The organism is Herbaspirillum lusitanum (genome assembly GCF_026127345.1).
Classification (GTDB): Bacteria; Pseudomonadota; Gammaproteobacteria; order Burkholderiales; family Burkholderiaceae_D; genus Herbaspirillum; species Herbaspirillum lusitanum.
Genome location: NZ_QXFG01000008.1, coordinates 399596 through 457266, shown reverse-complemented (window position 1 = coordinate 457266; position 57671 = coordinate 399596). Strand labels below are relative to the sequence as shown.

The following is a 57671-nucleotide window of genomic DNA, read 5'->3' as shown; positions in this document are numbered from 1 at the left end:
GCCTGGTGGATATTTTTCCGCAGCATGCGACTGTCGTGCGCGCGGTGGATATTGCAATGGCGCGGCAGGCGCATTTCCTGCGCCGTTCGATTGAACTGGAAATCGTCCACACGCTGGCGGCCGCCCCGAATCCGGCATTGATCGTGCGTCTGCAAGCCAGCATTGCCAAGCAAAAAATATTGGCCGACAGCGAGGATTACAGCGAGTTCGTCGAAGCCGACCAGGCCTTCCACCGCCAGATGTACGAAGCCGCAAACATCCCCGACCTGTGGGCCATGGTGCGTCGTCACAGCGGCCACCTGGACCGGCTGCGTGCGCTGCACGTGCCGATTCCCGGCAAGGCGCGCGCGGTGCTGCGCGACCATATCGCGATCGTCGATGCCATCGCGGCGGGCGATCCGATTGCCGCGCAGGACGCCTTGCGCACGCATCTGTCCAATACCTTGTCGCACCTGGACGATATCCGCGAGCGCTTTCCGCACTACCTGAAAGATTGAGACTGAAGAGTTTTACTGCGGGTTACGTGCTGCGTTACAAGGCGGCGGAGAACTTGCGGCCTTCTGTCAGCATGAGATGGAAATCCGCGGCCGGGACCGGACGCGAGAACAGGTAGCCTTGCAATTCGTTGCAACCGGCTTCCTTGAGGAAATTGAACTGCTCCATGTTTTCCACCCCTTCGGCGATGACCTTGTGGCGCAGTTGCTTGGCGATGCCGATGATGGCGCTGGCGATGGCGCAATCGTTGGTGTCGTCGGGAATGCCGGTGGTGAACGAGCGATCGATCTTGAGCGTATTGATCGGGAAGCGCTTGAGGTAGGACAGGCTGGAATAGCCGGTGCCGAAATCGTCGAGCGAAATCGTCACGCCGAGCAGGCAGATTTTTTCCATGATCGAAATCACGCGATCGGTGCTGTGCATCAGCATGCTTTCGGTGATTTCCAGTTCCAGCCATTCGCCGGTCAATTGATGCCGGCTTAGCGCCGCCCTGACGCGGTCCGGCAGCGATCGGGTGAATTCGCGGGCCGTCACGTTGATGGCGATGCGGATCGGCTCCAGGCCAGCTTCCTTCCACTGGCGCGCCTGCGCGCACGCGGCTTCCAGCACCCAGTCGCTGAGCTGGACGATGAGGCCGGTCTCTTCCGCAATCGGGATGAAATCACCCGGCGCCAGCAGGCCGCGCTCCGGATGCTGCCAGCGCACCAGCGCTTCGGCGCCGGTGATGTGGCCTTGCGCGAAGTCGATCTTGGGCTGGTAGTACAGCAGCAGTTCGTTGTACTCGAAGGCGTGCAGCAAACCGGTTTCGATGCGCAGCAAGTCCAGCGTGTTGCGGTTCATTTCTTCGCTGTAGTACGCGTAGCCGCCTTCGTTATTTTCTCCGCCCTGCTTGGCGCGGTACATGGCGATGTCGGCCAGGCGCAGCAGGGTTTCGGTGTCGGTGGCGTCTTGCGGATACATGCTGATGCCGATGCTGGCGCCGACGCGCAGCTCATGCCCGTCGATGAAGAACGGCTCGTCGAACAGCGCGATCAGTTTTTGCGCAACGAAGCCGGCGTGGTAATCCTTGTCGATGTCGAACAGCGCGATGGCGAACTCATCGGCGCCCAGGCGCGCCACCACGTCTTCGTCGCGCAATGCTTTGCGCAAGCGGATCGCGACTTCGACCAGCAGCATGTCGCCGGCGACATGGCCGAGCGTGTCGTTGATCGGCTTGAAGCGATTCAGGTCGATGAACATGATGCAGCCGTAGATATTGTCCTGCTGCGCGGCCAGCAGCGCCTGGTCGACCGTGCGCGTGAGCAGTGTGCGGTTCGGCAAACCGGTCAGCGAGTCGTAATAGGCCAGATGATGAATCAGCTTTTCGGCGTTCTTGCGTTCGGTGATGTCGTTGATGTAGCCGATCATGCCGATCGGCTGGCCGTGCTGGTCGCGCATGACCGACAGCGACAGGCTGGCCCAGAACGCCTCGCCCGACTTCTTGCGGCGGCGCACTTCCATCTCGCGCCCGCCCTGCGCCAGGAACACGTCGTTGAGCGAAGCGTCGTCCTCGTCTTCGTTCTCGTACAGGAACAGCACGTTGCGGCCGATCGCTTCGATCGCGGTGTAGCCGAATAACTGTTCGGCGCCGCGGTTCCAGCTGGTGATGAAACCGGCCTGGTCCATCGTGATCACCGATTCGTGCATCTGGTTGAGGATTTGCGCCTGCTGCTCGAGCTTGGATTCGATCTGGTCGAGCACACGGCTGCGCTTTTCGGTGTCGGCGCGGTTTTGCAACAGGCGGCCGGTCAATGCGGCGAATGAGGCCAGGCGTCCGGCCTCGGCTTCAGTGTAATTTTCGGCCGGATCGGGAAAGACGTAGTGACCGTAGCTCACGCCCTCGTGCACCACCGGCTGCAACAGTTGCTGCGTGTCGAGTGCGTTGGGGACGTCGGAAAAATAACGGCCGCCCGAGCGACCGAGGAAACTCGATACGATATTGCTCAAGGCCTCATGCAGCGCGATGCCTTCGAGGCCAAGCACTGCGTCAAGCAGTGCCGAGCAGCAGGCCAGATCGTTGCTGCTGAGGGTGGCGATCATCGGGTCAGGCCTCGTGACTGACTTTGGAAGCCCAGCGATAAGCCTGGATCAGCGCGCGGCAATAACCTTCGGGAGTGACGCCGGCCGCGGCCAGATCAGTGTGACGCAAGGGGATGCGGCCGTATTCGGCGCGTTCCACCACGTCCAGCAAACGACCGAGGCGGCCACGGCGCTGCATCAGCGCGTCGAGGATGTCCTGCGGCAGCTTGAGCGGCTCGATGATGAGTCGCAGCGGCATGGTCAGCAATACGTCCAGCAGCGAAAACATGCCGACGATGAAGGCACGGTCCTGCTCGTCGCGGTCGCCGTCGATCTGGTGGCACATCGCTTCCATCATGGCGGCGCGCGCAGCAGCGCGCGGCAGCAGCGGATTGGCCGACTCGTCGCCGGGGAAGCGCGCATACAGCAGCAGTTGCAACCAGCGTTGCAGTTGGCGGCGGCCCAGCAGGTTGATGGCCTGGGTGAAATTGGTGATGTGCGCCGAGAAGCCGAATGCCGCCGAGCTGACCAGTTTGAACAATTGGTAGGACAAGGCGGGATCCTGCTTGAGCAGGCCTTCCAGCGCATGCACATCGGCGTCGTGCGAGACCAGTTCCAGCAACTTGACCAGGCGGCCGCGTGAAATCGCATCCTTCTGCGCGACGTTCGACGACGGCAATAGCGGGTATTCACCGCTGAACCAGCGGAAGCCTTCGGCGCGGCAAGCGTCGAAACTGACCGGGTCGGGGACGTTTTCAGCCAGGTGCGGGCCGCGCATGCGCGTCAACCACGGGCTTGCATCGGCCGGAATGCCGGCACTGCAATCGAGCGACAGCGATTCGATGAAATCCGGGAACAAGGCAGTACGCGGCGGAATACCATCGGCGATCAGGCCGTAGCCCATTTTCGTGAGGCGCTCCAGCAACGGTTGTCGCGCCGGATCGGCGCAATATTCGACCGGTACGCGCAAGATCAGTTGGGTGTCCTTGGGCGGCGCGCCGAATTCACCTGCGAACTTGTCGGGATTCGGGACCGTGAGGATGCAGGAAAGCCGTCCGAGCGCTTCGCCCAGACCGAACTCGTTGAAAAGCCGGGAAAACAGGTCGCAACCGTTCTCATCGAACGGCGACACATGCAACGACAGCGCCGTCCATAAGTAATGGACGTCTGCAACGGGCTGTAAAAAAACTAAAGGAAAAGGAATGCTTTTATCCTGGACAGCCATTTTGTGTGGAATTGCGGTGAGCTACCGCAATATTTTTAATTGGTTATGAAAAATAAATAAGCAAGTTTCCGAAAAGAATTCTTATCTAAATCCAAATATTTACTAAATATACCTGAGAAAACTGCACTTGCCTAAATGTTCATTCAAACAGGAACATTTCCTGGAGATCGTTCAGGAAGCGGCGTCCCAGCTCGGTTGGCCGGATGATCGCGTGGTCGCGATACAGCAGGCCTTTTTTCTCGGCGTCATTGAGCGCGGCGTCGATGGCGTTGATGCTCATGCCGGTGCGCTCGTTAAACAAATTGACCGGAAAACCGTCTTCCAGGCGCAACGCATTGAGCATGAATTCGAAGCCCAGCGCGTCGCGGCCGATCTCGCCTTCTTCCTGGATGGCGTTGCCGGTGCGCATCTTTTCCATGTAGGTCTGCGGATGCTTGTGACGCGCCTGGCGCACGATGCGGTGCGGGAACGACAGCTTCGAATGGGCCCCGGCGCCGATGCCCAGGTAGTCGCCAAACTGCCAGTAATTGAGATTGTGGCGCGCCTGGCGCTTCGGTTTGGCGTAGGCCGACACTTCGTAGTGCTGGTAGCCGGCGGCGCCGGTCAGTTCGGTGATCATGTCCTGCATGTCGGCGCTGGTATCGTCGTCCGGCACCTGCGGCGGGTATTTGGCGAACAGCGTGTTCGGCTCCAGCGTGAGGTGGTACAGCGACAGGTGCGGCGGCGCGCAGTCGATTGCGGTCTGGATGTCGCGGCGTGCTTCGTCCACGCTTTGCGACGGCAAGGCGTACATCAGGTCGAGGTTGAAGTTGTCGAAATTCGCATGTGCGATCTCGACCGCCTTGCGCGCCTGGTCGCCGTCATGGATGCGGCCGAGCGCGGCCAGATGCGCCGAGTTGAAGCTCTGGATGCCAATCGACAGACGGTTGATGCCGCTGGCGCGATAGGACTTGAATTTCTCGGCTTCGAAAGTGCCGGGATTGGCTTCCATCGTGATTTCGATGTCGATGTCCAGCGGCAGCAAGGTGCGGATATCGGACAGCAGGCGGTCGAGCCCGGCCGCCGACAACAGGCTGGGCGTGCCGCCGCCGATGAAGACGGAGTAGATCTTGCGGCCCCAGATCAGCGGCAGCGCCGACTCCAGATCGGCGCGCAAGGCGTCCAGATAGATGTCTTCAGGGAAGCTGCCCTTCACTTCATGCGAATTGAAATCGCAGTAGGGACACTTCTTCACGCACCACGGGAAATGCACGTACAGCGACAGCGGCGGCAAGGCCGACAGTTGCAGGCTGCCCGGTTTGAGGAACGCCAGCGCGGCCTGCGCCGGACCGTCCTGCTGCCCGGACTGGCCCGACTGCGACGGCAGCGACGACAGGCTCACGCCGACAGGCTTGATCGGAATGATCATCGCAGCTTCTCGACCAGCGCGCGCAGGGCCTGGCCGCGGTGCGAGTGGGCATTCTTTTCAGCAGCGCTCAACTCAGCCGCCGTGCGGTTCAGGGCCGGCAGCCAGAAATACGGGTCATAGCCGAAGCCGCCCGCGCCGCGCGCTTCTTCGACGATTTCACCATGCCACGAACCGTCGGCGATGACCGGTTGCGGATCGTCGGCGTGGCGGACATAGACCAGCACGCAGTAGTAATAGGCCGATTTGTCGTCGTGCCCGGCCAGGTCGGCGATCAGTTTGGCGTTGTTGGCGGCGTCCGATTTCGGCTCGCCGGCGTAGCGCGCCGACCATACGCCGGGCGCACCGCCCAGAGCGTTGACGCAGACGCCGGAATCGTCGGCCAGCGCAGGCAGGCCGGTCAGGCGTGAGGCGTGGCGTGCCTTGGCCAGGGCGTTTTCGACGAAGGTGGCGAAGGGCTCTTCGGCTTCCGGCACATCGAACTCGCCTTGCGGACGCACGTCCAGGCCGATTTCGCCGAGCAAGGCGCCGAATTCGCGGAGTTTTCCGGGGTTGTTGGAGGCGAGGACGATTTTTTGGGTCATGACGGATGAATAACGGATAACAGTCGATCAAGTAAAAACGCCATGTCCGTAGTGCACGGACATGGCATAGCGGGATTGTAGGGATTGTAAAAGGATTCGGGCGCGGCTGCCGGCCCGGCGTCCTTTTGGCGCGAAGATCTCTCGTCGTTTAGTTTATCGAGCCAGACCGAGTGTTTCTTTCTGCAAGGCAAGCAGTTCCTTGATGCCCCTGTCGGCGATGTCGAGCAGGCTGTTGAGCGTGTTGCGGTCGAAGGCGGCGCCTTCAGCGGTGCCCTGCACTTCGACGAAATGGCCGGCATCGGTCATGACGACGTTCATATCGGTGTCGCAGTCGGAATCTTCCACGTAATCCAGGTCCAGCACCGGCACGCCGCGATAGACGCCGACCGAAATCGCCGCCACGAAATGCTTGACCGGAATGGCCGTGATCAAGCCGCGGCCCAGCAGCACCGAGAACGCGTCGTAAGCGGCGACCATGGCGCCGGTAATGGCGGCTGTACGCGTGCCGCCATCGGCTTGCAGGACGTCGCAGTCGAGATGCAGGGTGCGCTCGCCGAAGGCTTCCAGGTCAAACGCGGCGCGCAAGGCGCGGCCGATCAGGCGCTGGATTTCTTGCGTGCGGCCAGACTGCTTGCCCTTGGCGGCTTCGCGGTCCATACGGGTATGCGTCGAGCGCGGCAGCATGCCGTATTCAGCGGTCATCCAGCCTTGCCCTTTGCCCTTGAGGAAGCCCGGCACTTTTTCTTCGATGCTGGCGGTGCACAGCACGCGGGTGTCGCCGAACTCGACCAGCACGGAGCCTTCGGCATGCTTGGTGTAGTGGCGGGTCAGGCGAACGGTGCGCAAATCGGCGGTGGCGCGTCCGCTGGGACGTTGGAATGCGGTCATGGTTTTTCCTATGGAATCGGTGACGGACGCCTTTGGGCCATGTAGGCCGGGCAGAACCGGAGAAGAGGTTTTGATGGCGCGCGGCAAGCAAACTTTTTACAATGCGCTATCCAAACCCAAATACAATCACGCCTCATTGAGCTCAATGAGCTTATTGAAGTTGGTGAGCTTGAATTTTTACCGGCATTGTCTTGATAAATTGCCGGTTTGTAAAGGAAGCATGGCCTTGCCGGCCTTCCCGCCACACCATTCCGCCGGCCGCGAGCTGCGCGGTCCGCCACATCCGGAGAATCGATTGACCATTTACAGCATGACCGGCTACGCCGTCACCAAGCGCGACACCGCCGCCGGCGCCATCACCGTTGAACTCAAGAGCGTCAATTCGCGCTTCCTCGACCTGCAGTTCCGCGTCAACGACGACTTGCGCGCGGTCGAGCCCGCCATGCGCGAAGCCATCATCAGCAAGCTGGTGCGCGGCAAGGTCGAATGCCGCCTGAGTTTCGGCCGCAAGACCGCCGAAGGCGCCAGCCAGGCCCTCAACCAGACGCTGCTGGCGACAATCTCGGAATTGCAAAGCCAGGTGCGCGCGCAATTCATCGACGCGCCGCCGCTGAGCGTGGCGGAACTGTTGCGCTGGCCAGGCGTGATTGAAGAAGCAGAAATCGGCCAGGACACGCTGCAAGCCGACGTGCTGGCGACGCTGCAGCAAACCCTGACCGCGTTCCTGGATAGCCGCGCACGCGAAGGCGCAGCGCTGCAGGCGGTGCTGGAAACCCGCATCGACGCGATGGAAGCGATCGTCGCGCGCATCACGCCGCTGGTGCCGCAACTGGTGACGCAGTTCCAGCAAAAGGCCACCGAACGCATGCAGGAAGCGCTGGGACTGACGAGCAAGGACGGCGCAGTCGCGTCGCTGCCGCGCGAAGAAGTGCTGGAGCGCATCCGCCAGGAAGTCACGCTGTACGGCATCCGCATCGACATCGCCGAAGAACTGGCGCGCCTGTCGGCGCATCTGGCCGAGACCCGCCATATCCTGAAAAAAGGCGGCCAGGTCGGCAAGCGCCTCGATTTCATGATGCAGGAACTCAACCGCGAAGCAAATACGGTCGGCTCGAAAGCCGCCATGAAAGAACTCGCCGACGCGTCGATGGAATTGAAATTGCTGATCGACCAGATGCGCGAACAGGTCCAGAACCTCGAATAATCGAACAACCGATCCCGACATTCAGACACGAGAGAGCATCCCATGCCAAACAAGAATCCAACCTCCGGCAGCCTGTTCATGGTCGTGGCGCCGTCCGGCGCCGGCAAATCCACGCTGGTCAACGCCCTGCTGAAGCAGGAGCCCGAGATCAAGCTGTCGATTTCCTACACCACGCGCCCGCCGCGTCCGGGTGAAGAGCACGGCCGCGAATACTACTTCACGACCGCCGACGATTTCCTCAAGCGCCAGGCCGAGGGCGAATTCCTGGAATGGGCGGAAGTGCACGGCAATTACTATGGCACCTCGCGGCTGATGATCGCCGATCAGATTTCCAACGGCACCGACGTGCTGCTGGAAATCGACTGGCAAGGCGCACAGCAGGTCAAGAAACAGTTTTCCAACGCCATCGGCATCTTCATCCTGCCGCCCTCGATCGCGGCGCTGGAAGAGCGCCTCAAAAAACGCGGACAGGACGAACCGCACGTCATTACGCGCCGCATCCTCGCCGCCGGCGGCGAAATCGCTCACTCGCCGGAGTTCGAATATGTTATTATTAATCAAGAGTTTGCAGTCGCTTTGTCGGAATTGACGGCAATTGTGAAAGCAGCGCGTTGCCGCTTCCCGCAACAGGCTGCACGCAACACCTTCCTGTTCACTCAGCTCGGCATTCATGCCATCACCTGAGTTGACGAGTAAATCGCTCCCAAGGCGCACCGCTCGAACCGGATCCGATGACAATGCGGATGCCGATTGAACCGGAACCACCAGAATCATTCAGAATCACCAAGCAACACGAAATCAGGAGTTTTTATGGCCCGTATCACCATCGAAGATTGCCTCAAGCAAATCCCTAATCGCTTCCAGCTGACCCTGGCCGCAACATATCGCGCACGCCAGCTGCTGCAAGGTCATACCCCGAAAGTGGATGCCAAGGACAAGCCGACCGTCACAGCCCTGCGCGAAATCGCAGCTGGCAAGGTCGGCATCGAGATGCTGAAAAAAGTGCCTGCCTGAGTTTCATCCTCGTCCATGCTGCCGATAACGCCAACGTATGAGCCTGACTCCCCCAGATTCAACCCTCGGTTCTCCGTTATCAGCAACTAGTACGACTGGCATGACTGGCAGCACCGGTACTCCCCGAGCGTCTTCCGGACGCTCGGCGTCAAAACAGAATTCCCAAAATCCTTCCGCAACACCCCCTGCTCCCGCGTTGCACAGCGGCGTGGCGACGTTTACCCACCTGACGCACAAGCTCGAGGAATACCTCACGCCTTCCGAACTGAAGAAGGTCAAGGAAGCCTATCGCTTCTCGGATGAGGCGCACCTGGGCCAGATGCGCAAGTCGGGCGAACCTTACATCTCGCATCCGCTTGCGGTCGCCGAAATCTGCGCCGACTGGAAGCTCGATGCGCAAGCCATGATGGCCGCACTGCTGCATGACGTGATGGAAGACCAGGGCGTACGCAAGGACGAACTGATCGAGCGTTTCGGCGCGCCGGTGGCCTCGCTGGTTGATGGCTTGTCCAAGCTCGACAAGATCGAATTCCAGAGCCAGATCGAAGCGCAGGCGGAAAACTTCCGCAAGATGCTGCTGGCGATGGCGCGCGACGTGCGCGTGATCCTGATCAAGCTGGCCGATCGCCTGCACAACATGCGCACGCTCGGTGCGATGGTCCCCGAGAAAAAGCGCCGCATCGCCCGCGAGACGATGGAAGTCTACGTGCCGATCGCGCATCGTCTCGGCCTCAACAATATTTACCGCGAGCTGCAGGAACTGTCGTTCTCGCATCTCTACCCGCTGCGCCACAAGACATTGTCGAAGGCGGTCAAGGCCGCGCGCGGCAATCGCCGCGAAGTGGTCACCAAGATCCTCGAGTCCGTCACCAGCACGCTGATCGCCGCCGGCATCCCGGCCCAGGTCGACGGCCGCGAAAAGACGCTGTACGGCATCTACCGCAAGATGCGCAACAAGCACCTGACGTTTTCACAGGTGCTGGACGTTTATGGCTTCCGCGTGGTGGTCGACAGCTTCGCCAATTGCTACGTCGCGCTGGGCACCTTGCATTCGCTGTTCAAGCCGATGCCGGGCAAGTTCAAGGACTACATCGCGATTCCCAAGCTGAACGGCTACCAGTCGCTGCACACCACGCTGATCGGCCCCTACGGCACGCCGGTGGAGTTCCAGATCCGTACGCAGGACATGCACCGCGTGGCCGAATCGGGCGTCGCCGCGCACTGGCTGTACAAGGACGACGAAGGCAGCCTGACCGACCTGCAGCAACGCACTCATGCCTGGCTGCAATCGCTGCTGGACATCCAGAAGCAGACCGGCGACTCGGCCGAATTCCTCGAACACGTCAAGGTCGACCTGTTCCCGGATTCAGTCTACGTCTTCACGCCGAAGTCGAAGATCATTGCCCTGCCGCGCGGCGCCACGGCGCTCGACTTCGCCTACAACATCCATACCGACATCGGCGACCAGACCACCTCGGTCGTGATCAACCACGAACCGGCGCCGCTGCGCACCGAGCTGCACAACGGCGACATCGTCGAAATCATCACCTCGCCATCGTCGCGCCCAAGCCCGAACTGGCTCGGCTACGTTCGCACCGGCAAGGCGCGCTCGGCGATCCGCCATCGCCTGCGCACGGTCAACCTGGCCGAATCGCAAGCGCTGGGCAAACGCCTGCTGACCAATGCGCTCAATACGCTGGGACTTGACCCGGACCTGCCAACCACGCTGATCGAGCGCCTGCTCAACGAATCCAGCGCCAAGACCATGGACGAGCTGTACGCCGACATCGGCATCGGCACGCGCATGGCGCCGCTGGTGGCCCGTCATATCATGGGCATGACCGAGAATGGCGGCGCCGTGCCGCAGCTTGATGTCGAAGGACACATGCTGCCGAGCAAACCGGATCCGGTGGTCATCACCGGCAACGAAGGCTCGACCGTGCAGCTGGCAACCTGTTGCCTGCCGATCCCCGGCGACAAACTGATCGGCCATCTGAAACACGACCAGGCGCTGATTGTCCACGTCGAGGATTGCGAGACCGCCAAGCGGCATCGCGAGAAAGAACCGGATCGCTGGATCGAAGTCACCTGGGCCGGCGAACTCAACCGCCGCTTCGAATGCCGCATCACCATCCTGGCGCATAACCAGAAAGGCACGCTGGCGCGCATCGCCGCCGAAATCGGCGAAGCCGACGCGCATATCGTCTCGGTCAGCATGGACGACGACGGCGATCCGGCGATGAAGCACTTGCGCTTCACCATCCAGGTCGAAGACCGTGTCCACCTCGCCCGCACCATGCGCGGCATCCGCAGCATCGACAGCGTCGCCCGCATCCTGCGCGAGCGCAGCTGACCAAACCCCGCAACAAACTTCGCCTGATGCGTCAAGCGACCGCTTGCGCTTCCGGCACGGCAAACTCCATCCCCCCACCGGCATTGCATGCGCCGTGCTTGACTTTCTCAGCAACAAATTCAATCAGCGCGCTGACCGCCAGCGATAACTGGCGCCGATTCGGATACACCGCATACATGCCGCTGATGTCGCGCTGATACTGCGGCAAGATGCTCACCAACGTACCGCGCCGCAAGTCTTCCGCCGCGACCATCACCGGCAACAATGCAATGCCCAGTCCGGCACGCGCCGCCCGCAGCAAGCCCTGCGCGGTGTTGATGCACAGGCGCGGCGCCACGCGGATGCTCTCTGCGCCATTTGGTCCCTCCAGCTTCCACAGCGCCGCTTGTGGAGTATTGGAAGCGGCCAGGCAGTCGTGCCGGGCCAACTCTTCCAGCGATTCCGGCGCGCCGCGCCGGGTCAAATACGAAGGACTGGCCAGCAAGCCGCGATGGCTGGCGCCCAGTTTGCGCGCCACCAGACTCGAATCGGGCAACTGCCCGGCGCGAAACGCCAGGTCGATGCCTTCGGCAATGAGATCGACGCGATCGTCGCTGAGCAGGAACTCGAGTTGCACGCGCGGATAGCGCTGCATGAATTCAGCCATCCATTCCATGGCGAAGTTGTCGAAAAAGTCCGCCGGCGCCGCCACACGCAAGATGCCGCCGGGTTCGCGATTGCCTTCCGACAAGCTGGCGCCGGCGTGCTGGATGTCCTCGATGCCGGGTGCACAGCGTTCGAAGAACTCGCGCCCCGCCGCCGTCATGTTCAATTGCCGCGTGGAGCGCTGCAGCAGCCGTACGCCGAGGCTCTCTTCCAGCAATTGCAAACGCCGGCTGATGGTGTTGGAAGGCATGCCGAGGCGACGGCCCGCAGCGGCAAAGCTGCCGGCGCGCACGACTTCGACAAAGACAGAGATATCGTTCAGGTCCAACATGGCATTCATCCTAAAAATGGACTGGTGAAATCAGATTCTCCCATCTATTGAAGTTATTGGAAAGCCTCTATATTCCTTTCATCGCAATCCAATGCGACCTGATAACCCAAGGCAACTTTCCAAGGAAACAATATGAGCACCCTTCTGCACATTGACTCCAGCGCCCGCTATGCCGGCTCCCTTACCCGTCAGCTGAGCGCTGCCTATGTCGAACAATGGCAAGCCAAGAACGCCGGCGGCAAGGTCGTCCAGCGCGACCTGGCAAGCCACATCCTGCCGCACATTACTGAAGCCATGATCGGCGCCTATTTCACACCTGCCGATCAACGCAGCGCGGAACAGCAAGCGATCATCGCCGAATCCGACAAGCTGGTGGACGAACTGATCGCCGCAGACACGCTGGTCATCGGCGTACCGATGTACAACTTCGCGCCGCCATCCGCGTTCAAGGCATGGGTTGACCATATCAGCCGCGTCGGCCGCACCTTCTCCTACGGCGCCAACGGCCCGGCCGGACTGCTGACCGGCAAGCGCGCCATCGTGATCCTGAGCAGCGGCGGCGTCTATTCCGAAGGTCCGGCGCAACCAATGGATTTCAACGGCACCTACATCCGCAGCGTACTGGGCTTCCTGGGCATCACCGACGTGGAACTGATCACCGCTGAAGGCGTGTCGATGGGCGAAGAAAAAGCCAGGCAAACCGTATCGCAAGCACAGGAAAAGATCAGCGCAATCGTCTGATCGGGTTTCCAAAAGCAAAAAAGCCGGATCAACCGATCCGGCTTTTTTACGTCTGCGTCATCTGCACCATCCGGCCCATCCGGCTCAGGACACGTGCACGCTCTTGTGCAAGCGCCGCAAGCCGAACCATACGCCCGCCGCAAACACCGGCACCATGAGCCCGGTGGCGATATCCGGATTGATCGGGATGCCGGACGCCTTGAGCGCCTTGCCGATATAGCCGAACAATCCCACCATGTAGTAGGAAATTGCAGCCACCGACAAGCCTTCGACCGCCTGCTGCAAGCGCAGTTGCTGGGCCGCACGGGCATTCATCGATTCGAGGATCTGGCGATTCTGCTGCTCTTGCACGATGCCGATGCGCGTGCGCAGCAGATCGTTGGTATGTGCGATCCGTTCGGCCAATGCTTTCTGGCGATGCGCCACCGACGTGCAGGTGTCCATGGCGGGCGCGAGACGGCGTTCCATGAACTCGCCGATGGTGGGCACGCCCTCCACGCGGGTTTCGCGCAGCTCTTCGATACGGGCCTTGACCAGCCGGAAATACGCCTGCGATGCGGAAAAGCGATAGCTGTTTTCCAGCGACATCTTTTCGATGCGCGCCGCCAGGCCGGTGATCTTGCGCAGGATCCGCTCGTCTTCTGCGTGTCCTGCGCTGGTATTGCCGCCGCCATGCTCCGCATCGACCATCGCGGCCGTCAGCGTCGCCAGATCGCTTTCGATGGCGTTGAGCACCGGCCCGGCCTGCAGCGCGTGCGGCAAACCCAGCAAGGCCATCATGCGGTAGGTTTCGATTTCCAGGATGCGCTGCACCAGGCGTCCGCCCTGCAGGTCGCGCAAGTCGATGTCGCGCACCACGAAGCGGCTGAAACCATCGGCCTGGATCACGAAATCGGTCCAGATTTCCCCGCCCTGCAATACCTTGCTGGAAGACAGCAGCTTGCCTTCGAACAGGCGCGCCATGCCGGCGGCGGCGTCATGTGCCGGTGCGCGTTCCAGCACCACATGGGCCGCCACCATGATCTTGCCCTGCAACGCCAGCAGCCACTGCTGCGGCACGTGCCTGAGCGGCGCGGCGGCGAAGGCTTCATCGGTCGTCAGTGCGGCGTCGTGACTCTGCGCGAATGTATAGCTGGCGAATTCGGTATGGCATTCCCACTTGAGGCGGAAACGGCCGAAGTCGTGGAAGAAATGCTTGGCGTCCATGCCCGGCGCGGTTACGCCAAAATGCAGGCACAGGTCGGACAACAGGGCATGCTGGAACGCGACGTGATGGTTGGCGTCCGCGCCAGCCTGGTCGCGCAGGTAGACCGCGAGATGTGTCAGGCTTTCCGGCGCGCTCAAGTGCAGGAACGGCCGTGAATGCACTTCCGCGGCGAGAGCCACGCGTTGCGGATGATTCAGACTGGCGTAGACGATGGACATGGACAGGCCTTTGGCTTAATCGGGAGAAATGGTGATATCAGGAAATCGGAGTCAGGAAACCGGAACCAGGTCGTGCTGCGGGAACAGGAAGCAGAATCCGTTCCAAGCCGACGACATAGCCGGCCCAGGCAAGGCTCAATCCTGCCGCGCCGGATAACTGACCTCGAGGATGGTCAGCTGCTCGACGCCGGCCGGCGTCTGCAGCGTCACTTCGTCGCCTTCGCGTGCCTTGGTCAGGGTGCGCGCCACCGGTGAGATCCAGCTGATCTTGCCGTTGAGCGGATCGAGCTCGTCGATGCCGACGATGGTGACGGTATGTTCGATGCCGTCCTGATTTTCATAGGTCACCGTAGCGCCGAAAAAGATCTGGTCGTTGCCGTGATGGATGGTCGGATCCACCACTTCGGCGATGTCGAGGCGCTTGGTCAGGAAACGGATGCGGCGATCGATCTCGCGCAGGCGGCGCTTGCCGTAGATGTAGTCGCCGTTTTCCGAACGGTCGCCGTTGGAGGCGGCCCAATGCACGATGCGCACCACTTCCGGACGGTCGACGTCGATCAGGTGCAGCAGCTCATCCTTGATGCGCTTGTGCCCCGCCGGCGTCATGTAATTCCTGGTGCCCGCGGGAATGGCCGGCAACGCCAGTTCGTCGTCATCGTCGCCGTCGGATTCTTTTACGAATGCTTTATTCATGTTCTCGCTTGCATATTCCATGTAGTCCAGGCCTTGAGCCTGTCCATCATTGTAGCGGTATGTTAAAGTCCCCGAGCGCGCAATTACACTGCGCCGACGCCAAAACAAAGCTTCCCGCACCGACTTCTTCCGCCTTTTCCATGACATCTTCTTCGACTCGCTACCGTATCGGCCTGGCCGCCAACCGTGCCCACCAGGACGCCCCCAACTCTGCGCTGGTGCAACTGCTCCAGGGTTCGCGCGCGCGCATCGAAGCGCTGCAACCGGAACTGGTCGTGGTCGGCCGCACGCTCGACGCGATCGGCCATCTCGGCCTGCTGCCGGGTTATCCGCACATCGAGCGCTTCCCTTATGGGCGCCAGGGCGGCCTGATGAAGCTGGTGTCGCGCGTGGTCGACAGCGATCCGGCACGCATGCTGGACGCCATCATTTACCTGATCGATCCTGTCGATCCGTCCTCGACCTTCCCGGAAGCGGTGGCCCTCAAGCGCCAATGCGTAATCCACGGCAAACCCTTCCTGTCGACGCTGGCCGGCGCCCAGGAATGGTTCGAATTGGAAGCGATTGCCGGCGGCGCTGCGCCTGATCCGGCGCGCGATGGCTCGTTCCGGCTGGCCGACGAAGGCATTGCCCTGATCGCCCATGATTCAATGAAAGCGCGCATGCTGGCACTGGCCGAACGCCATTTCGACGTGCTCGACAGTTTCGGTTTCCGCTGCGCCACCGGCACCACCGGCGGCCTGCTCAACGAACTCGCGGTCAAGATCAAGGGTGAAGCCGGCCGCAACTGGGTCAAGCCTTTCCTGAGCGGTCCGCTCGGCGGTGACGCCCAGATTGCCGAGTTGATCCTGGAACATGAATGCCGCCGCGTGCTATTCCTGGAAGATCCGCACGTCGCCCGCCAGCATGAAGCCGACATCCAGCTGCTGGAACGCGCCGCACGCACCGTAACCGACTATGCCTCCTGCATGAGCGATGAGAAATGGGGCGATCGCTGGCTCAGCTTGATCAAGCAGCGTCAGGTGCGCTGACCACTGCGGGCGACCAAGGAATTCCCTGAAGCAAGTCCGGCTTGTTTTTGGCGCGCCTGCCCAACATATGCCTGCAGCGGGCTTCGCGCATTCATGAGGACGTCCTTGTCGCACAACATCAGAAAATACCTGCTGGCGCCTTTCGTCTACACCGCGGCATTGCTTTTGCTGCTGGAAGAATGGCTGTGGGACGCCAGCAAACGCCTGTTCGCCCGGCTGCCGCTGATCCCGTTCATCGTGCGCCTGGAAGCCTGGGTCGCCGGCGTGCCGCCCTACGTGGCGCTGGTCATCTTCGTACTGCCCAGCCTGCTGCTGTTCCCCGTCAAAATCCTGGCCCTGATGTCGATTACCCACGGCCATCCGACATTGGGTCTGATCATCATCGTCAGCGCCAAAGTGCTCGGCACTGCACTGGTGGCGCGCGTGTACACGCTGACGCAGAAAGCCTTGCTGTCGCTGCCCTGGTTTGCTCGCTACCGGGACATCATATTGCGCTTCAAGGACCGCATGATTGCGCAACTGCGTGCGACGCATGCGTGGCAGCAGGTCGAAGCCGGACTGGCCGCCTTCAAGGAGGCGCGGCGGCGCTGGTGGGCAACGTTCAAGGAACATTGGAGCGGACGCAACAGACGTAATGGCCACGGCAATCGCCTGGCGCGCATGATAAAAAAATACGCCGCGAGGCGACGTGATCGGGAATGAGCGGTAACGGCAGGAAATGAAAATCAAACCGAAAATGAAACCGCCGACATGGCGTCGGCGGCGCTTTGAATCAGATGATCAACTGATCAACTGATCAGCTGTCCTGCTCGGCGACGTTGCCGGCGCCGGCTTCCGCTTCGACTTTCTTCTCGGGCACATGTCCCATGTTGGTGGAAATGTTGTTGCCCCATTCGAATGCCTGGGTTTCCAGTTCGTAGAAATCTTCGGCGCTCAGTTGCAGCCCGTCGAGCAATTCCTTCATCTGCTCCGGCGTCTTGTCGGCCTTTTCGGTAGCCTCGGCCAGTTGCAGGATCTCGCCGTAGAAGCCGGTGCGGAACAGCAATGCGTCGCGGATTTCCGCACTCACCGTGATCTGGGTGAGGATGGTTTCCATCGGCATGCCGAACAAGGCATCGACCAGCGACATGATGCCCACGGTGAAGGCGATCTCGGACATCTTGCGACGACCGGGACGGATTCTTTCGGTGATCAGCTCCAGCATTTTGCCGCGCGTCGCCGCCAGAATCAGCAACGGCGACAGCGTATGCGCCTTGTCCTTCTCGGTATTGGCGAACAGCAGGATCTGCATCCAGCGCTTGAGTTGCCGGCGCCCCAGCACGATCAGAGCCTGCCCGAGCGAGTCGATATGCTTCATGAAACCGTACACCGGCGTATTCACCAGGCGCAGCAGTGTCAGGCTCAACGCGACGTCACGCTTGATATAGCGCACGATCTCGCCGTTGTCGACGTTGCGCACCAGCAGCGTCAGGATGTGCATGATGACGATCTTGGACGCTTCCAGCTTCTTGCCCTGCAGGATTACCGGCTTGGCGAAGTAATAGCCCTGGAAGTAGTCGAAGCCGAAGGTCACGCAATCGCGGAACTGCTCGACCGTCTCGACCTTTTCGGCCAACAGCATCTTTTGGGCGCGTTTGAAATGCACGCTCAGCTTGAGCAGCTTGCTTGCGTCCACTTCCATCACGTCGATCTTGATGATTTTGACTAGCGGTAGCAACTGGGCGATATCTTCCGACTCGGTGATGACATCGTCCAGCGCGAACACATAGCCGGCGCGCACCAGTTCATTGACGCGCTTGACCAGTTCGGGAGTGACTTTGACGGTTTCGAGGATTTCCAGCACCACCTTGTCGGCCGGCAGGAAATTGATGAAGTCGCTCATCAGCACGGTAGCATCAACGTTGATGAAGCCATGCAGGCTGCCGATGACGTTGTTGAGGCCGAGTTCGGACGCGTGCGCGATGACGGATGCCGTTGCCGAAACGTCGTCGTTGACGTTGGCCGGCCCAAACGCGGCGTTGCGGAACAACAGCTCGTAACCGATCAATTCCTGTTCGCGGTTCAGGATCGGTTGACGGGCCAGGAAAAAATCATGGGCGTGATGCGCCGGGGCGGCGTCGTGATCAGGAGACGGTTCGGTCATGATTTTTTGTTTTGGATAACCCCGGCACTTCCGGCAGGCAATGAAGCTTTGGCATGATCTTCTATTGTATGCCGTGATCCATTGCCGATACCAGAAAACATTTCACGGATGAGACGGCGGCAAAACCTGCCGCCGCAAGCCTCGTCGGAACGATACATTCAAGCCTCTCCCGATTCCAGCAGGAAACCGGCACCGCTGTCGCGACCCAGCACCTTCACCAGATACGGCATCACTTCCTTCAAGGTCGCCAACAGCGTCCATGGCGGATTCAGCACGAACATGCCGCTGGTGTGCAGGCCGAAGCCATCCGGCGACGGCGAACTGATCGATAGCGTGACGTTGATCCAGCTCTTGGCGCCAAGACGCTTGAGACGATCGGAAAACTGTTTGGACTCGATCCGTTGCAGCACAGGATACCAGACCGCATAGGTGCCGGTCGGGAAGCGCACCAGCGCATCCTGCAGGGTTTCCTTGACCTTCTGGTAGTCGCGCTTGTCTTCGTACGGCGGGTCGATGAGCACCAGCGCACGCCGCGACGGCGGCGGCAGCAGCGCCTTGAGTGCGAGGAAACCGTCGCCGCGTTCGATCATCACGCGCTTGCCGCGCGAAGTCGGACGCTTGCCCTGCTCGGCGGCGTGCGCATCGAGTTTGCGGAAATTGTCGGCCAGTATCTTGCTTTCGGTCGTATGCAGCTCGAACAGGCGCAGACGATCCTGCTCGCGCATCACCTGGTTCGCGCAATACGGCGAGCCGGGGTAATAGCGCATCTTGCCGCTAGGATTGAGGTCTTTCACCACTTGCACGTAGTCGGCAACGGCTTCGGGCAGATCGGTGCGATCCCACAGCGGGCCGATGCCGGTTTCGTATTCGGCGTTCTTGCTGGCGTAATTTCCGTCCAGCGCATAGACGCCTCCGCCGGCATGGGTGTCGACCACCATGTAGGGAGTGTCTTTCTGGCCGAGATAACGCATCAACTGGATCGTCACCATGTGCTTGAGCACATCAGCGTGATTGCCAGCGTGGAAGGCATGGCGGTAACTCAGCATAAAATCGTTCGAATCCCTGAAATGTTGGTGGCCGTCGCCGGCTTTGACAATGCTTGTACCAAAATCACGCGAAACAGCGCCGTGTTTGGTAGTTTTTCACATTTAATGTCGCATTCTAACAAGGTTGCTTGCTGAATAGTCACCCCGCCCCCGAATGTTACAAAGCGATCAACAACTTTTTGAAGCAACCTACTCACCCGAACGATCCAGGCGAAAATACGCATCCAGCAACGATGTCTTGAATACCACGCCGAGCAGACGCGGGTCTTCCGTGCTGGAAATCACCGGCAGACGCTCGCCCTGATGATCGAGGAACAACTGCAAAGCTTCCCCCAGCGACATGTCCGGCGTCACTTCATGCAAGAAGTGCGTGCGCATGAAATCCCCCGCGCACTTGGTCGCGATATCGTCCTTGTCGAGCAGCAACGAGGTCACGTCCTGCAAGGCCACCACGCCCAGATAACGATTCTCCTGGTCGGTGATGTAGATGTATTTGACCGGATATTGCAGGAAGATGCGGGTCACTTCGGAAAACGGCGCGTCCTTTTGCAGCACGGTTTCAGCCGGCTTGATCAGCTCGCTCATATGGGTGCCGCGCAGGCGAATGCGCTCGGCCGCGTCGCGATGGCGCTTGAGCGTGATTTCGTACATCGAATTGCCGTCCAGGCTGCGCGCGATGACATACGCCACGACGCAGGACAGCATCAGCGGCAGCACCACCTGGTAGCTCAGCGTCATCTCGAAGATCATCAGGATCGCCATCAGCGGCGCGTTGGTCGCCGCCGCCAGGAATGCGCCCATCCCCACCATCGCGTACGCGAATGGCTGCGAAATCGCATGCGGCCACAACGCATGCGCCATGTCGCCGAACAGGAAACCGATGGCCGCGCCGACGAACAGGGTCGGCGTGAAAATCCCGCCGACGGCGCCCGAACCGGTGGTCAGTGCCGTCGCGACGATCTTGTAGATCATCACGATCAGCACCGTCGACCATAGCCAGTCGGTGTGCAACAGCGAATTGACCACGCTGTAGCCGTTTCCCCACACCTCCGGCACCCGCACCGACAGCAGCCCGACCAGCAATCCTCCCAGGCCGAGCCGCAGCGGCAACGGCAGGCGGGTCTTCCGGAACGCCGTCTTGCTCAGTTCAAGCAGGCGCAGGAATTGCGGCGCCAGCAGCCCGGCGATCACGCCCAACACCACGAACAGGATGATCTCGACGCCGGCCACTTCCGGGAAGTACGGCATCTCGTAGGCAGGCTTGTAACCCGGCAGCTCGCGCATCGTGATATTGGCCACCACCGACGCCACCACCACCGGGCCGAAGCTTTCCATCACCAGCGCGCCAAGCACGATTTCGGTGACGAAGAAGGCGCCCGCGATCGGCGCGTTGTAGGCGGAAGTAATCCCGGCAGCGGCGCCGCAGGCCACCAGCAGGCGCATGCGCGACGACGGAAAATGGGCGAAACGGCCGACCAGCGAAGCGCACAAGGCCGCCAGTTGCACCATCGGCCCTTCCCGTCCGATCGAGCCGCCCGAGCCGACCGTGGCCAGCGACGACAGGCTGCGCAGCAAGGTATGACGAATCGGAATCCGGCCGTCGCCGATGGCCACGGCCTCCATGTAGTCCGAAGTGGCGCCGGCCGGCATGCGTTTGGCCCAGATCAGGATCAGCCCGGCCACCACGCCGCCGCAGGTCGGCAACAGCACACGCATCTGCCAGGACAGGCCCTTGGCGATTTCGACGAAGCTGCCGCTATGCCCGGTCAGCAGGTATTGCACGGCGTCGATGCATTCGCGGAAACCTATCGTCGCCAGCGCGCCGACGAAGCCGACCACGGCCGCCCACAGCAGCATCGCATGGCTTTCGGACATGCGCAGCCAGGTTTGCAGGCGGAAGCGATATTTGAGGAGAGCGTTGCGCATCGACGTCGTTCAGTCCTTGCCGACGATCAGGGATTGCAGGTGCTGCATGTCTTTTTCGATGGCGGCGTCGGCCTTCTTTTGCATGCGCTGGTAGCAAGCCACCACTTCGCGCGCCAGCTCGGTGATGCTGGCGCCACCGCCCTTGGCGCCGCCGGTTGCGGTTGCCACCAGCGGCTGATTGAAGCAGCGATTCATTTCTTCGACCAGCAGCCAGGCGCGCCGGTACGACATTTCCATTTCCCGCGCCGCGCCGGAAATCGACCCGTTGCGATCAATCGCCAGCAGCAAGGCGGCTTTGCCGGGGCCGAAGGCAATCGTGTCGCCCTGCATCACGCGCAATCGTACGGTTTTGGAATTTGTCATGACCGCGATTGTAGCAAGGGCTCCAGGCAAATTACATGTATATGCGACGACGAATTGACTATCGTTATATCCTTACGTATATTTCGACAAAACTCTTCGTCCATTCAGAAAAACAGAGCCCCCATGTCCACTTCCCTTACCGCACAATCCCTGCGCAGGTTCGTCGCATCCGCCTCGTGCGCCTTGCTGGCGCTATCTTTGATGGCGACGCCGGCGCACGCGACCGACCTCGTGGTCTCCGCCGCCGCCAGCCTGACCAACGCATTCAAGGACCTGGGTGCTGCATTTGAACAGCAAAATCCCGGCGTCAAGGTGATCAACAACTTCGGCGCCTCCGACATCCTGATGCAGCAAATCGTGCGCGGCGCGCCGGCCGACGTATTCGCCTCGGCGGATCAGACTGCAATGGACAAGGCCATCGCGGAAAAAGCCGTGCAAGCATCCACGCGCAAGAATTTCGCCGCCAACCAGATCGTCCTGATCGTTCCCGGCGACAGCACCCTGCCGCTCGCCAGCCTGAAGGACCTGACCCGGCCCGCCGTCAAGAAAGTCGCACTCGGCAATCCGGCATCGGTGCCGTTCGGCCGCTACACCAAGACCGCGCTGGAAAGCGCCGGCCTGTGGGACGCCGTTCTGGCCAAGGGCGTGATGGCGCAAAACGTGCGCCAGAGCCTGGACTACGTCGCGCGCGGCGAAGTCGAAGCCGGCTTCGTCTTCGCCACCGATGCCGCCGTCATGCCGGACAAGGTCAAGGTCGCGATCCGCATTCCATCCGATACGCCTGCCACTTATCCGATCGCGGTGACGGCAAGCACTGCGCAGGCAGCACTGGCTGCAAAATATCTCGCCTACGTGCAATCGGCGGCCGGCCAGGCGGTGCTGGCGCGTTACGGCTTCCTCAAACCCTGATAACCCTGCTACGCTGCGGCCTGATCAACTCTCACTCGCTCACGCGTTTCCTAAACTATGGGTGCAGTCTGGACTCCGTTGCTGCTCTCGCTCAAGGTCGCGGGCTGGGCAACGGTGCTCAATCTCTTCTTCGGCGTCGCGGCGGCCTACGGGCTGTCGCGCTGGCGCTCGCCGCTGCGCGACCTGGTCGACTCGATCCTGACGTTGCCGCTGGTGCTGCCGCCGACCGTGCTCGGCTATTACCTGCTGGTGCTGTTCGGCAAGCGCGGCGCCTTCGGCGCGTGGTTGTCGGGCCTGGGAATTGAACTGGTATTCACCTGGCAAGGCGCGGTGATCGCCTCGACCATCGTGGCCTTCCCGCTGGTGCTGAAGTCGGCGCGTGCTGCCTTTGAAAATGTCGACAAGCAGCTTGAAAATGCCGCGCGCGTGCTAGGCGTGTCCGAAGCCGGCGTGTTCTTCCGCGTGAGCCTGCCGCTGGCGGCGCGCGGCATTGCCGCCGGTGTGCTGCTGGCGTTCGCCCGTGCGCTGGGCGAATTCGGCGCCACGCTGATGATCGCCGGCAATCTGCCGGGCCGCACGCAAACGCTCTCGGTCGCTATCTATGAAGCGGTACAGGCCGGCGACGACTCCACCGCGACCTTGCTGGTGGTGATCACCTCGGTCACCTGCGTCGCCGTGCTGCTGATCGCCGGACGCCTGATGCCGGGCCATACACGCCGGGCGGATCTGTCGTGAGCGTCGCCGTCCGCATCCGCAAGGAGCTGCGCGCCGATGATCGCGTGTTCCAGCTCGACATCGACTTCGCCTCCGACAGCGATCGCATCGTGCTGTATGGTCCCTCTGGCTCAGGAAAGAGCCTGACGCTCAAGGCCGTGGCCGGTCTCATGACGCCCGACGAAGGCAGGATCACGCTGAACCGGCGCACGTTGTTCGACGCCGCGCACGGCGTCAACGTACGGCCGCAACAGCGCAACGTCGCCTATCTGTTCCAGGATTACGCGCTGTTCCCTCACCTGACGGTAGCGCAGAACATCGCCTTCGGACTGCAGCGCGGCTGCCTCAACCTGCGCAAGCCTGCTTCGCATCCGGCGGTCGCCCGCTGGCTGCAGGCGTTCGGGCTGGACGCCACAGCCGGCAGCTATCCCTCGCAGATTTCCGGCGGCCAGCGCCAGCGCGTCGCACTGGCGCGGGCGCTGGTGGCGCAACCCGACATCCTGCTGCTGGATGAGCCCTTCTCCGCACTCGACCTGTCGTTGCGCGAACGCATGCGTCACGAGCTCAGCGAGCTGCAACAACAACTGCATGTGCCGATGCTGATCATCACCCACGATCCGGCCGACGTCGACGTGCTGGGCGACGCCGTGTTCGAGGTGCGCGACGGCATGGTCTCCCGCCAAAAGTAAAAAAGCCGCACTCTTGTGGAGTGCGGCTCCCGCAGGGACGGGGGTGGATACCCCCTGAAACTTCAATCGCTCTTAAGCAAACTTATTGAGCAACTTTATTGAGCAAACTTCTCAGGCAACCTTCTTTTCGGCGCCATCGAAGAACTGTTCATCTTCCGTCGAGCCGTGCAACGCCGTGGTCGACGACTGGCCTTGCTGAATCGCCTGGGTGACCGCGTCGAAGTAACCGGTGCCGACTTCGCGCTGATGCTTGACCGCGGTGAAGCCCTTGTCGGCTGCTGCGAATTCGGCTTCCTGCAATTCCACGAAGGCCGACATCTGGTTACGCGCATAGCCGTGCGCCAGGTTGAACATCGAATAGTTCAATGCATGGAAACCGGCCAGCGTGATGAACTGGAACTTGTAGCCCATGGCGCCCAGTTCCTTCTGGAATTTGGCGATGGTGGCGTCGTCCAGGTTCTTTTTCCAGTTGAACGACGGCGAGCAGTTATACGACAGCATCTTGCCCGGGAACTTGGCGTGGATGGCTTCGGCGAATTTCTTGGCGAAGGCCAGGTCCGGCTTGCCGGTTTCGCACCAGACCAGGTCGGCGTATTCCGAATAGGCCAGGCCGCGCGAGATGGCCTGGTCGATGCCCGGACGGGTCTTGAAGAAACCTTCGACGGTGCGCTCGCCGGTCAGGAACGGCTTGTCGTTGTCGTCCACGTCGGACGTCAGCAAGTCGGCCGCTTCGGCATCGGTACGGGCGATCACCAGCGTGCTGGTGCCGGAAACGTCGGCCGCCAGGCGCGCCGCGTTGAGCTTTTCGACCGCTTCGCGTGTCGGCACCAGCACCTTGCCGCCCATGTGGCCGCACTTCTTCACCGACGCCAGTTGATCTTCGAAGTGAACGCCGGCGGCGCCCGCGTCGATCATCGACTTCATCAGCTCATAGGCGTTCAGCACGCCGCCGAAACCGGCTTCCGCGTCGGCCACGATCGGTGCGAAGAAGTCGATGTCGTTCTTGCCTTCCGACCATTGGATCTGGTCGGCGCGCTGGAAGGTATTGTTGATGCGCTTGACCACCATCGGCACCGAGTTGGCTGGATACAGCGATTGGTCGGGATACATTTCGCCGGCCAGGTTGGCGTCGCCGGCGACTTGCCAGCCGGACAGGTAGATCGCCTTCAGGCCGGCCTTGACCTGTTGCATCGCCTGGTTGCCGGTCAGCGCGCCGAGGGCATTGACGAACGGTTCGTTGTTGACCAGATTCCACAGCTTTTCGGCGCCGCGCTTGGCCAGCGTGTGCTCGATCTGCACCGAGCCGCGCAGGCGCACCACGTCGTCGGCCGAGTAGTTGCGCTTGACGCCTGCCCAACGTGGGTTCTCCGCCCAGTCTTTAGCCAGTGCCTGAATTTGTTGTTCGCGTGTCGTCATGGTCAATCTCCTTAAGGTAGTAAGAAAATGGAGGTCAGGAAGTGAAATCCATGACTTCATAATAGGCTTTTCGGTGCAGAGCAACAATGTCTTATATAAGACATATCAATAAATTTTTAACCTTAATATTCAATATGTTAAATATAAGTTTTCGCGATACGAAATGAAATTTCTGAAAATGAAATATATCCATGATGCTGTGCAATCGCATTTTTCACGATGTGAAACGCTATTTTTGCATCATGAAAAACAGACCTGACCTACCTCCTTTTGCCGCCACATGGATGCCGGGGCATAATGCATTCCATCTTTCATCATAAAAGTCACGCGTCATTCATCAATGCAAAATCAATGCAAATGACCGCGCCTCACAACCATATAAGCAATAAGGACCGCCATGAGCCCCACCAGCAACAGAGAAGAGACACTCCGCCAATGGCAAGCCCGCGAAGCCGAAGTGCGCGCCAAACTGGCCGCGCCCGGCGTGGCGTCGATGGATGAACTGAAGGCCGGCAGCGGCATGGATTTCCTGCAGCGCATCTGGGATGGCAAGCTGCCGTCGGTGCCGATCGGCGAAACCATGGATTTCATCCCGATTGAAGGCGAACCGGGCCGCATCGTATTTCAGGGCACGCCGGGCAAACAGCATTACAACCCGCTGGGCAGCGTGCATGGCGGCTACTTCTGCACCCTGCTCGACTCGGCCGTCGGCTGCGCCGTGCATTCCGTGCTGCCGCAAGGAATGGGGTACACCACGCTGGAACTGAAGGTAAACCTGATTCGCGCACTGACAGCAACAACCGGACCGGTGCGCGCCGAAGGCAAGGTGATCCAGGTCGGCAACCGCGTCGGCATCGCCGAGGGCCGCATCGTCGACGTCGACGGCAAGATCTATGCACATGCGACGACGACCTGCCTGGTGTTTCCGTTGCCGTAAGCGTTGTGCATGGCAGTTGCTGAAGCCCGGGGGCACGCATCCATTGCGCATCCCTAGCCTATCGGTTGTCTATTGGAGGCAGAAGGGTCAGAATGGCGCTAATAGAAATCAGCCGACGCCCTCATGCATTACGCCCTGGATATACGCACCTTCCTCTTCAGCCATTATTTCTATACCGGCCTGCGCATCGCCACCGGCGTCGTCGGCCTGACCATGCTGGTCTTCAACATGGCCGACATGCAGACCACCATGACGGTCTTCCTCGGCGCGCTGTGCACCAGCCTGATGGACTTGCCCAGTCCGCTACGCCACAAATTCAATGAAATGCTCGCCGGCGTGCTGCTGTGCACCCTGGTGATGCTGGTGATCAGCCTGTGCGCCCCCATCCATTGGCTGGTCAGCGTGGCGATGGTGCTGGTCAGCTTCCTCGCCAGCATGATGGTGGTGTACGGCAAGAAGACCTTGCCGCTGCAATTTGCCGCATTGATGGTGATGACGCTGTCGATGGAAAACAGCGTGCCGTTTGACGAAGCCTTCCTGCATGCCGGCTTCTTCCTGGCCGGCGGCCTCGGCTACCTGACCTATTCGATGATCGTGTCTTATTTTTTGCGGCGGCGCGTCAAACAGCAGGTATTGGCGGAAGCATTATTCGAGCTGGCGCGCTACCTGCGCATCAAGGCCGATTTCTATGACGTGCGCAGCGACCTGCAGACCCAGTTCACGACGCTGGTGCGCCAGCAGATCGTGCTGGCCGACAAGCTGCAGGCGTCGCGCGACCTGGTGCTGCGCGACATGCACACCAAACAGGACGGCTTGCTGGTGCACGTCCATCTGAGCATGCTCGAGCTGTACGAGCAAGTCTTGTCGACGCATGCCGACTACGCCCTGCTGCGCAGCCATTTCGGCGACACCGACGTCATCATCTTCCTGCGCGACCTGGCCAACAAGACCGCCGAGGACATCGAGTCGATCGCCTATGCCGTCACCCGCAAGCGCGTCTCGACGCCGACCGTCAACTACAAGGCCGAGCTGCGCGCCGTGCAATACGAGATGCAGCAGCTGCAACAGGACAACCTGGCCGGGCAGATCCCCGACGAAGCCATCACGGTGCTGCGCGTCACCTACAACAAGATCCTCGACATCATCGAACTGATCTCGCAGCTGCACCTGGCCACGCAAACCCCGATCGACGCGATCCCCATCCTGCCGGGGTCCGACATGACGCCGTTCCTGACCCAGCAAAAGTACAAGGCCGGCCTGCTGATCGCCAACCTGCGCTGGCAGTCGCCGATCTTCCGCTTCGCCATCCGCGTCGCGCTGGCGGTCTCGACCGGCCTGTGGATCGCCGCCCATCTGCCGTACATGTCGCACGGCTACTGGATCGTGCTGACCATCGTCATTATCCTCAAACCCAATTTCAGCTCGACCAAGCAGCGCATGAGCGATCGCCTGATCGGCACCATCATCGGCTGCCTGCTGACCGCGCTGATCCTGCGCTTCGTGCATGATCCGATGGGCTTGCTGGCGGTGCTGTTCATCGCCAGCGTGGCGGCGCCGGCCTTCACCTACGTCAAGTACCGCTATACCGCGATCGCGGCGTCGGTGCAGATCCTGATGCTGCTCAACCTGCTGCTGCCGGCCGGCCATCACGGCGCGGTCGGCGAACGCCTGGTTGACACCATCATCGGCGTGGCCATCGCCACCATCTTCAGCTACGTGCTGCCGAGCTGGGAATACCGCGACCTGCCGCGCCTGCTCAAGAACGTGCTGCACGCCAGCCATCGCTACATCAAGGCCAGCCGCGACATGCTGGAAGGCAAGGTCAACGACGACTTCTTTTACCGTGTTTGCCGCAAGGGTTTCATGGACAGCCTGTCGGCGCTGATTTCGGCGCAGGTGCGCATGATGGACGAGCCGATCAGCAAGCAGCGCGCAGTGCGCGAGATCAACCGCTTCGTGGTGCAAAACTATCTGGTGGCGGCGCACATTGCCGCGCTGCGCATCCTGCTGCGCCGCCATGCCGAAGGCTTGCCGCGCGACCCCGTCAACAAGCTGATCGAACAGACTTACCAGAGCGCCACCGCCCATCTGCTGCACGCGCAAACCATCCTGGCCGGCCCGGACGGCACTACCGCGGCGACGGTGCCGGTGGAGGAAGTCGTACCCGTTAATCCGCTGGCGGAAACCGTGGCGGCCGAAGACATTGCCCTGGCGACCCAACCCGATGCCGCCGAATGGTCCGGCTGGCATACCTTCCGGCGTCGCGCTGCCCTGCTCGACAACGACTTGCAGGAAATCGTCGCGCAAACCGGCGCCATTGAAAGCATCCTGCGCAAGGCGGAGACTGCATAATTACGGCCGACGCGTTAAACCAGCTACCTGAACTGATCTGCACCGGCTACGGCTACGGCTCTCGGCAGACGAAAAAAAGCCGTGCCAAGCACGGCTTTTTCATATCTCGCGGTTCACGCCGTACGACAAGATCCGATGCATGCGCTTTTGCTCGAACATGCGTTCGTCGGCCACGCGCAGCAGCGTTTCGATGTCCAGGCCGTCTTGCGGGAACAAGGCCACCCCGATGGAAGCGTCGACGTGATACTGATTGCCGTCGCGCCCTTCGATAGGCTGGTTGAGGAAGTTGCGAATCTTCTCGGCGATCGACTTGGCGATGTTCTCGTCCGTCACCCCATGCAGGTAGACCACGAATTCATCGCCGCCGAAGCGCGCCACGGAGTCGTCCTTGCGCAAGGCATGCTGCAATTGCGAAGCGGCCGAAATCAGCACCTTGTCGCCTTCATCATGTCCGTACTGGTCGTTGATCGCCTTGAACTTGTCGAGGTCGATGAACAGCAGCGCAAATTGCAACGGCGCCACTTCCGTACCCTTGCGGCGGCGGAAGTCGATCTGCGCGATGAAGGAATCCCGGTTGAGCACATTGGTCAGGCGATCGGTGCGCAAGTTGCGCTCCATTTCCTGGAAGCTCTGCGCCAGCTGGCCGATTTCATCGCGGCGATCGATGTTGAGCGACGGGAAGGGTTCGCCGTTGCCGATGCTCTTTGCCGCCAGCGTCAGCTTCCGAATGTCGCGCAGCACCCAGCGCAGGATCGCGAAGCCGAGTACAAACGTCATGCATACGGCGATGAAGCCCAACAGCAGGGTCTGATAGACGCCGCCGGTCACCGAACCGAGGAAGTCGGAGCGGCTCACCGCGCTGACCGCCACCCAGTCCAGCCCGGCGGTGTCATGGTGCAGGCGGAACGCCAGTTCGGTCTTGGGGCCGTCAGTCTGCAGCGACTGCACCACCAGCTTGCCCGGTTCGAGCTTTTGCGTCTTCATGTAGGCGACCAGGTCGGCATAGGACTGGCGAACGATGGGCGACGTGCTCTGCCCGGCGTTCAGCCGCACGAAGTTGGCGCCGTCGACCTTGTGGATCGGTTCGTTCACTGAGGTGGCGATCAGGTCCCCCGACATCTCGATGATGAAGGCGACGCCGTTCCTGGTCAGCGGCAAGGCTTGCAGGAAGTCGCTCAGCCGTTGCAGACCGATGCTGCTGGTGGCCACGCCCAGCAAGACGTGCTCGGGCGAATACACCGGCTTGGACAAGGTGATGCCGAGGAACTTGAGACGGAAATCGGTGAACACCGGCGACCAGGTTTCCTGCTTGCGCTCGATGGCCTGGCGATACCAGGGACGGTTACGCGGTTCGTAATCCTGCGTGGCGATCAGCACCGGCGTGGTGCCGGGACCGCGCAAATGATAGACGTAATTTTTACCCTGGGGATCGCGGGTGCTGTACATGAAGAGATTCATCTCTTCCTGCTTCACACCAAGGAAACTGCCGTCGGCGCCGCCGAAATAGACATAACTGGGATCGTCGAACAGGCTATTGGCCAGCCACAGGCGTTCTTCCAGCGCAGCCCTCTCCTTGGGGAATGGGATGTAGGCCGGCTGGCCGCCTTTTTCCGCCGGCGGGATCGGATCCGGCGCCACCACGCGCAGCGTCTCGCGCGCGCCCAGCAACTGCCGGTCGGTCGCCTGGCCGACGCGGTTCATGGTGTCCATCAATGCATTGCGCGCCAGCACCTCGGTGGCGTCATCGCCGGCACGATACAGGAACCAGCCGATCGTCACCGCCAGGCATAACATCAGAAATACAAACGGCAGGATGAACAGCCGTTGTAATGAAGATTGCTTCAGAATTTCACCCCTTGCTTATGCCACGGTCGTCTGGGACGGATAGTTCACGTGATTTATTGTTTTTTATACATGACTTAGCGTCATTTGATGCCTCATTTCGCACACCCGGCACCGAATCAGAGAGTTTAATCGTTTACATAAAAAAATTCCCTGAGCCCTGAAAAAATACTCATTTTATCGAAGTATTTCGCTCAGGCCATCAGGGAACTAGATAGCATAATTACAAAGAGTTAATCAAGACATTTAGTTTGACTCAAACGAAAGCGCCCCATTTTTGACACTCACATGGACCACGTCCTTGGGACCGAATCTTCCTTGCAGGATGAGCTTCGACAAGGGGTTCTCGATTTCCTGCTGGATCGCCCGTTTCAGCGGCCGCGCGCCATACACCGGATCGAAACCGGCCTCTGCGATCTTCTGCAATCCATCGTCGGTAATCACCAGGCCGATATCCATCTTGGCCAGACGCGCCTCGAGGATATGCAGCTGGATCTTGGCGATCGCGCCGATGTTCTTTTCGTCGAGCGCATGGAACACCACGATCTCGTCGACCCGGTTGATGAACTCGGGACGGAAATGCAGCTTGACCTCGGCCATCACCGCCATCTTCACCACCGCCGCATCGCTTCCCTCCATGGCCTGGATCTTGTGTGAACCCAGGTTCGAGGTCATCACGATCACGGTGTTCTTGAAGTCCACCGTGCGGCCCTGGCCGTCGGTCATGCGGCCGTCGTCGAGCACTTGCAGCAAGACGTTGAACACGTCCGGATGGGCCTTCTCGATCTCGTCCAGCAAGATCACGCTGTAGGGCTTGCGCCGCACCGCTTCGGTCAGGTAACCGCCCTCCTCATAGCCGACATAGCCCGGCGGCGCGCCGATCAGGCGGGCGACCGAATGCTTCTCCATGAATTCGCTCATGTCGATGCGGATCATGGCTTCGTCGGTGTCGAACAGATAGGACGCCAGCGCCTTGCACAGCTCGGTCTTGCCGACACCGGTGGGGCCGAGGAACATGAACGAGCCGTAAGGCTTGCCCGGATCGCCCAAGCCAGCGCGTGAACGGCGGATGGCATCCGAGACGGCAACAATCGCCTCGTCCTGTCCCACCACGCGGTCGTGCAATACCTCTTCCATGTGCAACAGTTTTTCACGCTCGCCCTGCATCATGCGCGAGACCGGAATACCGGTTGCGCGCGCCACGATCTCGGCGATTTCTTCCGCGCCGACCTGCGTGCGCACCAGACGTGGCTTGCCGACGGTCTGCTCGCTGGCGGCGTCCTGCTTGTTCTGGGTTTCCAGCGCCTTTTCCAATTCGGCCAGCTTGCCGTACTTGAGCTCGGACACTTTTTGCCAGTCGCTCTTGCGTGTCGCATCGTCCATCTGCAAGCGGATCTGTTCGATCTCCTCTTTCAGGTGCTGGCTGCCCTGGACGGTCGACTTCTCGGCCTTCCAGATTTCTTCCAGATCGGCGTATTCGCGCTCGAGCTTGATGATTTCTTCCTCGATCAGCGTCAGGCGCTTTTGCGACGCTTCATCCTTCTCGCGCTTGACCGCTTCGCGCTCGATCTTGAGCTGGATCAGGCGACGGTCGAGCTTGTCCATGACTTCCGGCTTGGAGTCGATCTCGATCTTGATCTTGGCGGCGGCCTCGTCGATCAGGTCGATCGCCTTGTCCGGCAGGAAGCGGTCGGTGATATAGCGATGCGACAACTCGGCCGCGGCCACGATGGCCGGGTCGGTGATGTCGACGCCGTGATGCACTTCGTACTTTTCCTGCAAGCCGCGCAGGATGGCGATGGTCGCCTCCACGCTCGGCTCATCGACGATGATCTTCTGGAAGCGGCGCTCGAGAGCGGCGTCCTTTTCGATGTACTTGCGATACTCGTCCAGCGTGGTGGCGCCGACGCAGTGCAACTCGCCGCGCGCCAGCGCAGGCTTCAACATGTTGCCGGCATCCATGGCGCCCTCGGCCTTGCCGGCGCCAACCATGGTGTGCAGCTCGTCGATGAAGACGATGGTCTGGCCTTCGTCCTGGGCGATCTCTTTCAAGACGGCTTTCAGGCGTTCCTCGAACTCGCCGCGATACTTGGCGCCGGCCAGCAAGGCCGCCATGTCGAGCGACAGGACGCGTTTGGACTTCAGGCTGTCCGGCACTTCGCCGCTGACGATGCGCTGCGCCAGGCCTTCGACGATGGCGGTCTTGCCGACGCCGGGTTCGCCGATCAGCACCGGATTATTCTTGCTGCGGCGTTGCAGCACCTGGATCGCGCGGCGGATTTCATCGTCGCGGCCGATCACCGGATCGAGCTTGCCGTTGCGGGCACGCTCGGTCAGGTCCAGGGTATATTTTTTCAGTGCCTCGCGCTGGCCTTCGCCCTCTTGCGAGGACACGCTGGCGCCGCCGCGCACCGTGCTGATGGCGGCTTCCAGCGACTTGCGAGAGAGCCCGTTTTCACGCGCGGCGCGGCCGGCATCGGACTTGTCGTCGGCCAGGCCGAGCAAGACCATTTCGCTGGCGATGAACTGGTCGCCGTGTTTTTGCGATTCCTTGTCGGCCAGGTTCAGCAAGGCCGCCAGTTCGCGGCCGATCTGCACTTCGCCGCCGTTGCCGGAGACCTTGGGCAGGCGCGTCAAGGCATGCTGCAAGGCCGAAGTCAGTCCGGCGACATTGACGCCGGCCCGCTGCAACAGCGAGCGCGCGCCGCCGTCGTCCTGGGCCAGCAAGGCCAGCACCAGGTGGACCGGGTCGATGTACTGGTTGTCGTTGCCGACCGCCCGGCTCTGGGCATCCGCCAGAGCTTCCTGCAATTTAGTAGTGAGTTTGTCGAGACGCATGATGTGCTTTCGCTCCGAATTTTTGAATACCTAGAAAATTGGGACGTGCAGACGTATTTCAAGGAATGATCCGACTGTATGGCCGCGAAAGGCTGCCGGATTTGATCCAGATCAATTTACGGCAGATCGTGCTGGCGCGGGAAGGTGTCCGACAGGCGCCCTGCGAAAGCCGCCAGCGCGGCCGGAGGCATCCCGGCTACGCAAACACCGCGCGATACACCGCAAAACCCGCCACGCACAAGGCGACCGAGCCCAGCAGATGCAAGCCCGAATGGGCGATCGCCAACAGATAGTCGCCGCGTTGCAGCAGCAGCATGGCTTCCGCTGAGAAGGTGGAAAATGTTGTCAGGCCGCCCAGAAAGCCGGTGATCAGGAACAAACGCCACTCCACCGGCAAGCCTTGGTGCCCTTCAAAAAACGCCACCAGGAAGCCGATCACGAAACCGCCGCCCCAGTTGGCCGCCAGCGTGCCCAACGGCAGCGCCTGGCCGGCGACGTTAAGCCACAGGCTCAGTCCCCAGCGCAACCAGGCGCCCAGCGCCGCCCCCATGCCAACCGCAATCCACTGCATCGTCCGTTTCCTTTTTGTCTTCTTTTATCAATACGCAATCATGGCGAATGAACCGTGAGCCGGTCAAGCGCCTGATGATCGTCCTGCAAGGCCTTGTCGACGCTTTCATGCATCCAGTCGACCCAGGTGCTGATCTTGGCGTCGAGGTATTGGCGCGACGGGTACAGCGCATACACGCCCATGTCCTGCATGCGGTATTGCGGCAGCACGCGCACGATGGTGCCGGCGCGCAAGGCATCCACCGCCGAATACAGCGGCAGCACGCCGATGCCCATGCCTTCCTTGAGGCTCAGCAGCATGGCTTCGGCGACGTTGACGTGGAAGTTGGATTTGATGGCGACCACTTCCCTGCCGTCCGGGCCTTCCATCGCCCATTCGTCCAGCGGCGACACCGGGCTGACCAGCTGCAGGCAATTGTGGTTGAGCAATTCCTGCGGCTTCTGCGGCGTGCCGTGCTTTTCCAGGTACAGCGGCGACGCGCACAGGATGCTGTAGATGCTGCTGAGCTGGCGAAAGATCAGTCCAGAATCCGGCAGTTCGCGCGCCAGCACCAGCGACACGTCGAAGCCCTCCTCCAGCAGATCCGGTATGCGCTGCGCCAGCGTCAGCTCGATGGCGACATCGGGATAACGCTTCTGGTAGCTCGACACCGCCGGGATCACGTAGCGTTGCCCGAAGCTGGTCATGGTGTGGATGCGCAGGCGCCCGGACGGCCTGACGTAGGCGTCGCTGGCCTCGGCTTCGGCTTCCTGCACGTAGGAGACGATCTGTTCGCAGCGCAGCAGGTAGCGTTCGCCGGCTTCGGTCAGGGCGATGCGGCGCGTGGTGCGATTCAGCAGCCGGGTGCGCAGGTGACGCTCCAGATCCGCCACTGCGCGCGACACGTGGGCGGTAGTCAATTCCATTTGTTGCGCAGCCAGTGTAAAACTGCCAGCATCGACAACACGCATGAAAATGCGCATGTTTTGCAAAGTATCCATATCTTCTTGTCTTTCCAGTCTTCAATCCGGACGTTTTGCCTGTGCGATGCACCAAAACACGGTTACCGGAAGCTGCATTGTTACTCAAAACAGCAAAATCATTGTTGCAGTAATTGAAAAGACCCTTTGTGTTTACTGTGGTTTTTCTCTCTATCTTTACAAAATACAATCGGTATCACTAGATATTTGCATTTTTTGGGATAGTCCGATGAAGACCTCTGCTGACAAACGCCGCATTGTTGCGCCGCGCATGATTGTTGCGGCTTGCCTGGCCTGTGCCGTGCTCGCCGGTTGCGCCGACAATGGCGGCATCAAGCCGCAAGCGGTTGTCCAACAGCCCAATACCTTCGACGTCGGCAACGCCATCCGCCAGGTTGGCGCCGAAGCCGGCTGGCCCAGGCGCGCCTGGTGGGAAAACTACGCCGACCCGCAACTGAACCGCCTGGTGGTGGCCGCCGTCGCCGGCAATCCCAACATGGCGATTGCCGCCGCGCGCGTGCGCCAGGCCCAGGCCATGGCCGTGGTCGCGCATGCCGGCGAATTGCCGCAGGCGCAGCTGGACGCCGCCGTCGGCCGCAAGGACTGGTCCGACAATGTCTATTACGGCGCCAGCTTCCGCGACAAGCTGACCTGGAACAACACCGCGGTGCTGAGCCTGTCCTACAACCTCGACCTGTGGGACCGCAATCGCAACATCACCGAACGCGCGCAGGATGAAATCCATGCGGTCGCCGCCGACGCCCGTGCCGCCCAGCTCGAACTGGAAAGCAACGTGGTGCGCACCTACGTGCAGCTGTCGCTGCAATACGGCCTGCTCGACAGCGCGCAGGACACGCTGAAACAGGAACAACAGATCCTCGACCTCGCCAACCGCCGCTTCCGTGGCGGCATCGGCACCCAAATGGAAATCACCCAGGCCGAAGTCCCGCTGCCGGAGACCCGCCGCCAGATCGAAGTCTTCAATGAAAATATCGCCCTCACGCGCAACCAGCTGGCGGCCCTGCTCGGCGAAGGTCCGGGCGCCGGCGACAACATCACGCGCCCGGTCATGAACCTGCAAGCCGCGCTCGGACTGCCCAGCGCCCTGCCGGCTGAACTGATCGGCCGCCGTCCCGACATCAGCGCCGCGCGCTGGCGTGTGGAAGCCTCGGCCAAGGGCATCGCCGTGGCCAAGGCGGCCTTCTATCCCAACGTCAACCTGCTGGCCAGCATCGGCCCGACTGCGGCCGGCGGCGGTTTGCTGAGTTTCCTGAGCGCACGCAACATCACCACCACTTACGGCCCGGCGATTTCGCTGCCGATCTTTGAAGGCGGCCGCCTGCGCGGCCAGCTCGGCGCCACTACCGCCGGCTACGACATGGAAGTCGAGCACTACAACCTGCTCCTGAGCCAGGCGCTCAAGAGCATCGCCGACCAGATCGTCACGCTGCAGGCGATCCAGCGCCAGCAGGTGCAGGCCGACCTCTCGGTGGCGGCCGCGCAAAAGAACATCGACATCGCCACGCGCGCCTACCAGCGTGGCCTGACCAACTACGTCAACGTGCTGACCGCGCAGACCCAATGGCAGCACCAGCAGCAAGTGGTGCAGCAGTTGCTGGCGCAGAAGCTGACCGCTTACGCCAGCCTCACCGTTGCGCTGGGCGGTGGATTGGAAGTGTCGGCGCCTGAGACCGAAGCGGCGGCCACGCTGCAAGCAGGAGCCGCGCAGTGAGCACCTCAGCCACATCAGCCACCTCAGCCACAGCAACTACTCCGGCGCCTCAGTCGTTCGGACGGCAGTTGCATGATGCCGCCGCCGACTGGTGGCAGACCGATTTCCCCAACTGGATCTACGTTTTCAAGATGGTCTTCGCCGGCCTGCTGGCGCTCGGCATCGGCTACGCGCTCGACCTCGAATCGCCGCGCTCGGGCCTGATCACCGTTTTCATCGTGATGCAGCCGCAGAGCGGCATGATCCTCGCCAAAAGTTTCTACCGCGTCATCGGCACGCTGGTCGGCTCGGCGGCAGTGGTCGTGTTCGTCGGCCTGTTCGCGCAGACGCCGGAACTGTTCCTGCTCGCCACCGCATGCTGGATCGGCCTGTGCACGGTCGGCTCGGCGCACAACCGCAACTTCCGCTCGTACGGTTTCGTGCTGTCCGGCTACACGGTGGCGCTGATCGGCATCCCGGCGGCGCTCAATCCGGCGCTGACGTTCGACTCGGTGATGACGCGCGTGACCGAAATCACCGTCGGCATCGTCTGCGCCGGCGTGGTCAGCGCGCTGGTATTCCCGCAAGCCAGTGCGCCCGGCCTGGTGCGCATCATTCGCGGCCGTTTCACCGCCTTTGTCGACCTGATCGGCAACACGCTCGGCGGCAGCGCTGACCGCAAAGCGCTGGAAGCGACCAATGCGCGCTTCGTCGGCGACATCATCGGACTCGAAGCGCTGCGCAGTTCGGCCATCTTCGAAGACCCGGAAATCCGCCTGCGCAGCGGTCGCCTCACGCGCATGAACAGCGAGTTCATGGCGCTGTCGACACGAGTGCACGCGCTGCACCAGTTGATGAACCGCCTGCACGACAGCCGCAATCCGTCGGCGCAACTGGTGATCGATGCGATCTCGCCCTATTTCCGCGAGGTCCAGCCCCTGCTGACCCGCAGCGGCGGCGAGCCGGTGATGACTGCCATCGACGCCGCCGATGCCGCGCTCAAGCTGGAAAGCTACAAACAGGAATTGCCGCGCCGCGTGCGCGCCACCCGCGATGCCCATACCCGCTCGCAGGAACTCGACGACGACGCCGTACTGGATTTCGACACCGCCTCCGAGTTGCTGTACCGCGTGATCGAAGAGCTGCACGCCTACACCCTCACCTACGCCTCGCTGGTGCAACGCCGCCACGAACGCGAACAATGGGAGCACGTCTACGCGCCCAAGACCAGCATGGTCACGGCGAGCATCGCCGGCGCCCGTGCCGCCATCACGCTGATCGGACTGTCGACGTTCTGGATCCTGAGCGGCTGGCCGAGCGGCGACGTCGCGGCGCTCAACGCGGCGGCGTTCTGTGCCATCACTTCGGCCGCACCTGACCCCGCCAAGGCGACCCGCACCGTCACCATGGGCGTGGCGCTGGCGGTGGTGCTGGGCTACTTCTACACCTTCCATATCGTGCCGCAGCTGGACGGCTTCTGGATGCTGGCCGCAGCGCTGACGCCGGTGCTGATGCTGGCAGTACTGCTGACCACCAAGCCGACGCTGGCCGGTTACGGACTCGGCATCTGCATCTTCTTCCCGTTCGTGGCGGTGCCGGACAACCTGGCGCATTTCAACGCCGCCGGCTACCTCAACGAATCGATCGCGCTGATGCTCTCACTGGTCGTGACCACCGTCGCCTTCATGGTGCTGTTGCCGCCGACCACCAACTGGACCGTGCGCCATCTCGAAAAGCAATTGCGCAAGCAGGTCGTGCAGGCCTGCTTCGGCAAACTGGCGCACCTGGCGCTGCAGTTCGAAAGCGGCACACGCGACCTGATGCACCAGATCACCATGCTCACCGGCAGCCGTCCTGCATTGCGCAAGGACGCTTTCGGCTGGATGTTCGCCACGCTGGAAATCGGTCACGCCATCATTGAGCTGCGCACCGAACTGCACGGCATCCGCAGCGGCAATCCCGGCCTGTTGTCGCCGGCCGCCTACGCCGCGCTGGACCGCCTGCGGGAAGCTCTGCCGGCGCTGTTCCGCCAGCCCACGCCAGCCACGCTGGCGGCCGTGCTCGACGCCAACAACCGCACCATCGCCGAAGTCCAGCAAGCCATCGGCCCGCATTACCGGGAACGCAGCGAACGCCATCGCCTGCAACGCACGCTGAGTTACCTGCACTTCATCCGCACCGCCTTGCTCGATCCGCAATCGCCCTTGCAACCCATGCATCAGAACGGCGATGCCGCCACATCTTCAGGAGCCCACCATGCCGCGTGAAATTTCCTTCTTCGACGCCTACGTGCCGACGTTGCTGCTGGCCGTCATCGTCGCCGGCGCCATCGCGCTGGTCGCCGATCGCATCCTCGTGCGCATCGGCCTGTACAACCTGGTGTGGCATCCGGCGCTGTTTCGCGTGAGTTTGTTCACGTGCATCGCGGCGCTGCTCGGACTCGCCATCTACGCTTAAGCAAGAACACAACAGATACAGAAATCATCGGGAGTTACTCATCATGTCGGTCAAATCGATTTTTCGTTTCCTCGTCACGGCGCTGATTTTCCTGGCCGCGATCTTCCTGGCGTGGAGCCTGTGGCAGCACTACATGGTGTCGCCGTGGACACGCGACGGCCGCGTGCGCGCCGAGGTCGTCAACATCGCGCCGGACGTCGCCGGCCAGGTGGTCGACTTGCCTGTGCGCGACAACCAGCTGGTGCACAAGGGCGACCTGCTGATGCAGATCGATCCATCGCGCTACCAGCTGGCGCTGCAACAGGCCGAAGCCGCCCTCGCCGCGCGCAAGGCCGATCTCGACATGCGCCGCGCCCAGGCGCGTCGCCGCGCCGACCTCGACAGCCTGGTGGTCTCGCGCGAAAACCGTGAAGACGCCGGCAGCCAGGTCGCCGGCGCCGAAGCGCAATACCAGGTCGCCATCGCCCAGCGCGACAGCGCCAAGCTCAATCTCGACCGCACCAAGGTCTATGCGCCGGTCGACGGCTACATCACCAACCTGAGCGTGCGTCGCGGCGACTACGCCAGTGCGGGTGCCGCCAAGATCGCCATCATCGACAGCCATTCGTTCTGGGTGTATGGATATTTCGAAGAGACCAAGTTGCCCTACGTCGCCGTCGGCGACAAGGCAAAAATCCAGCTGATCAACGGCGCCACCTTGCGCGGCCACGTCGACAGCATCTCGCGCGGCATCTACGACCGCGACAATCCGCAAAGCCGCGAATTGCTGGCCGACGTCAACCCGACCTTCAATTGGGTGCGACTGGCGCAGCGCATTCCGGTGCGCATCCACATTGATGAAGTGCCCAAGGATGTGTTGCTGGCGGCGGGCCTGACCTGCACCGTGACGCTGGAGCCCGGCAGCCGCAAAGAAGCTAAATGAACAGCTGAACCACCAGCCAGGTATTGGCCGCGCTGATGCCGAGGAACAGCATCCACACCAGCGCGGCGAGCCACACCGGGTTGGCGAAATCGCCCATCAGGTCGCGCCGGCTGGTCAGCCGGATCAGCGGGAACATGGCAAACGGCAACTGCAGACTCAGTACCACCTGGCTGAGCACCAGCAGGCGTCCGACCGAATGCTCGCCCAGCGTCAGCACGCCGATCAGTGCCGGAATCAGCGCCAGCCCGCGCGTGACCAGGCGGCGCTGCCAGCACGGGATTTTCAGTTTCAGGAAACCTTCCATGATCACCTGGCCGGCAATCGTGCCGGTGAAGGTCGAACTCTGCCCCGCCGCAAACAAGCCCACGCCGAACAGGATCGCCGCCAGTGAAGTGCCGGTGATCGGATCGAGCAAATGATAAGCAACGTCCAGGTCGACCACGTCGGTGCGGCCGCTGCGATGGAAGGCCGACGCCGCGAGGATCAGGATGGCGGCGTTGATCGCCATCGCAATCAGCAGGGACACGGTGGTATCGACGCGGGTATAGCGGATCGCTTCGAGCATCCCGGCGCGGTCGCGTTTCACCGCGCGCGTCTGCACGATGGACGAATGCAAATACAGGTTGTGCGGCATCACCGTGGCGCCAAGCACGCCGATGGCCAGATACAGCGGCTCGCGGCTCGACAGCGCCGTCAGCGACGGCACGAAGCCCTGCACCACTGCGTGCCAGTCGGCTTTCACGAACGCCAGCTGCGCAAACAGGCATACCGCAATCGTCACCACCAGCCCGAGAATGATCGCTTCCACCTGGCGGAATCCACGTCCCTGCAGGCCCAGCACGATCACGGTATCGAGCGCCGTCAGCAGCACGCCGACCGGCAGCGACACGCCCAACAACAATTTGAATGCCAGCGCGCAACCCAGTACTTCAGCGAGGTCGCAGGCGATGATCGACAACTCGGCAAATACCCACATGCCCTTGCCCACCGCCGGCGGATAGTTTTCGCGCGAATGCACCGCGAGGTCCTTGCCGGTGACGATGCCCAGCCGTGCGCACAGGCATTGCAGCACAATCGCCGCCAGGCTCGACAGCATCACCACGAACAGCAATTGATAGCCGAATTGCGAACCGGCCTGCACCGAGGTGGCCCAGTTGCCCGGATCCATGTAGCCGATGGAAATCAGCAGGCCGGGACCGACGTAGACCTTGAGTTTTTGCCAGACGGTGGCGTGCGACGGAACCGAGACGCTGCCGGAAACTTCGGAGGGACAGAACGGAGCGGTAGCGGTGGTCGGCAGGCGGAACATGTTGTTATTGTCGGAGGAAGGAAAATCAGTCTGCGGCGGAAGAGGATGGATCCGGCTGCCACTTCGACAGTGCCTGATCATCGCTTTCGCGTGCATCCACCCAGCGCGCGCCTTCGGGCGTCCGTTCCTTTTTCCAGAACGGCGCCTGCGTCTTGAGGTAATCCATGATGAATTCACAAGCGGCGAATGCGACGCCGCGATGCTTCGCCGTCACCGCCACCAGCACGATTTGTTCGAGCGGCTGCAGCGGGCCGACGCGGTGAATGACCAGCGCATCGAAAATCTCCCAGCGTGCCTTGGCGTCGATGACGATCTGCCCGAGCGCCTTCTCGGTCATGCCGGGATAGTGTTCGAGTTCCATCTCCTGAACGCTGGCGCCGTCGTTGAGGTCGCGCACCGTGCCGACGAAACTCACCACGGCGCCAACCTTGGGGTTGTTCAGGCGCAGCGCGGCGATCTCGGCGCTGAGGTCAAAGTCGGCAGTCTGGACGCGGATCGGCATGAAGGAAGCAGTCAAATGGAATCGCGTCCATTGTACCTAAAGTGGCCGGCTGCCCGGCCGCAGAAACGACAAGTCCCGGACTTGCCGGGACTTGTTCAGCACGAGAAACGATGCTCAGGTCAGCACGCCCCACAACAGCAGCGTCATGACCAGTCCGACCACCGACACGATGGTCTGGATCACCGACCACGTCGCGAAGGTCTGCTTGAGATCGAGGCCGAAGTATTCCTTCACCATCCAGAAGCCGGCATCGTTGACGTGGCAGAAAAATACCGAGCCGGCGCCGATCGCCAGCGCCATCAGCGCATTGTGCGTGCCCGACAGGCTCGCCACCAGCGGCGCGACGATGCCGGCCGTGGCGGTCGTGGCCACGGTCGCCGAGCCGGTTGCCTGGCGCAGCGCCACGGCGATCAGCCAGGCCAGCAGGATCAACGGCACGTGGGTGCCGGTCGCCACCTTGGTAATCGTGTCGCTGATGCCGGCGGTCAGCAAGGCTTGCTTGAGGCCGCCGCCCGCGCCGATGGTCAGCAACAGGCCGGCGATCGGCGGCAAGGCCTTGCGCAGGATGGCGCCGACGTCGGTGCGGCTGACGCCACGGCTCCAGCCCAGCACCACTACCGCAAACAGCACCGTCACGGTCAGCGCGATGATGGGTTCGCCGAAGAAGTTGAGCATCTCGAACAAGGTCGTCTCAGGCATGATCCAGATCTTGGCGACGGTGCGACCCAGCATCAGCACGACCGGCAACAGGATGGTGATCAACGACGGCAGGAAGCCCGGTTGCAGTTCAGGCGCCTGCTGGCCCTTGAACAAGGCGCCGATCTGCTCCGGTTCGCCGATGGGCATGCGCGGCGCGAGCCACATGCCGTACAGAGGGCCGGCCAGGATCACTGCCGGAATCGCCACCACGAACCCCAGCAGCATGGTAGTGCCGAGATCTGCATGCAAGGCACTCACCGCGATCAGCGGACCCGGATGCGGCGGCAGCAAGGCGTGCAAGGTGGTCATGCCGGCCAGCGCCGGAATCGCCACGCGCAGGATCGGTTGTTGCGAACGGCGCGCCATCACGAAGATGATCGGCGCCATCATCACCAGGCCGACTTCGAAGAACAGGGGCAAGCCGACGACCAGCGCCACCAGCGCCATCATCCACGGGATCGCCGCGCCTTTGGCGTAACGTAAAAGTGTCGTGACGATCTTGTCGGCCGCGCCCGAGTCGGCCATCAGTGCACCCAGCATGGCGCCCAGCGCGATGATGATACCGGCTTCGCCGAGGATGCTGCCGGCGCCCTTGCTGAACGAGGAGGCGATCTTTTCCAGCGGTAAGCCGGCGCCGGTGCCGGCGATGAACGTGCCCAGCAGGATCGAGAGGAAGGGAGCGATTTTGAGTACGCTGATCAGCACGACGATGGCGATCAGCGCGATCAGGACGGACAGCAGCAGGCGCGTGTCCTGGGCCGCCCAGGCGGCAATTTCAGTGGTCAGGTGCAAGATATCTCCTTGTCTTCAACATATGAGCGTCTCCTCACTTGGTTCCTGCCTGCTTTTTCCCGCGCGCTACATTGACGCCCGGCTGTTTTTAACTGCGCCTGACTGTCGCCAAAGTCCCGGCAGGCTTGCGCCACACCGTGGCCAGCCACGCCTGCTCGGAACGCAGCAAGCCATCGGGACGGTAATAATGCCGGATTTCGACAAAGCCTGCCGCCGTCATGAAACCGCGCCATGCCTCGAGGTCGTGGTACGAACCATAGCGCCCGCTGCTCCATCCTTCGCTGTTGCTGCCGCGCGGATTGGAACAGAACAGCACGCCGCCCGGCTTCAATGCGTCGAACAGCTGGCCGAGCACGCGCGGCAGTTCCGCGACGGGGACATGGAACAACGAGGCGTTGGCGAACACGCCGTCGAAGAAGGCGGCGGGCAAGTCCAGTTCAAAGAAGTTCTGCTGCCACACTTCACAGCCGGAATCGGTGCGCGCCATCTCGACGAAACTGGGCGTGCCGTCCAGGCCGATCGCGCGATGGCCGAGCTTGCTGAACGTCCGCAGGTCGCGGCCGGGACCGCAGCCGAAGTCGAGTATCGTCAGCGGCGCCGATGCCGATGGAGATTCCGATATGGCATCAAGCAAGGCATTGATGTTCTGGCTGACGTCATGGTCGCGCGTGCCTTCGCGGAAGTCGTCGGCGCGTCCTTCGTAGTGCGCCAGCGTGCCGCCGGCAATGCGATCGAGGTCTTCCTTCTGCAGTGACATGGTCTCTCTCAACCGCCGGTTACCGGCGGGAAGAACGCGACTTCGCCGCCCTCTTCGATCAGCGTGCCCGGTTCGACCATGTTGTGGTCGTAGGCCATGCGCAGCGCCTTCTCTGGCGACAGCACTTCCATCCAGAGGCCGCCGCGTCCCATCAGGAAGGCCCGCACGTCACCGACGGTCTTGACGTGGTCGGGCAAGTCGATGATCTCTTGCGTGACGCCGAGCGCTTCACGCACGCTGGCAAAAAAACGGAGTTCTATTTTCATGTGATTCTGGTCCTGAAAAATATCGGCGTGCTCAATGCAGCAAGTGATCGAAGGGAATGAAGCGCACCAGATCGCCCTCGGCGATGGTCTTGCCGGCCGGATTGTCGATCAGGCCGTCGCCCCAGACGGTGGAAGTCAATACGCCCGATCCCTGTTTCGGGAACAGGTCGAGGCCGCCGGCATCGTTGAAACGCGCGCGCAGGAATTCCTGGCGGCGGTCGGCCTTGGGCCAGTTGAAATCGGCGCGCAGCGTCAAGGTGCGCGGCGCGACGTTGTCGATGCCTTGCAGGCGCAACAGGAATGGCCGCACGAACACCAGGAAGGTGACGAAGGTCGATACCGGATTGCCCGGCAGGCCGAGGAAAAATGCTTTGCCGCTGCCGCGATTGATCTCGCCGAACGCCAGCGGCTTGCCCGGCTTCATGGCGATCTGCCACATGTTGAGGCGGCCTTCGGCCTCGACCGCCGGCTTGACGTGGTCTTCTTCGCCGACCGAGACGCCGCCGCTGGTGATGATCAGATCATGGCTGGCCGCCGCCGCGCGCAAGGTGTCGCGCGTGGCTTGCAACCGGTCGGGCACGATGCCGAAGTCTTTCACCTCGCAGCCGAAGTTTTCCAGCAGGCCGCGCAGCAGGAAACGGTTGGAGTTGTAAATCGCGCCGGGCTTGAGCGCTTCGCCCGGCATGGTCAGTTCGTCGCCGGTGAAAAACACCGCCACGCGCAACTTGCGCAGTACCGGCAGGCTCGCCAGACCGACCGATGCGGCCAGCCCCAGCTCTTGCGGACGCAAGCGCACGCCGGCCGGCAGGATGGTGTCGGCGGCTTTGATGTCTTCACCGGTTTCACGAATCCACTCGCCTGCTTGCGGTACATGACGCACGATGACATGGTCGCCGTCGGCATCTTTACTGAACTCACAGGCTTCCTGCATGACGATGGCGTCCGCGCCTTGCGGCACCATCGCGCCGGTGAAGATGCGCGCGGCCGTGCCGGGCTCCAGCGCGACGCCGACATGGCCGGCCGGAATGCGTTGCGACACCCGCAGGCGCGTCTCGCCGCTCGCGCATTCCGCGGCGCGCACGGCGTAGCCGTCCATCTGCGAATTGTCCATGCCCGGCACGTTGATCTGCGATACCTGCGGCGCGGCCAGCACGCGGCCGTTGGCCTCCAGTGTGGGAATGGTTTCGGCCTGGTTCAGCGGCACGGCCGACTTGAGCAGGAATTTCAATGCTTCGGCGACGCTCAGCAGTGGTGGTTTGGCTAACATGGAAGGTAAGTGATTGCCCTGGAAAGGCATCCATTCTAGAGCAAACCGGCTCGCCGCCCCTGCTTGCCCTGCGGAACGCTTTCAGGGCAGCAAGCCCTGCATCGCCGCCGCGAAACGCGGATCGCCGAGCAGGCCGACGTTGTAGCGCGACCAGCGCGACGGCGCTTCGGTATCGATATGGAAAATGCTGCCCGGCGCGGTGACGATGTTCTGCCGCATCAGCGCCTGCGCCAGCGCCTTGGAATCCGGATAACCCGGCATCGCCGCCCACAGGTACATCGATTGCGCCGGCGAGCAGAACAGTTCCGCGCCCATGTTCTCCAACAGACGCCGCGAGCTCTCGGTGGCCTGCGTCAGGCGATCGCGCAAGCGTGCGGCATGGCGGCTGTAATGGCCTTCGCTGAGGATGACGTCGAGCGTGCGCTCGCAGTATTCGGAACTGCTCACGTGCACCAGCATCTTGATGTCGGCGAGGTCGCTGGCGAGATCGCGATGACAGGCCAGGAAGCCCACGCGCAAGGCCGCCGACACCGATTTCGAAAAACTGCCGACGTAGATCGTGCGGCGCAGCTGATCCAGCGTGGAAATGCGCGGCGCGGCGTTGGGCTTGAAGTCGGCGAAGGTATCGTTCTCGACGACGATGGCGTTGTAGCGATCGGCCAGTTGCAGGATCTTGTGCGCCTTGTGCGGCGAGGTGTCGGAACCGGTCGGATTGTGCGCCAGCGTCTGCGTGAAGAACAGGCAGGGCTTGCCGATCTTGAGCTCGCGCTCGAGCGCCTCGAGGTCCGGCCCGTCGGCCAGGCGCGGGATGCCGACGATGCGCGCGCCGCCCAGCTTGAGCTTGCCGAACAGCATGTAGTAGCCGGGCTCGTCGACCAGCACGCGGTCGCCCGGTTTGACGAAATTGCGGATCACGATATCGAGCGCCTGATTCGCGCCATGGGTCAGTACGATCTGGCTGGCCGAGGCGTCGATGCCGTGATTCGCAAGCCGATGCACCAGGTGCTGGCGCAGCGGCTGGTAACCGAAACGGCTGCCGTAGCCGAACAAGGCGCCGAGGCCGGTGCGCACCACCTTCTGGTGGAATTTGTCGAGCCGTACTTCGTTGAGCCAGTCCACCGGCGGGAAGCCGTCGCCCAGCCGCAAGTGCTCGGGATCGCTCTTCAATTGTTCGCGCATGAGCCAGACCACGTCCATCGCGCGGCTCAGCGACGAAGCTTCGTCGTCATCCTTGATCGCCGGCGCCGCCGCGCAGACGAAGAAACCGGAACCGCGGCGCGGCTCCAGCACGCCCAGCGCGGTCAGGTAATCGAAGGCGTTGACGATGGTGTTCTTGGCGCAGTCGTGGGTTTTCGCCATGTCGCGGATCGACGGCAGGCGGCTGCCCGGCGCATAGACGCCTTCGCTGATCTGGCGCCGGATCAGTTGCACCAGCCGTTGCGTCAGTGTGGAAGGAATGGAAGAAGAAGGTGAAACGCTGGGCATGGCGGCTCCGGGCGGATGTTGCATCGCAGGACAAGTGTCTTGGGTACAGTTACTGCACTGTTCGCCAAAAGTGTACCAAATAAATTGGGTACAGCCTGCTATTCTTGCCTCATTCCATCCGGCTCCTGCCGGCGCATAAGACTAAGACAACACTGAGACAAAGCAGAGGCACACATGACCGTCGACTCCCGACTCCCGCAATTCCGTTCGCTCAATCCGCAACAACGCCTGGAGCAGATCGCCCAGCGCGCCAACCTCACGGCAGACGAAGTCGCCCTGCTCGCCAATCCGGCCGCGCTGCCGCTGGAAGTCGCCAACGGCATGATCGAAAACGTGATCGGCACCTTCCAGATACCGATGGGCGTGGCCGGCTATTTCCAGTTGAACGGCAAGGACGTGCTGGTGCCGATGGCCGTGGAAGAACCCTCGGTGGTCGCGGCCGCCTCCTTCATGGCCAAGCTGATCCGCGACTGCGGCGGCTTCCACACCTCGAGCAGCGCGCCGCTGATGCGCGCCCAGGTGCAGGTGATCGGCGTGAGCGATCCTTACGGCGCGCGCCTGGCCATCCTCAAGGATCGCCAGGCCATCATCGACATCGCCAACAGCCGCGACCAGTTGCTCATCAGCCTGGGCGGCGGCTGCAAGGACGTTGAAGTGCACGTCTTCCCCGATACGCCGCGCGGCGCGATGGTGATCGTGCACCTGATCGTCGACGTGCGCGACGCGATGGGCGCCAACACCGTCAACACCATGGCCGAAGCAGTGGCCGGCCATATCGAACAGGTCACCGGCGGCAAGGTGCGCCTGCGCATCCTGTCCAACCTCGCCGACCTGCGCCTGGCGCGCGCCCACGTGCGCGTCTCGCCTGAAGCGCTGACGACGGCCGACTACGACGGCGCCGACGTCATCAACCGCATCGTCGACGCCTATACTTTCGCCGCCGTCGATCCTTACCGCGCCGCCACGCACAACAAGGGCATCATGAACGGCATCGACCCGGTCATCGTCGCCACCGGCAACGACTGGCGCGCGGTGGAAGCCGGCGCGCATGCCTATGCCTGCCGCAACGGACACTACACTTCGCTCTCCACCTGGGAAATCGGCAACGACGGCCACCTGGTCGGCACGCTGGAGATCCCGATGCCGGTCGGCCTGGTCGGCGGCGCCACCAAGACGCATCCGCTGGCGCGCCTGGCGCTCAAGATGATGGACGTCAAATCGGCGCAGGAACTGGCCGAGATCGCCGTCGCCGTCGGCCTCGCGCAAAACATGGCCGCCCTGCGCGCGCTCGCCACCGAAGGCATCCAGCGCGGCCACATGGCGCTGCATGCCCGCAATATCGGACTGGCGGCTGGGGCATCTGCAGAAGAGATGGATTGGGTGGTGCAACAAATGGTCGCCGCCAAGGACGTACGCGTCGATTTTGCAGTCAAGCTGCTGGCGCAGCGACGCGGGAAGTAAGCTATAACATGGCAGGCAAAAGCAATACCGCAGCAGTAACGGCAGCACCAAAGCAATCACAGATCGCTTCATCAGAAAGCATCGACAACAAGGAGACACCATGCAAGCACACTACAAGCTGAACACCCTCGCGCGCCTGATCGCCGCATCCACCCTGGGCGGCGCCATGCTGCTCTGCGCCGGCGGCGCGCAGGCGCAAGTGTCCGACGACGCCGTTCGCATCGGCTTCATCACCGACATGTCCGGCCCCTACGCCGACACCGACGGCGCCGGCGGCCTCGAAGCGATCCGCATGGCGGTAGCCGACTTCGGCGGCAAGGTGCTGGGCAAGCCGATCGAAGTGCTGTCCGCCGATCACCTCAACAAAGCCGACATCGCCGCCACCAAGGCGCGCGAATGGGCCGACCAGCGCGGCCTCGACATGCTGATCGGCGGCGTCAACTCCGCCACCGCGCTGGCGACGAACAAGGTCATGGCGGAAAAGAAGCGCGTCTACATCAACATCGGCGCCGGCTCGGCGCGCCTGACCAACGAAGAATGCACGCCCTATACCGTGCACTATGAATACGACACTGTCGCCCTGGCCAAGGGCACCGGCAAGGCAGTCCTCAAGCAAGGCGGCAAATCGTGGTTCTTCCTGGAGGCCGACTACGCCTTCGGCCATGCACTGGCCAGCGACACCGGCGCCGTGGTCAAGGCCAACGGCGGCACCGTGGTGGGCTCGGTGAAGCATCCGCTGTTCGCCTCCGACATGTCCTCCTTCCTGCTGCAGGCGCAGGGCTCCAAGGCGCAGATACTGGGCCTGGCCAACGCCGGCGACGATACCGTCAATGCGATCAAGGCGGCCAAGGAATTCGGCGTCACCAAGACCATGAAGCTGGTGGGTCTCCTGATGGTGATCAACGACATCCACGCACTCGGCCTGAACAACGCCGAGGGCCTGATGATGACCGACAGCTGGTACTGGGACAAGGACGACGCCTCGCGCCAGTTCGCCAACCGCTTCTTCCTGAAGATGAAGAAGATGCCGAGCACGCACCAGGCCGCCGCTTACTCCGCCACCACGACCTACCTGAAGGCGGTCGCGGCGATCAAGACCGACGATTCGACCAAGGTCATGGCCGAGCTCAAGAAAATGAAGATCGACGACTTCTATAACAAGGGCTACATCCGGGCCGACGGCCGCAACATCCACGACATGTACCTGTACCAGGTCAAGTCGCCGGCCGAATCGAAGAAGCCGTGGGATTACCTGAAGCTGGTGGAAACAATCCCCGGCGAACAGGCTTTCACGACCGTCGCGGAATCGAAGTGCAGCTTGCTGAAGCAGTAACTCAGCGGAGCGTGGCAATAAAAAAACCGGCATCGTGCCGGTTTTTTTCGCGTCGGTTTTAGCCGTCAGTTGGCGCCGCGCCGATAAAACGCCATGGTGCCCGCCAATGCCAGCAGGATGGCGCCGCAGGAACGATCCAGCCACAGCACCGCGCGCCGGCGCAACAGGCTGACGGCGCGCGCGCCGATGATTGCGTAGCCCAGCATCACGGAAAAATCGAGCGCCGCGAACACCACGCTGATGGCGGCGTATTGCGGCCATTGCGGTTCGGCCGCGTTGATGAATTGCGGCAGCAGCGCCGAACAGAACAGATAACCTTTGGGATTGGTCACCGCCACCAGGAACGACTTGCCGAAGATGCGCATCGGCGCAGCTTCGCCGTCATCGGCCTGGGCGCGCGACAGATCCAGTCCGCCCTTGGAACGCAGCAACCGGATACCGAGCCACGCCAGGTAGATCGCGCCGATCCACTTGACGACGGAGAACCAGAACTCCGATGCCGCCAGCACCGCGCCCAGTCCGAGCGCCACCGAACCGACCAGCACGAAGTCCGACGACACCGCGCCGAGCATGCCGGGCAAGGAACGACGCACGCCGTAACGCGCGCCGTTGGCCAGCGCCAGCAACACGGTCGGACCGGGCGTGGCGATGGTCACGAGCGCCACGACGGCGAACAGCGCCAGCGTAGTGATGTTGAGTGCATGCGGGAGCAGGTTGATTTCCATGGCGGGCTCACTGTGTGGATGATGGGCGGATTGTACCGATGTTTTTTACCGGTTCAGCTTGTTCCGAGAGTACGCGCCAGAAACGCCCGAATAAGCTCCGGCAACTCGCGATGGAACTGTTCGCGGTCGAAACCGGGCGGATCCTGGGACGGCGGAAAATTCGGCCGCTGCATCGCTTCCGGAAAAGGCGTCAGAAAAGAAAAATGCCCGGCGCCCGCCACCACGGAAAAATCCAGCGGCGTACTTGCCGGCAACTGCGACAGAACTTTCCGGATGCTTTCCGCAGGCGTGATCGGATCGCGCTCTCCCGCCAGCGCCAGCAAAGGCACATGCACGTCATCGAGCGCGCCTGGCGCCATGAACCAGTCGGTCGCCGGCGCCAGCAATACGGCGGCACGGATGCGCGCGTCTGCCACGACCGGCAGCGCTTCTCCCGAACGCGACCAGGGATGTCCACCGGCCAGCGCCAGCGCGGTATAGCCGCCCATCGAATGTCCCAGCATGGCGATGCGACCGGCATCCGCCGCTGACTCGAAAAAAGTATCTGCCAGCACGGCGTCGAGCGCACGCGACGTCTGCCCCGGCCGGCCAATCGCGGCGGCATCGGTGTTGGACAGCGAGCGATCGTTGCGATTGTCGCCGGCATGTTCCGGGCTGACGACGATGTAGCCGTGCGCGGCGAGATGACCGGCTATGCTTCGGTACAGCAGATGCGATCCGCCGCCGCCGTGCGAGACCACGCACACGGGGAACTGCCCCGGCGCGATCGGTGCATCCGGCGCCGCGTCGAAGACATAGGGGCCGATGGTCGTCTGCATGGCGGCGGCAAGCGTCGGATACTGGACCACGCACGGCGCGCTTGCGCCGCGCTCGGGATCGGGGATGTGCAGCGTGCGGATGCCTGAGTTCATGCGGTTGAATGCCTTGGTGTTGTCAGTGATCGAAATGAATCGTGCGGCGTTATGAGACCGAGACCGACAGCGCCGCACCCAGTAGTCATCGCCCAAGCGCCCGGGAGCGCTTCGCCACGCCCGCAGATGCCGCCGGCTTGCGCGCCAGCTCGATGAATGCCTGCAGATAGTCAATCTCCAGATCGCCTTCACGGGCGCCGAGAAAGATCTGTTTGGCGATGCCGTTGGCGCCAAGACGAACCGGGACGATATCAAGCTTGCCGCCGTATTCCTCCACCAGCCAACGCGGCAAGGCTGCCACGCCGCGCCCGCTGGCGACCATCTGGATCATGATGTCGGTGGTCTCGATCGTCTTGTGGCGCTTGGGCGTCACGCCGGCCGGCATGAGGAATTGATTGTAGATGTCGAGGCGGTCGGTGGCGACCGGATACGTGATCAATATCTCGTTGGTGAGCTGCTGCGGCTTGACGTATTTTGCTTTCGCCAGCGGATGGTCGCGCGCGACCACCAGCACCTGCTCGTAGTCGAACACCGGCACGAACTTCAGGCCCGGTTTGTAGAGCGGGTCCGGTGTGACCAGCAGGTCGATCTCATAACCGAACAGCGCACCGATGCCGCCGAACTGGAATTTCTGTTTGACGTCGACGTCGACATCGGGATACGCCGCCAGATAAGGCGACGCCACTTTCAGCAGCCATTGGTAACAGGGATGGCATTCCATGCCGATGCGCAAGGCCCCGCGCTCGCCCTGGGCGAACTGGCGCAGGCGTTCTTCGGCCTGGTTCAGTTGCGGCAGCACGCGGTTGGCGACGGCAAGCAGATATTCTCCTGCCTGCGTCAGCCGCAGGTTGCGCCCTTCTCGCAGCCAGATATCCGTCCCCAGCTGCTGCTCCAGCTTTTTCATGCTGTGACTCAACGCCGACTGCGTCACGCAAAGGACGTTGGCTGCGGCCGTCAGGGACCCCTGTTTTTCGACTTCCTGGACTACGGCAAGATGGATGCGCTCTAGCATTGTCGACCATTTCAAATGAGTAAAACTCATGGATCACTGAGTTAATACCATTATACGTCATGGAATTCAGGATCTACCATCTGTCCATTCTTCACTTTTTGGAATTGACAGACCATGACCACGATCCACAATCTGGGCTTCCCCCGCATCGGCGCCAAGCGCGAGCTGAAGTTCGCACTGGAGTCCTACTGGAAAGGCGAATCCTCGCGCGACGAACTGAAAAACCTGGGTGCGCAATTGCGCCAGCGTCACTGGGATAACCAAGCCGGCCTCGATTTCGTTCCGGTCGGCGACTTTGCGTTCTACGATCAAGTGCTCGACATGAGTTTCACGCTGGGCAACCTGCCCGAGCGTGTACGTGATTTCCACGGCGATACCCTGGACAATTACTTCCGCGTGGCGCGCGGTCGCTCGGCACAAGGAGCCGAAGACCATGGCGCCTGCTGCGCTGGCGTCGCCGCCGGTGAGATGACCAAGTGGTTCGACACCAATTATCACTACATCGTCCCGGAGTTCACCGCCGCCACCGAGTTCAAGCTGGACACTTCGCGCCTGTTGACGCAACTGGCTGAAGCCAAGGCGCAAGGCATCAAGGCCAAGCCGGTCATCGTCGGTCCGGTCACTTACCTGGCATTGGGCAAGGCCAAGGACGACTCGGACAAGCTGGCGCTGTTGCCGCGACTGCTGCCGGTCTACGTGCAACTGCTGGATGCGCTGGCCGCGCAAGGCATTGAATGGGTGCAAATCGACGAACCGGTACTCGTCACCGAACTGGACGCCGCCTGGAAAAACGCCTTCAACACCGCCTACGCGGCACTGAAGAACAGCGGCGTCAAGCTGCTGCTGGCGACTTACTTCGGCGAGCTTTTGGAAAATCAAAAGCTCGCCGCCAGCCTGCCGGTGGCCGGCCTGCACATCGACGCCATCAACGGCCGCAACGACGTGCTGCCGCTGATCGAGCTGCTGGCCGCCGACAAGGTGTTGTCGCTGGGCGTGATCAACGGTCGCAACATCTGGAAAACCGACCTGAGCGCCGTGCTGGACTGGCTCGAACCGCTGGCCAACCGCCTCGGCGAACGCCTGTGGGTGGCGCCTTCGTGCTCGCTGCTGCACGTGCCGGTCGACCTGAACAGCGAACAGAAGCTGGATGGCGAGATCAAGTCCTGGCTGGCCTATGCGCAGCAAAAACTGGACGAACTGCGCCTGCTGGGCAAGGCGCTGCGCCAAGGACGCGATGCCGTCAAGGCCGAACTGGCCGCCAACCAGGCCGCTCTCGCCGCCCGCCGCGCATCGCCGCGCGTCAACGATCCGGCAGTGCAAGCTGCGGTGGCCGGGATCGATTCCCAACTCGGCCGGCGCGCCAACGTCTACCAGCAACGCGCCGTCAGGCAAGCCGCGCTGCTGAAGCTGCCGGCTTACCCGACCACCACCATCGGTTCATTCCCGCAGACCCCGGAAATCCGTCATGCCCGCAGCGAGTTCAAGGCCGGCCGTCTCGACAATGCCGGTTACAAGACCGCAATGCAGGCCGAGATCCAACGCAGCGTGCGCGAACAGGAAACCCTGGGCCTGGACGTGCTGGTGCATGGCGAAGCCGAGCGCAACGACATGGTCGAGTACTTCGGCGAGCAACTGCAAGGCTACGCTTTCAGCCAGTTCGGCTGGGTGCAATCCTACGGTTCACGCTGCGTGAAGCCGCCCATCCTGTTCGGCGACATCAGTCGTCCGCAAGCCATGACAGTGGAATGGATTACCTATGCGCAATCGCTCACGGCCAAGCCGATGAAGGGCATGCTCACCGGCCCGGTGACCATCCTGAACTGGTCCTTCGTGCGCGACGACCAGCCGCGTTCGGTCTCGTGCAAGCAACTGGCGCTGGCCATCCGCGACGAAGTGCTGGACCTGGAAAAAGCCGGCGTGCGCATCATCCAGATCGACGAAGCGGCGCTGCGCGAAGGCCTGCCGCTGCGCAAGTCGCAATGGAAAGAGTACCTGGACTGGGCGGTCGAATCGTTCCGCATCACCGCCAACGGCGTCGACGATGAAACGCAAATCCATACCCACATGTGCTATTCGGAGTTCAACGACATCATCGCCTCGATCGCCGACATGGACGCCGACGTGATCACGATCGAAACCTCGCGTTCGGACATGGAGTTGCTGGACGCCTTCGACAACTTCAACTACCCGAACGAAATCGGTCCCGGCGTGTACGACATCCACTCGCCCAACATTCCGACCCAGGAGCACATCGTGCAACTGATGAAGAAGGCGGCCGAGCGCATTCCGGTGGAACGCCTGTGGGTCAACCCGGATTGCGGCCTGAAGACGCGTCAGTGGGCGGAAGTCTTGCCGGCGCTGGGCAACATGGTCGCCGCAGCCAGAACCTTGCGCGCCGCTGCCTGATCACCGGTTTCGCTATTGCTGGTAAAGCCGTTATTTCGCCAGCCTGAAATCGACCTTGCCCGGCCGTCCCGGCAAATTGAGCTGTGCATGCGCCGGCGGCGCCTGGCTGATCACGACGCCGCGGCGAATCACGAAACGACGCGCGGCGCGCAGGCGGATCGCTTCAATCGGATCACCGGCGTCCAGCACCACAAGGTCGGCATGGCAACCGGCCTGCAAGCCATAGCCTTCCAGGCCCAGAATACGCGCCGGCGTTTCCGTCACGGCGCGGAAGCAGCTGCGCATGGCTTCCTGGCCGGTCATTTGCGCTACGTGCAAGCCCATGTGCGCGACCTCCAGCATGTCGCCCGAACCGAGGCTGTACCAGGGATCCATGACGCAGTCATGGCCGAAGGCGACATCGATGCCGGCGGCCAGCAGCTCCGGCACGCGGGTCATGCCGCGCCGCTTCGGGTAAGTATCATGGCGGCCTTGCAGCGTGATGTTGATCAATGGATTGGCGATTGCCGCGACGCCGGCTTCGCGGATCAGCGGCAGCAATTTGCTGACGTAGTAGTTGTCCATCGAATGCATCGAGGTCAGGTGCGATCCCGCCACCCTGCCCTGCAAACCCAGGCGTTGCGCATGATAGGCCAGGGTTTCGACATGGCGCGACATGGGATCGTCGGACTCATCGCAATGCATGTCGACGCGCAATCCGTTTTCCGCGGCGAATTCGCATAGCAGTCTGACCGATTCCGCCCCCTCGGCCATGGTCCGCTCGAAATGGGGAATGCCGCCGACCACGTCGACGCCCATGGCGATCGCGCGCTGCAGATTGGCGAAGGCGGTCGGACTGCGCAGCAGGCCGTCCTGGGGAAACGCCACCAGTTGCAAATCAAGATAAGGCGCGACCAGTTTCTTCACGTGCAGCAAGGCTTCGACCGCCAGCAGGCGATCGTCGCAAACATCAACGTGCGAGCGGATCGCCAGCAAGCCGCGTGCGACCGCCCAGTCGCAATATTGCAGCGCGCGCCCGACCAGCGCCTGCTGCGTCAGCTCAGGTTTCAGTTCGCCCCACAGCGCGATGCCTTCAAGCAGCGTGCCGGAGGCATTCACTCGCGGCAGGCCGTAACTCAGCGTAGCGTCCATGTGGAAATGCGCATCGACGAACGGCGGCGTCACCAAATCGCCGGCGATATCGATTTCCTGTGCTCCCTTGAGGGTTAACGCCGGACCGATTGCCACGATGCGGCCTGCTTCAATGGCGATATCTGCTTGCTGCCCGCCATCAGGCAGCGTGGCGTTGCGTAAGATCAGGTCCATCTGACGTCTCCTTCATCCGTATAGGCTCCAGATTAACGCAGCGCAGCAAATTGTTTGAACATTATTGCGTTCTCGCCGTCTTCCTTGTGGCGCTCTGCCCCGACACTTCTTGACGGATTGACATGTTCAAAAAACTGAACCGAATGTGGCTGAGCAGCCTTAAAAAAGCCGGCAAAGCACACCAGAAACGGGCGAGCAAAGCACTCAAGGCGATCGTATCCAGTCCCAAGGCGAAGCGCGCGCCATCCGGCACGGCCTCGCGCAAACCCGTGCTTCCAAAGTCACTGCCACGCGCAGCCGCGCCCGGGGACTGGATCAGTTCATCTTGCGTCACCGCCGGCCTGCCGGTGCGTCGCATGCACTACAGGTTGTTCTTGCCATCCCTGGCTCCGGGAACCGCTGCGCCGATTCCATTGATCGTCATGCTGCACGGATGCGAACAGAATGCCGACGATTTCGCGGCCGGCACACGCATGAACCAGCTGGCGGCCGCCAAAGGCTGCGCAGTGCTGTATCCGGAACAGTCGCTGCGCACACACCCCAATCGCTGCTGGAAATGGTATGACGCCGCAACCCAGCGCGGTGGCGGCGACATTGCATTGATCGTGCAGATGATCGACAAGATCGTGGCGCAACAGGCGATCGACCGCAGTCGCATTTATGCTTGCGGCATCTCCGCCGGCGCCGCCATGGCGCAGATCCTGGCGTTGACTCATCCGCAATTGATCGCCGCCGTCGGCATGCATTCCGCTCCGCTGTTCGGTGTCAGTCGCAGCGCGGTCGGCGCCTACGGCGTGATGCAACATGGTAGTACCCAAGCTCTGGCGCCGATAGACAAGTTGTTGGCCAAGACGCCTGGGTTTCCGGGCATGCCGGCGATCCTGATTACCGGGGACGACGACAAGATCGTGCGTCCCATCAACCAACTGCAGCTGGCCGGGCAATTCCTGCGACTGAATCATGCCGCCACACAGGCGCCATTGGCGCCATTGCCGCCGGTGACGAAAGACTTTGGGAGGACCTCAAAGCAATTCCCGCGCAAAAATTCGATGACGGTCCGCGACTTCGCCACGGGCTCGAAGGTGCTGGTCCGGTCAGTGCACATCGCCCGCCTCGGTCATGCCTGGAGCGGCGGCGATGACGCGCTTCCATTCAATGCCAAAGGCCCGGACGCCGGCAAACTGATGCTGGCCTTCTTCTCACGGCATCGACGCAAGCAATGAAAAAGCCCGCGAGAAGCAGATTCAAGCGGGCTTTTCAGATGAAGGAGACGCTACTCAGGCAGACGGCTTCGTAACTTCCGGACGGTTGCCATAACGTTGCGCCAATATCGCGCACACCATCAACTGGATCTGGTGGAACAGCATCAGCGGCAACAGGACCATGCCGACGGTCTGGCTGGCAAATAAAACCTTTGCCATCGGCACGCCGCTGGCGAGGCTCTTTTTGGAGCCGCAGAAAACGATGGTGATTTCATCTTCCTTGTTGAAGCCGAGACGGCGGCTGCCGAACGTCGTGATCGACATGATGATCGCCAGCAGCAAACAGCTGATC

General features: G+C 61.9%; 52 protein-coding genes (2 of these 52 running past the window's edge). 21 read left to right on the top strand and 31 right to left on the bottom strand.

Annotation, left to right across the window (positions count from 1 at the left end; genetic code table 11):
- Positions 1–497, top strand: partial view of a GntR family transcriptional regulator gene (locus DXT88_RS10565; RefSeq protein ID WP_265213254.1) — the 3' portion only. 202 nt of this gene lie to the left of the window's left edge; only the last 497 of its 699 coding nucleotides appear in the window; its start codon lies off the left edge, out of view; it ends in the stop codon at positions 495–497.
- Positions 498–531: 34 nt separating this feature from the next.
- Here the strand turns inward: DXT88_RS10565 and DXT88_RS10560 are convergent, their stop codons facing one another.
- The 5 genes from DXT88_RS10560 to rph form a co-directional block, all read right to left on the bottom strand.
- Complete coding sequence (locus tag DXT88_RS10560; RefSeq protein WP_265213252.1) at positions 532–2574, bottom strand: putative bifunctional diguanylate cyclase/phosphodiesterase; 2043 nt, start codon at positions 2572–2574, stop codon at positions 532–534.
- Positions 2575–2578: 4 nt separating this feature from the next.
- Positions 2579–3778 carry an HDOD domain-containing protein gene (locus DXT88_RS10555; RefSeq protein ID WP_029363643.1) on the bottom strand — a complete coding sequence of 400 codons (1200 nt, stop codon included), beginning with the start codon at positions 3776–3778 and terminating at the stop codon, positions 2579–2581.
- 139 nt (positions 3779–3917) lie between these two features.
- A complete protein-coding gene (hemW, locus tag DXT88_RS10550; protein WP_265213248.1) occupies positions 3918–5186 on the bottom strand; it encodes a radical SAM family heme chaperone HemW in 1269 nt (422 codons plus the stop codon).
- A complete protein-coding gene (gene rdgB, locus DXT88_RS10545) occupies positions 5183–5767 on the bottom strand; it encodes an RdgB/HAM1 family non-canonical purine NTP pyrophosphatase (protein WP_016835107.1) in 585 nt (194 codons plus the stop codon). The genes hemW and rdgB overlap by 4 nt, the downstream gene beginning before the upstream one ends.
- 153 nt (positions 5768–5920) lie before the next feature.
- Complete coding sequence (gene rph, locus DXT88_RS10540; protein WP_265213246.1) at positions 5921–6655, bottom strand: ribonuclease PH; 735 nt, start codon at positions 6653–6655, stop codon at positions 5921–5923.
- A 295-nt stretch (positions 6656–6950) separates the two neighbouring features.
- Between rph and DXT88_RS10535 the strand changes: the two genes are divergently transcribed.
- The 4 genes from DXT88_RS10535 to DXT88_RS10520 all read left to right on the top strand — a co-directional run bounded on the left by DXT88_RS10535 (position 6951) and on the right by DXT88_RS10520 (position 11226).
- Complete coding sequence (locus DXT88_RS10535; RefSeq protein WP_265213244.1) at positions 6951–7859, top strand: YicC/YloC family endoribonuclease; 909 nt, start codon at positions 6951–6953, stop codon at positions 7857–7859.
- Between the two features lie 42 nt (positions 7860–7901).
- Entirely contained in the window at positions 7902–8543 is a 642-nt protein-coding gene (gene gmk, locus DXT88_RS10530) for a guanylate kinase (protein ID WP_265213242.1), read from the top strand.
- Positions 8544–8669: 126 nt separating this feature from the next.
- Entirely contained in the window at positions 8670–8873 is a 204-nt protein-coding gene (gene rpoZ / locus DXT88_RS10525; protein WP_007881846.1) for a DNA-directed RNA polymerase subunit omega, read from the top strand.
- A gap of 37 nt (positions 8874–8910) precedes the next feature.
- Positions 8911–11226 (top strand): RelA/SpoT family protein, encoded by a 2316-nt coding sequence (locus DXT88_RS10520; RefSeq protein ID WP_029363641.1) that lies wholly within the window; start codon positions 8911–8913, stop codon positions 11224–11226.
- Positions 11227–11257: 31 nt separating this feature from the next.
- On the opposite strand, the gene DXT88_RS10515 is transcribed toward DXT88_RS10520, so the two are convergent.
- On the bottom strand, positions 11258–12202 hold the full coding sequence (locus DXT88_RS10515; protein WP_265213236.1) for a LysR family transcriptional regulator: 945 nt from the start codon (positions 12200–12202) through the stop codon (positions 11258–11260).
- A 132-nt stretch (positions 12203–12334) separates the two neighbouring features.
- Here DXT88_RS10515 and DXT88_RS10510 point away from each other — a divergent pair, with 132 nt between their 5' ends.
- On the top strand, positions 12335–12943 hold the full coding sequence (locus DXT88_RS10510) for an FMN-dependent NADH-azoreductase (RefSeq protein WP_265213234.1): 609 nt from the start codon (positions 12335–12337) through the stop codon (positions 12941–12943).
- A gap of 84 nt (positions 12944–13027) precedes the next feature.
- Here DXT88_RS10510 and DXT88_RS10505 read toward each other — a convergent pair whose 3' ends face one another.
- Positions 13028–14368, bottom strand: coding sequence for a DUF3422 family protein (locus DXT88_RS10505; RefSeq protein WP_016835101.1), 1341 nt, complete (start codon positions 14366–14368; stop codon positions 13028–13030).
- A 135-nt stretch (positions 14369–14503) separates the two neighbouring features.
- On the bottom strand, positions 14504–15061 hold the full coding sequence (greB, locus tag DXT88_RS10500) for a transcription elongation factor GreB (protein WP_265213232.1): 558 nt from the start codon (positions 15059–15061) through the stop codon (positions 14504–14506).
- 140 nt (positions 15062–15201) lie between these two features.
- Between greB and DXT88_RS10495 the strand changes: the two genes are divergently transcribed.
- Both DXT88_RS10495 and DXT88_RS10490 read left to right on the top strand, forming a co-directional pair.
- Complete coding sequence (locus DXT88_RS10495; protein ID WP_016835099.1) at positions 15202–16092, top strand: hypothetical protein; 891 nt, start codon at positions 15202–15204, stop codon at positions 16090–16092.
- Between the two features lie 105 nt (positions 16093–16197).
- Entirely contained in the window at positions 16198–16794 is a 597-nt protein-coding gene (locus tag DXT88_RS10490; protein WP_265213230.1) for a hypothetical protein, read from the top strand.
- 94 nt (positions 16795–16888) lie between these two features.
- On the opposite strand, the gene DXT88_RS10485 is transcribed toward DXT88_RS10490, so the two are convergent.
- From DXT88_RS10485 to DXT88_RS10465, 5 genes are all read right to left on the bottom strand, one after another.
- Entirely contained in the window at positions 16889–18235 is a 1347-nt protein-coding gene (locus tag DXT88_RS10485; protein ID WP_016835097.1) for an EAL and HDOD domain-containing protein, read from the bottom strand.
- A complete protein-coding gene (locus DXT88_RS10480; RefSeq protein WP_157137886.1) occupies positions 18232–18393 on the bottom strand; it encodes a hypothetical protein in 162 nt (53 codons plus the stop codon). Before DXT88_RS10480 ends, DXT88_RS10485 begins: the two co-directional genes overlap by 4 nt.
- A complete protein-coding gene (locus DXT88_RS10475) occupies positions 18394–19281 on the bottom strand; it encodes a 23S rRNA (adenine(2030)-N(6))-methyltransferase RlmJ (RefSeq protein WP_265213227.1) in 888 nt (295 codons plus the stop codon).
- Positions 19282–19470: 189 nt separating this feature from the next.
- Positions 19471–21207, bottom strand: coding sequence for a ClcB-like voltage-gated chloride channel protein (locus DXT88_RS10470; RefSeq protein WP_265213225.1), 1737 nt, complete (start codon positions 21205–21207; stop codon positions 19471–19473).
- A 9-nt stretch (positions 21208–21216) separates the two neighbouring features.
- On the bottom strand, positions 21217–21570 hold the full coding sequence (locus tag DXT88_RS10465; RefSeq protein WP_016835095.1) for a winged helix-turn-helix domain-containing protein: 354 nt from the start codon (positions 21568–21570) through the stop codon (positions 21217–21219).
- A 123-nt stretch (positions 21571–21693) separates the two neighbouring features.
- Here DXT88_RS10465 and modA point away from each other — a divergent pair, with 123 nt between their 5' ends.
- Genes modA through DXT88_RS10450 form a run of 3 tightly spaced genes read left to right on the top strand, consistent with a single transcriptional unit; the run spans position 21694 to position 23882 of the window.
- Entirely contained in the window at positions 21694–22479 is a 786-nt protein-coding gene (gene modA / locus DXT88_RS10460) for a molybdate ABC transporter substrate-binding protein (protein ID WP_265213221.1), read from the top strand.
- A gap of 57 nt (positions 22480–22536) precedes the next feature.
- Positions 22537–23214 (top strand): molybdate ABC transporter permease subunit, encoded by a 678-nt coding sequence (gene modB / locus DXT88_RS10455; protein WP_265213219.1) that lies wholly within the window; start codon positions 22537–22539, stop codon positions 23212–23214.
- Positions 23211–23882: a sulfate/molybdate ABC transporter ATP-binding protein gene (locus DXT88_RS10450; protein WP_265213217.1), complete on the top strand. Its 672-nt coding sequence runs from the start codon at positions 23211–23213 to the stop codon at positions 23880–23882. The genes modB and DXT88_RS10450 overlap by 4 nt, the downstream gene beginning before the upstream one ends.
- 111 nt (positions 23883–23993) lie before the next feature.
- Here DXT88_RS10450 and aceA read toward each other — a convergent pair whose 3' ends face one another.
- Positions 23994–25298: an isocitrate lyase gene (gene aceA / locus DXT88_RS10445; protein ID WP_016835092.1), complete on the bottom strand. Its 1305-nt coding sequence runs from the start codon at positions 25296–25298 to the stop codon at positions 23994–23996.
- 397 nt (positions 25299–25695) lie between these two features.
- Between aceA and DXT88_RS10440 the strand changes: the two genes are divergently transcribed.
- The gene (locus DXT88_RS10440) at positions 25696–26235 is read left to right on the top strand and encodes a PaaI family thioesterase (RefSeq protein ID WP_265213214.1); all 540 of its coding nucleotides are present in this window, start codon (positions 25696–25698) and stop codon (positions 26233–26235) included.
- A gap of 123 nt (positions 26236–26358) precedes the next feature.
- Entirely contained in the window at positions 26359–28587 is a 2229-nt protein-coding gene (locus tag DXT88_RS10435) for an FUSC family membrane protein (RefSeq protein WP_016835090.1), read from the top strand.
- A 99-nt stretch (positions 28588–28686) separates the two neighbouring features.
- Here DXT88_RS10435 and DXT88_RS10430 read toward each other — a convergent pair whose 3' ends face one another.
- From DXT88_RS10430 to DXT88_RS10415, 4 genes are all read right to left on the bottom strand, one after another.
- Positions 28687–30381 carry a sensor domain-containing diguanylate cyclase gene (locus DXT88_RS10430; protein ID WP_265213212.1) on the bottom strand — a complete coding sequence of 565 codons (1695 nt, stop codon included), beginning with the start codon at positions 30379–30381 and terminating at the stop codon, positions 28687–28689.
- A 294-nt stretch (positions 30382–30675) separates the two neighbouring features.
- Positions 30676–33267 carry an ATP-dependent chaperone ClpB gene (gene clpB, locus DXT88_RS10425; protein WP_265213210.1) on the bottom strand — a complete coding sequence of 864 codons (2592 nt, stop codon included), beginning with the start codon at positions 33265–33267 and terminating at the stop codon, positions 30676–30678.
- Between the two features lie 196 nt (positions 33268–33463).
- Positions 33464–33838, bottom strand: coding sequence for a fluoride efflux transporter CrcB (gene crcB, locus DXT88_RS10420; protein ID WP_016835087.1), 375 nt, complete (start codon positions 33836–33838; stop codon positions 33464–33466).
- A 38-nt stretch (positions 33839–33876) separates the two neighbouring features.
- Positions 33877–34818 (bottom strand): LysR family transcriptional regulator, encoded by a 942-nt coding sequence (locus DXT88_RS10415; protein WP_265213208.1) that lies wholly within the window; start codon positions 34816–34818, stop codon positions 33877–33879.
- Between the two features lie 208 nt (positions 34819–35026).
- Here DXT88_RS10415 and DXT88_RS10410 point away from each other — a divergent pair, with 208 nt between their 5' ends.
- From DXT88_RS10410 to DXT88_RS10395, 4 genes are all read left to right on the top strand, one after another.
- Positions 35027–36529, top strand: a complete 1503-nt coding sequence (locus tag DXT88_RS10410) for an efflux transporter outer membrane subunit (protein ID WP_265213206.1) — start codon at positions 35027–35029, stop codon at positions 36527–36529.
- 68 nt (positions 36530–36597) lie between these two features.
- Positions 36598–38775, top strand: a complete 2178-nt coding sequence (locus DXT88_RS10405; RefSeq protein WP_016835084.1) for an FUSC family protein — start codon at positions 36598–36600, stop codon at positions 38773–38775.
- Positions 38765–38965, top strand: a complete 201-nt coding sequence (locus DXT88_RS10400; RefSeq protein WP_016835083.1) for a DUF1656 domain-containing protein — start codon at positions 38765–38767, stop codon at positions 38963–38965. The genes DXT88_RS10405 and DXT88_RS10400 overlap by 11 nt, the downstream gene beginning before the upstream one ends.
- A gap of 43 nt (positions 38966–39008) precedes the next feature.
- Positions 39009–39887 (top strand): efflux RND transporter periplasmic adaptor subunit, encoded by an 879-nt coding sequence (locus DXT88_RS10395; protein WP_265213203.1) that lies wholly within the window; start codon positions 39009–39011, stop codon positions 39885–39887.
- Here the strand turns inward: DXT88_RS10395 and DXT88_RS10390 are convergent.
- The 7 genes from DXT88_RS10390 to DXT88_RS10360 all read right to left on the bottom strand — a co-directional run bounded on the left by DXT88_RS10390 (position 39880) and on the right by DXT88_RS10360 (position 46964).
- Positions 39880–41196 carry an Nramp family divalent metal transporter gene (locus DXT88_RS10390; protein WP_265213200.1) on the bottom strand — a complete coding sequence of 439 codons (1317 nt, stop codon included), beginning with the start codon at positions 41194–41196 and terminating at the stop codon, positions 39880–39882. The two genes, DXT88_RS10395 and DXT88_RS10390, sit on opposite strands and share 8 nt — an antisense overlap.
- Positions 41197–41221: 25 nt before the next feature.
- A complete protein-coding gene (gene moaE / locus DXT88_RS10385) occupies positions 41222–41698 on the bottom strand; it encodes a molybdopterin synthase catalytic subunit MoaE (RefSeq protein WP_265213198.1) in 477 nt (158 codons plus the stop codon).
- Positions 41699–41812: 114 nt separating this feature from the next.
- Complete coding sequence (locus DXT88_RS10380; protein WP_265213197.1) at positions 41813–43189, bottom strand: GntP family permease; 1377 nt, start codon at positions 43187–43189, stop codon at positions 41813–41815.
- 88 nt (positions 43190–43277) lie between these two features.
- Positions 43278–43946 carry a class I SAM-dependent methyltransferase gene (locus DXT88_RS10375; RefSeq protein ID WP_265213195.1) on the bottom strand — a complete coding sequence of 223 codons (669 nt, stop codon included), beginning with the start codon at positions 43944–43946 and terminating at the stop codon, positions 43278–43280.
- Positions 43947–43954: 8 nt separating this feature from the next.
- The gene (gene moaD, locus DXT88_RS10370) at positions 43955–44212 is read right to left on the bottom strand and encodes a molybdopterin converting factor subunit 1 (RefSeq protein ID WP_016835075.1); all 258 of its coding nucleotides are present in this window, start codon (positions 44210–44212) and stop codon (positions 43955–43957) included.
- 31 nt (positions 44213–44243) lie between these two features.
- Positions 44244–45479 carry a molybdopterin molybdotransferase MoeA gene (locus DXT88_RS10365; protein ID WP_265213193.1) on the bottom strand — a complete coding sequence of 412 codons (1236 nt, stop codon included), beginning with the start codon at positions 45477–45479 and terminating at the stop codon, positions 44244–44246.
- Between the two features lie 81 nt (positions 45480–45560).
- Positions 45561–46964: an aminotransferase-like domain-containing protein gene (locus DXT88_RS10360; RefSeq protein WP_029363635.1), complete on the bottom strand. Its 1404-nt coding sequence runs from the start codon at positions 46962–46964 to the stop codon at positions 45561–45563.
- Between the two features lie 174 nt (positions 46965–47138).
- On the opposite strand from DXT88_RS10360, the gene DXT88_RS10355 reads away from it, so the two are divergent.
- Positions 47139–48425, top strand: coding sequence for a hydroxymethylglutaryl-CoA reductase, degradative (locus DXT88_RS10355; protein WP_265213191.1), 1287 nt, complete (start codon positions 47139–47141; stop codon positions 48423–48425).
- A gap of 100 nt (positions 48426–48525) precedes the next feature.
- Positions 48526–49758: an ABC transporter substrate-binding protein gene (locus tag DXT88_RS10350; RefSeq protein WP_407649306.1), complete on the top strand. Its 1233-nt coding sequence runs from the start codon at positions 48526–48528 to the stop codon at positions 49756–49758.
- Positions 49759–49823: 65 nt separating this feature from the next.
- On the opposite strand, the gene DXT88_RS10345 is transcribed toward DXT88_RS10350, so the two are convergent.
- From DXT88_RS10345 to DXT88_RS10335, 3 genes are all read right to left on the bottom strand, one after another.
- Positions 49824–50483: a LysE family translocator gene (locus DXT88_RS10345; RefSeq protein WP_265213189.1), complete on the bottom strand. Its 660-nt coding sequence runs from the start codon at positions 50481–50483 to the stop codon at positions 49824–49826.
- A 53-nt stretch (positions 50484–50536) separates the two neighbouring features.
- Positions 50537–51394, bottom strand: coding sequence for an alpha/beta hydrolase family protein (locus tag DXT88_RS10340; RefSeq protein WP_265213187.1), 858 nt, complete (start codon positions 51392–51394; stop codon positions 50537–50539).
- Between the two features lie 85 nt (positions 51395–51479).
- The gene (locus tag DXT88_RS10335) at positions 51480–52406 is read right to left on the bottom strand and encodes a LysR family transcriptional regulator (protein WP_265214129.1); all 927 of its coding nucleotides are present in this window, start codon (positions 52404–52406) and stop codon (positions 51480–51482) included.
- A 114-nt stretch (positions 52407–52520) separates the two neighbouring features.
- Between DXT88_RS10335 and metE the strand changes: the two genes are divergently transcribed.
- Positions 52521–54812 (top strand): 5-methyltetrahydropteroyltriglutamate--homocysteine S-methyltransferase, encoded by a 2292-nt coding sequence (metE, locus tag DXT88_RS10330; protein WP_265213185.1) that lies wholly within the window; start codon positions 52521–52523, stop codon positions 54810–54812.
- A 30-nt stretch (positions 54813–54842) separates the two neighbouring features.
- Here the strand turns inward: metE and DXT88_RS10325 are convergent, their stop codons facing one another.
- Positions 54843–56117: an amidohydrolase family protein gene (locus DXT88_RS10325; RefSeq protein WP_265213183.1), complete on the bottom strand. Its 1275-nt coding sequence runs from the start codon at positions 56115–56117 to the stop codon at positions 54843–54845.
- 61 nt (positions 56118–56178) lie between these two features.
- Entirely contained in the window at positions 56179–56451 is a 273-nt protein-coding gene (locus DXT88_RS10320) for a hypothetical protein (RefSeq protein WP_162098081.1), read from the bottom strand.
- 22 nt (positions 56452–56473) lie between these two features.
- Between DXT88_RS10320 and DXT88_RS10315 the strand changes: the two genes are divergently transcribed.
- Positions 56474–57340 carry an extracellular catalytic domain type 1 short-chain-length polyhydroxyalkanoate depolymerase gene (locus tag DXT88_RS10315; protein ID WP_265213181.1) on the top strand — a complete coding sequence of 289 codons (867 nt, stop codon included), beginning with the start codon at positions 56474–56476 and terminating at the stop codon, positions 57338–57340.
- A 54-nt stretch (positions 57341–57394) separates the two neighbouring features.
- Here the strand turns inward: DXT88_RS10315 and DXT88_RS10310 are convergent, their stop codons facing one another.
- On the bottom strand, positions 57395–57671 hold the 3' portion of the coding sequence (locus DXT88_RS10310) for a bile acid:sodium symporter family protein (protein ID WP_265213179.1). The gene runs 707 nt beyond the window's last position; 277 of the gene's 984 nt are visible here — the last part of the coding sequence; its start codon lies beyond the right edge, outside the window — the gene reads right to left on this strand; its stop codon occupies positions 57395–57397.

Coding starts and splice junctions, on each gene's coding strand:
- DXT88_RS10560 (WP_265213252.1), bottom strand. CDS start 2,574: ATGATCGCCACCCTCAGCAGCAACGATCTGGCCTGCTGCTCGGCACTG.
- DXT88_RS10555 (WP_029363643.1), bottom strand. CDS start 3,778: ATGGCTGTCCAGGATAAAAGCATTCCTTTTCCTTTAGTTTTTTTACAG.
- hemW (WP_265213248.1), bottom strand. CDS start 5,186: ATGATCATTCCGATCAAGCCTGTCGGCGTGAGCCTGTCGTCGCTGCCG.
- rdgB (WP_016835107.1), bottom strand. CDS start 5,767: ATGACCCAAAAAATCGTCCTCGCCTCCAACAACCCCGGAAAACTCCGC.
- rph (WP_265213246.1), bottom strand. CDS start 6,655: ATGACCGCATTCCAACGTCCCAGCGGACGCGCCACCGCCGATTTGCGC.
- gmk (WP_265213242.1), top strand. CDS start 7,902: ATGCCAAACAAGAATCCAACCTCCGGCAGCCTGTTCATGGTCGTGGCG.
- rpoZ (WP_007881846.1), top strand. CDS start 8,670: ATGGCCCGTATCACCATCGAAGATTGCCTCAAGCAAATCCCTAATCGC.
- DXT88_RS10520 (WP_029363641.1), top strand. CDS start 8,911: ATGAGCCTGACTCCCCCAGATTCAACCCTCGGTTCTCCGTTATCAGCA.
- DXT88_RS10515 (WP_265213236.1), bottom strand. CDS start 12,202: ATGTTGGACCTGAACGATATCTCTGTCTTTGTCGAAGTCGTGCGCGCC.
- DXT88_RS10510 (WP_265213234.1), top strand. CDS start 12,335: ATGAGCACCCTTCTGCACATTGACTCCAGCGCCCGCTATGCCGGCTCC.
- DXT88_RS10505 (WP_016835101.1), bottom strand. CDS start 14,368: ATGTCCATCGTCTACGCCAGTCTGAATCATCCGCAACGCGTGGCTCTC.
- greB (WP_265213232.1), bottom strand. CDS start 15,061: ATGAATAAAGCATTCGTAAAAGAATCCGACGGCGACGATGACGACGAA.
- DXT88_RS10495 (WP_016835099.1), top strand. CDS start 15,202: ATGACATCTTCTTCGACTCGCTACCGTATCGGCCTGGCCGCCAACCGT.
- DXT88_RS10485 (WP_016835097.1), bottom strand. CDS start 18,235: ATGACCGAACCGTCTCCTGATCACGACGCCGCCCCGGCGCATCACGCC.
- DXT88_RS10480 (WP_157137886.1), bottom strand. CDS start 18,393: ATGTATCGTTCCGACGAGGCTTGCGGCGGCAGGTTTTGCCGCCGTCTC.
- DXT88_RS10475 (WP_265213227.1), bottom strand. CDS start 19,281: ATGCTGAGTTACCGCCATGCCTTCCACGCTGGCAATCACGCTGATGTG.
- DXT88_RS10470 (WP_265213225.1), bottom strand. CDS start 21,207: ATGCGCAACGCTCTCCTCAAATATCGCTTCCGCCTGCAAACCTGGCTG.
- DXT88_RS10465 (WP_016835095.1), bottom strand. CDS start 21,570: ATGACAAATTCCAAAACCGTACGATTGCGCGTGATGCAGGGCGACACG.
- modA (WP_265213221.1), top strand. CDS start 21,694: ATGTCCACTTCCCTTACCGCACAATCCCTGCGCAGGTTCGTCGCATCC.
- modB (WP_265213219.1), top strand. CDS start 22,537: ATGGGTGCAGTCTGGACTCCGTTGCTGCTCTCGCTCAAGGTCGCGGGC.
- aceA (WP_016835092.1), bottom strand. CDS start 25,298: ATGACGACACGCGAACAACAAATTCAGGCACTGGCTAAAGACTGGGCG.
- DXT88_RS10440 (WP_265213214.1), top strand. CDS start 25,696: ATGAGCCCCACCAGCAACAGAGAAGAGACACTCCGCCAATGGCAAGCC.
- DXT88_RS10435 (WP_016835090.1), top strand. CDS start 26,359: ATGCATTACGCCCTGGATATACGCACCTTCCTCTTCAGCCATTATTTC.
- DXT88_RS10430 (WP_265213212.1), bottom strand. CDS start 30,381: ATGTTATGCCTGGCGGTGACGATCGGCTGGTTCCTGTATCGTGCCGGC.
- clpB (WP_265213210.1), bottom strand. CDS start 33,267: ATGCGTCTCGACAAACTCACTACTAAATTGCAGGAAGCTCTGGCGGAT.
- crcB (WP_016835087.1), bottom strand. CDS start 33,838: ATGCAGTGGATTGCGGTTGGCATGGGGGCGGCGCTGGGCGCCTGGTTG.
- DXT88_RS10415 (WP_265213208.1), bottom strand. CDS start 34,818: ATGGATACTTTGCAAAACATGCGCATTTTCATGCGTGTTGTCGATGCT.
- DXT88_RS10410 (WP_265213206.1), top strand. CDS start 35,027: ATGAAGACCTCTGCTGACAAACGCCGCATTGTTGCGCCGCGCATGATT.
- DXT88_RS10400 (WP_016835083.1), top strand. CDS start 38,765: ATGCCGCGTGAAATTTCCTTCTTCGACGCCTACGTGCCGACGTTGCTG.
- DXT88_RS10395 (WP_265213203.1), top strand. CDS start 39,009: ATGTCGGTCAAATCGATTTTTCGTTTCCTCGTCACGGCGCTGATTTTC.
- DXT88_RS10390 (WP_265213200.1), bottom strand. CDS start 41,196: ATGTTCCGCCTGCCGACCACCGCTACCGCTCCGTTCTGTCCCTCCGAA.
- moaE (WP_265213198.1), bottom strand. CDS start 41,698: ATGCCGATCCGCGTCCAGACTGCCGACTTTGACCTCAGCGCCGAGATC.
- DXT88_RS10375 (WP_265213195.1), bottom strand. CDS start 43,946: ATGTCACTGCAGAAGGAAGACCTCGATCGCATTGCCGGCGGCACGCTG.
- moaD (WP_016835075.1), bottom strand. CDS start 44,212: ATGAAAATAGAACTCCGTTTTTTTGCCAGCGTGCGTGAAGCGCTCGGC.
- DXT88_RS10365 (WP_265213193.1), bottom strand. CDS start 45,479: ATGTTAGCCAAACCACCACTGCTGAGCGTCGCCGAAGCATTGAAATTC.
- DXT88_RS10360 (WP_029363635.1), bottom strand. CDS start 46,964: ATGCCCAGCGTTTCACCTTCTTCTTCCATTCCTTCCACACTGACGCAA.
- DXT88_RS10355 (WP_265213191.1), top strand. CDS start 47,139: ATGACCGTCGACTCCCGACTCCCGCAATTCCGTTCGCTCAATCCGCAA.
- DXT88_RS10350 (WP_407649306.1), top strand. CDS start 48,526: ATGCAAGCACACTACAAGCTGAACACCCTCGCGCGCCTGATCGCCGCA.
- DXT88_RS10345 (WP_265213189.1), bottom strand. CDS start 50,483: ATGGAAATCAACCTGCTCCCGCATGCACTCAACATCACTACGCTGGCG.
- DXT88_RS10340 (WP_265213187.1), bottom strand. CDS start 51,394: ATGAACTCAGGCATCCGCACGCTGCACATCCCCGATCCCGAGCGCGGC.
- DXT88_RS10335 (WP_265214129.1), bottom strand. CDS start 52,406: ATGCTAGAGCGCATCCATCTTGCCGTAGTCCAGGAAGTCGAAAAACAG.
- metE (WP_265213185.1), top strand. CDS start 52,521: ATGACCACGATCCACAATCTGGGCTTCCCCCGCATCGGCGCCAAGCGC.
- DXT88_RS10325 (WP_265213183.1), bottom strand. CDS start 56,117: ATGGACCTGATCTTACGCAACGCCACGCTGCCTGATGGCGGGCAGCAA.
- DXT88_RS10315 (WP_265213181.1), top strand. CDS start 56,474: ATGCACTACAGGTTGTTCTTGCCATCCCTGGCTCCGGGAACCGCTGCG.